The following is a 56,778-nucleotide window of genomic DNA, read 5'->3' on the forward strand; positions in this document are numbered from 1 at the left end:
CGCACGCTCGCCGCGTTGCCGAACCGCCCTGGTAGCTCCGCTACAAGGACGCTCCGGCGCCTTGCGACCGCACGCACCGGACACCGCTCCTTCACCCGCGGAGACCCGTCAGACACCCCCTAGAAGAGCGCGCCCTCGCCCCGCTCGCCGGTCCGGATGCGGACGAGGTGCTCCACCGGCTGGACCCACACGGTTCCGCCGGCCCGGCCCCCGCCGCACGCGACGATCACCTGCACCACGTCCACCGCGTCGATGTCGGTGGTGATGATGTCCATCCGGACCGCGGCCTGCAGCTCGACCATGCGGCGCACGCCCCGGTACACCTCGTACCGGGGCATGCCCTCGTCGCGGGCGAACACGGTGCTGACGGTGACTCCGGGGATCCCGAGGGTACGCAGCGCCCGGTGCACCTGCTCGAAGCCTGCCGTGGGCAGGACGGCGGTGATCAGCTTCACGGTTCCGCTGCTGGCTCGGCGCGCTCGGCGGCGGTCTCCGCGGCCGGGGGCGAACTTCGCTCCGCGCCGACGGACACGGACACGCCGACCGCGGCGAGCCCCTCCTCGCTGGGGTACGCCTCCTCGTCGTGCGAGGCGAGGTCGCCGAGCTCCAGGACGTCGTCGGGGGAGCGGAGTTTGACGAACAGTCCGATCACCTTGAGGATCACAAAGGTCATCAGGCCGTCCCAGACGATAATGGTCCCGGCGGCCCCGGCCTGGAGGGCGAGCTGTTTGGGATGGCCGTGGAACAGCCCGGAGACGGAGACGGCGCTGCCGTCCTTGTTGTAGTAGATCGCCATGGCCGGGTCCGCGAACAGGCCCACCAGCAGGCCGCCGACCAGCCCGGCCACGCCGTGGGTGTGGACCACGCCGAGGGCGTCGTCCACCTTGCTCATGAACCTCAGCTTGGCCAGCTTGTTCCAGGAGAGCCAGACCAGGACCGAGGCGATCAGGCCGATCAGGATCGCGCCCACACCGGTGACGAACCCGGCCGCCGGGGTGATCGCGACCAGGCCGACGATCATGCCGTTGACGGCCCCCAGGAAGGTCGGCTTGCGCTGCGCCCCGGCGAACATGTCCAGCAGCACCCAGGTCAGCAGCGCCACCGCGGTGGCCAGATTGGTGTTGAGCACGCCCGCCGCGGCGTTCTGGCCGGCGAAGTACATGTCGCCGCCGTTGAACCCGTTCCACCCCAGCCACAGCAGGCCCGCCCCGCAGGCCACCAGCGGCAGGTTGTTGGGCACGGCCCTGGCCCGGTCCCGGGCCAGCCGCGGTCCCACGACCGCGGCTGCCACGAATCCCGAGGTCCCGGCGGCGAGGTGGATCACATAGCCGCCGGAGTAGTCCAGTGCGCCCATCTGGGCCCACCAGCCGCCGCCCCAGAGCAGGAAGGCGTTGACGGAGTAGACGATGCCGGACCAGAGGAGGACGAAGAGCAGCCAGGCTCTGAAGTTCATCCGGCCGATGACGCTGCCGAGGAACAGCAGCGGGGTGATCGCCGCGAAGGCGAACTGGAAGTAGGCGAGGGTGGACTGGGGGAAGCGGAAGGCCGGCATCAGCCCCTGGCCGCTGACCAGGGGGATGTTGGCCTGGGCGGTCTCGGCGTGGGCGCCGGTGATGGTGCCGGGGCGGCCCACCGCGGCGCGGAGGATGCCCGGGCCCAGGTGCAGCGGGTTGCCGAAGCTCATCTTGAACTCGTAGAGCACCCAGGCGACCAGCACGATGGAGAACGCGCTGAAGGCCATGAGCATGGTGTTGACGGCCCACTTGCGCTGGACCAGGCCGCCGTAGAGGATCGCGATACCGGGGATGCTCATCAGTCCGACCAGCGTCGCGGCCACCAACTGCCACGTGTTGTCGCCTGAGTTGAGCCAACTGGGATAGGGAATCACTGCGCAGTGCCTCCCGTCGGGGAATGTGCGACACGGCCGGGCCGCGCGCGTCCACCCCGGAAGGTCCAGCGATCCGGTTTCTCTGACGTTGCGTCAGTATGTCGGCGACGAAAAGAAAATTCTCTTACCAGCCCCTCACGGGCGTGGCTGCGCAGCGGGATGACGTCGGCGTCCTTGCCGGGGACGAGGCTGCCGGTGCGGGCGCCCAGGCCGAGGGCGTGGGCGCCGTCGGAGGCGGTGTGGAGGCTGGTGCGCAGGTGCAGTTCGTCGGCCAGCTTCAGTTCCCCGGCGACGGTGTCCAGGTTGGTGTCGTCGGCGCCGCGCAGCCCGATCGCCATGGTGACCAGGCCGTCGTCGGCCAGGGTGGAGCGGACGCGGCGGACCTCCGGGTCGACGGCGGTGTCGGCGTGCTCCGGTCCCCGGGCGCAGTGGAACCAGTCGGGCATGGTGGTGATCCCGGAGTGCGGCGCCCACCGGCTCGCGGACCTTCCCAACGTCGCCACCGTGACCAGTTACGTGACGATGAAAACGCTGCACCACGGCGGGTAGCGGCCGAGGTGGCCGGACCGGCCCTAGAGACGGGTCGCCGTGCGGACGAGGTCGGCGACGGCTCGGGAGCGGCTGTGCGGCGGCCAGGCGATGACGGTGGTGACTTGCGGCGCGTCCAGCACGGGCACGGCGGCGAGGTCACCGTGCAGTTGGGTCCGGGACGACTCCGGCGAGACCGCGCAAGCCCGGCCGAGCGCGATGAGCTGCAGCAACTGGGTGTGGTCGCGGACCTTCGGGCCGGGCCCCGGCGGGTAGTTGCCGTCGCGGTCGGGCCAGCGCGGCAGCGGCAGGCCGGGCAGCGCGGTGATGTCGGCCATCAGCACATGGGGCCGGAGCGTGAGCGGATGCCCGGCCGGCAGGAGCACTACCTGGCTCTGGGTGTCGAGCTCCTCGGTGTCGAACCCGGCGGTCGAGTCGAACGGCCGGTGCAGCAGGGCGACGTCGGCCCGTCCTTCGCGCAGCAGCCGTTCCTGCTCGGCCGGGCCGCACAGGATGACGTCGACCGGGACCGCGCCGGGTTCGGCGGCGTAGGCGTCGAGCAGTTTCGCCAGCAGTTCGCTGGACGCGGTGGCCTTGGTGACCAGGACCAGGCCGGGACGGCCGGTCGCGGCGAGGGCGGCGCGGCGGGTGCGGCGCTCGGCGGCTTCGACCGCGTCCAGGGCCGCCCGGCCCTCGACCAGCAGCACCGCGCCGGCCTCGGTCAGGGTGACGGTGCGGCTGGTCCGGTCCAGCAGCGCTGCCCCCAGTCGGCGTTCGAGCCGCTGGATCGCCCGCGACAGCGGCGGCTGGGCGATCCCGAGCCGCTGTGCGGCGCGCCCGAAGTGCAGTTCCTCGGCGACGGCGACGAAGTAGCGCAGTTCCCGGGTCTCCATGCCACCACCGTACTCCGGATCAATACCTGGAGGGTATCGCCGACCACCCGATCGGTGTTGGACCCCCGCCGGGTCCCGGCGGCAGCATGGTTCCCATGAGCGAACAGACAATTGCGCTGGTCACCGGCGCGAACAAGGGAATCGGCTATGAAATCGCCGTGGGCCTCGGCGCCCTCGGCTGGAAGGTCGGCGTCGGCGCCCGCGACGACAAGCGGCGCGAGTCCGCGGTGGAGCGGCTGCGCGCGGCCGGCGTCGACGCCTTCGGCGTGCCGCTGGACGTGACCGACGACGCGAGCGTGAGCGCCGCCGCACAGCTGATCGAGGAGCAGGCCGGCGGCCTCGACGTGCTCGTCAACAACGCCGCTGTCACCGGCGGCTGGCCGCAGCAGCCCACCCTGGTGGATCCCGACATCATCCGCGCGGTCGTGGAGACCAATGTGATCGGCGTCGTCCGCGTCACCAACGCGATGCTGCCGCTGCTGCGCCGTTCCGCCTCGCCGCGCATCGTGAACATGTCCAGCAGCGTCGGCTCCCTCACCCGGCAGGCAGGAACCGGCGCCGAGCAGACGACGGGCCCGGTGGCGGTGGCGTACCCGCCGTCGAAGTCCTTCCTGAACGCCGTCACGCTGCAGTACGCCCGGGAGTTGAGCGGCACGAACATCCTGATCAACCTGGGCTGCCCCGGCTATGTCGCCACCGACCTCAACGGCTTCCGCGGGGTGCGCACCCCCGAGCAGGGCGCGGCGATCGCGATCACCCTCGCCACCCTGCCCGACGACGGCCCGACCGGCCAGTTCTTCGAGGACGCCGGCCCCGTGCCCTGGTGAGAGCATGGGAGCCCCGGTCCGTCCCACGGGTCACGGACGGGTGGGCGGCAGTCGGCGGGTCTCGATCCTGCCGTGCTTCATCCGGCCGGTGAGGCGGATCCGCAGTGTCTGCGGGGTGTCGTCGGCCGGGTCCCTGTTGATCTCCAGCTGGCCGTGCCGCACCGCCAGCTCATTGGCGTCCACCACCATGCCCGGCGCGAGGAGCAGTTCCACGCTGCCGCCGCTCATCCGCAGTTCGACGACCAGCTCGGGCCGGCTGTACACCGCGCTGCTCAGGTCCAGGGTGACCTGGCTCCAGGCAACACGGAGCGCCAGCCGGTGCGGGAGGGTCCAGTCGCCTTCGCGGCGGACGATGCCGTGCTTCTCCTTGATGGTCAGCAGTTCCGCGGCCGGTTCGCCCTGGCGGGCCGGTACGGCGGTGTGCGGCAGGGCGACGGCTCGTCCCGGCTCCGCGACCAGGTCGGCGGTCAGCGGAGTCAGCGCGGCCAGGGTGCGGGCGGTCAGCGCCGCGTCCAGTCGCTCGTGGAACTCGGCCGGGTCGAGCCGGCCGTCGGCGACGGCGGTGCGCAGCGTGTCGATGACGCGGTCACGGTCCGCGTCGGACGCGCGCAGCGCCGGTGGGTCGGTCGGGTCTGCCGGCACCCTGGCTCCTCGGTCGTAGGGGGTGCCTCCGCGGTCACCGGCCACCACGGTATATCGCGAGTTGGCGGTTATCAACGACGGTCCGTCATGATCGGTGCATCTCCTTCAGAGGCTGCGGGCGGTGATGTCGCCCTGGCCGGTGGTGGCGTGGATGTCGAGTTCGGTGGTGCCGTCGTTCTTCAGGGCGTTGCTGACGCGGCCGTGGCCGGTGCCGGCGTCCAGGGAGGCCGAGACGCCGGGGGCGGCGCCGACCGAGATGTCACCCAGCTGGGTGCGGAGTACCACCGCGCCGCGTACGGCCTCGGTGATCGTGATGGCGCCGCGGGCGGTGCTGATCTGGGCGGGGCCGCCCAGCCGGCCGACCTGGACGTCGCCGTCGACCGCGGTGAGCTGGAGGCTCGCGGCCTCGTCGAGCTTGATCTGCCGGTACGCGCCTTCGAAGACGACGTCGCCCAGGCGTCCGACGCCGCGCAGCTCGCAGCTCGCGGTGTGGGCCTCGACCCGGGAGCCGGCCGGGAGTTGGACGGTGACCTCCAGCGATCCGGACGGCCCGACGTACTGGTTCCTGGGACCGGCGGTGCGGATCCGCAGGACGCCCTCGGCGAATTCGACCGTGGTCTTCTTCGCCGCCTTCACGTCACGGCTCTTGGCGGGGTCGGCGGGCCGGACCTCGACGGTGGTGTCCGCCCGGTCGGCGGCGATGACCTGGATCCGCCCGGCGGCGATGTCCAGGACGGCGGAGATGGCGGCGGGGGTGTTGAACGTCTGCATCATGCTCTCCTTGTGCGCTGCTTGTTTCTGACATCGCAAACGCTACGTTGCGTTCGAGAATCACACAACGTATCTGTTGCAGTAAGTCGGCATCTCTGCAGGTGAATAGCCGAATATTGTTGCAATGGATGTGCATCTAACGCAATGACAGCTGTTGTGGTCGTTGCATTGGAGTGAAAGTGAACGCTATGGTGGCGACGTCGGGGGCGCATGGAGGGAGATCACGGTGCCGGGAGGCAGGCTCACCCAGCAGGAACGCCAGCAGATCGCGCTGGGGCTGGCCGACGACCTCGCGTATGCGGAGATCGCCCGTCGGCTGGACCGCCCCACCTCGACCGTCACCCGCGAGGTGGACCGCAACGGCGGCCCCACCGCCTACCGCGCCGACCTGGCCCACCGCGCCACCGAGCACCGCGCCCGTCGGCGCAAGCAGACCCCGCCCCGCAGGCCGGGCGCGGCGACGGCGCTGGGGCAGGGGCGGGACGAGGACGCCGTGCGTGCGTACGAGGAGTCGTTCACCACGCTGCTGATGCAGCAGGGACTGCCCAAGATGACCGCCCGGGTGCTGACCTGCCTGTTCATCGCGGACACGGGCAGTGTCACGGCCGCCGACCTGGTCCAGCACCTCCAGGTCAGCCCCGCGTCCGTCTCCAAGGCCGTCGGATTCCTCGAGGAGCAGGGACTCATCCGCCGCGAGCGCGACGAACGCCGCCGCGAGCGCTACTTCGTCGACGGCGACGTCTGGTACCAGTCGACGATCGCCAGCGCCCACGGCGTCGCCCGGATCGCCGAGACCGCGCGGCAGGGCATCGGCGTCCTGGGCCGCGACAGCCCCGCCGCCGCCCGCCTGGAGAACATCGCCCGGTTCAGCGAGTTCGTCAGCGAGAGCATCCTGCGCGCCGCGGAGCAGGTCCGCGACGTCCTCCACGACGGAGGGCCGTAGCCGCCGGGTTCTGACTCGGTATCAGGCGTTCATGAACTGGTCCAGCCGCAGCGGGCGGTTCACGATGCGGACGTCGCCGACGGAACCGTGGAAGACCTGGCTGACCGCCCCGGCCCACTGGTAGCCGCCGAGCAGGAACGGCAGGTCCAGCGCGGTCAGGCCGATCGCCGGGGTGGAGGGGTTGCGGCCCTCCTCGCAGCCGTTGACGTAGAGCTTGCTCACCCGGCCGTCGTTGACCACCGCCACATGCCACCACACCTCCTGCTGGAGCAGGTGGCTCCAGGCCGTCGTCGCACCGGTCTGGTTCAGCGGGTAGGCGTTCCACTGGAGCTCGATCGAACTGCTCAGGCTCAGCGCGAGGATCGGCTCCTCCGCCGTGGCCGTGGGGCCGTTCTTGCCGGCCAGGGAGGCTGAGCCGGCCCGGCTGAGCATCGAGGACCAGCCGTTCCGGCCGGAGTCCCAGTCCTGGGGCACCTTGAAGAAGGCCTCGACGGTGTAACCGTGCTGGAAGGTCTCGCGGTTGATCGGCGCCCGGTCGACGGTCTGGAAGTACGCGCCGCTCACCGGGCCGCCCTGCCCGGCGAAGACCAGGCTGCCGTGGCCCGGCTGGTCCGGGTGGTGGTCCGTGGTCCAGGTCAGCGCGTGCGCGGGGGTGCCCGGCACCTGCTGGAGGACCAGGTCGTTGCCGTTGCCGGCCTGGTCCTGGACGCTTGTGCCCGGTGCCACGTCGCTGCCGTCGGCGGCGCCGCTGTCGAACCTCCAGTAGGCGAGGGTACCGGGGACCAGCATCCGGCGCGCCGGGCGGGCTGTGCGCGGCGGCACCGGCGCGAAGCCGGAGAAGCGCTGGTCGAAGTCGATCGCCATGGAGAAGTAGTCGACCGGCGAGGTGAGTTCGATCTCCTGGGCGGCCAGCGGGTTCAGCTCGTCCTTGCCGGCCAGTTCGCGGATCCAGGGCGAGAAGGTGGAGACGTCGATCGTGCCGCGCTCCAGGTCGAAGCGGTAGGAGCGGATCATGCCCGCGCCGCCGTAGTACCGGTCCTGGTAGTTGGTAATGTGCAGGTGCACGTCGTGGCCGGCGCTGTTCTTCATGGTGGTGCTGCCGGGCGGCCAGTAGTGGCCGTTGAGGGCCAGGAAGATCTGGTCGTTGTCCTTGATCAGCCGGTCCCACATCTGCTGCCCGTAGTCGGACAGCCCCGCCGTGCCGTCGTCGTAGGAGCCGACGATCTCATGGGTGGTGACGATCACCGGGAGGGTCGGGTTCGCGGCGATGACGGCGTTGGCCCAGGCGAAGCCGTTGTCGGACAGCCGCCAGTCGAGGGCCAGCACCATCCACTTCCGGCCGCCCGCACGGAGGATGTGGCAGGTGTTGTAGCCGTCGGGGCTGGAGGAGTGGTAGCTCGGCGTCTTCGCGGCCCGCTTCGGGCTGAAGGTGTCCAGGTAGGGTGTGTCGCCACGCTGGTCGTCGTTGCGCACGTCGTGGTTGCCCGCGAGCACGCTGTACGAGGCCCCGGCGTGGTCCAGCATGTCGAAGACCTTGGTGGCCGCGGCGAACTCCTCGGCCAGGCCGTTGTTGGTCACGTCTCCGAGGTGGGCCAGGAAGACGATGTTCTCGTCGGTCCCGCCCTTGCGGGCCGCCGGGTCCAGCACATAGCGGAAGGACGCCTCCATCGGCACCGGGTGGATCCGGTCCTGGTCGAACATGTACTGGGTGTCGGGCATCACCACGAAGGTGAACCGGGGGTTCTCCGGGTCCGGGCGCCAAGTGCCGTGCAGCGCAGGCGTCATGGAGGTCTGCCCGTAGGGGTCGGAGCTGCCGCCGTGGCCGCCGGTGCTGCCGCCGTCGGTCGCAGCGAAGGCCGGTCCGGCGCCGAGCAGGCCCGCCGCGGTGACGCCCGCGCCGAGCGCACCGGCGCCGCGGAGGAAGACCCGACGGCTGGACGCGGCGAAGCCGTCGCCGTCGAGATCCGCCGTGCGCGGGCATGAGCAATCAGCCGGGTGCGCGGTGTGACCTGCTTGCATGGGAACTCCCTGGTGTGAGTGTCGGGCGCACCCCGACGCTAGCCAGCGGACCGGTCTCGGGGCATGGCCTGGCGGACAACGAACGCCGAACTCTCCTCCAACGCCCCACGCGGTTTCGACCGCCAGTCGCATCGGACGGAGCATCACACTGCTTGGGGGGTCTGGGATTTGACGGCACAGTGCGGTTAGGCTGGCGCGGTGATCGTCAAGGGAAGCTTCAACCTCAGCCGCACTGTCCCGTTCGTCCGGTTCGACCTCGCGCTCGCCGCGGTCAGCAGCACGGCCGCGTACCTGCTGGTCGACCGGGCCGACATCCGATGGCTTGCGCTGCCCTCGCTGGTCGCCACCGTGCTGGGAACCGCGCTGGCCATCCTGCTCGCCTTCCGCGCCAACACCGCCTACCAGCGCTGGTGGGAGGCGAGTGCGATCTGGGCCCAACTGACCGGACTGTCAAGGACACTGATCCGAGTCGCCCGCACGGTCACCGACGCCAAACTCGCCGACCCCGCGATCGACCCCGAGGTGGTCCGGGCCTGGCAGCGCGACCTCGCCCACCGCCAGGCGGCCTGGGCGCACAGCCTGGCCCGGCTGCTGCGCCGGCAGGACTCCGTCGTGGAGCTCACCCGGCTGTTGTCGCCCGAGGAGGCCGAACTGGTGCTGGCGGCGGACAACCGCCCCGCGGTGCTGGCCCGGCTGCAGAGCCAGGCCATCTTCCACGGTTACGCCCTCGGCATCCTGACCGGCCTGGACAACTTCCAGATGGAGACCGCTCTGGCCGGGCTGTCCACGCAGCAGGCGCTGGCCGAGCGGATGAGCAACACACCGATCCCGAGGCCGCACGACTACCTCAGCCGGTTGTTCGTGCACTGCTACGTGGTGGTGTTCCCGTTCACCGCGATCAGCGCGTTGACCTCCTACCGCTGGCTGGTGATTCCCTCCGCGCTGCTGATCACCCTGTTCTTCCGGATGGTCGAGCGGGTCGGCGCGTCCACCGAGGAGCCCTTCGCCAACCGCACCCAGGACGTCCCCATCACCGCCCTGGCGGTCAACCTCGAACGCGACCTGCTCGAACTGGTCGACGTCCAGGAGCGCCCGGCCAGGCCCGCGCCGGTGGACGGATACCTCTGGTAGGGGGCCGGAGCCCTGCCGTGGTCACTTCCGTCCCGCCTCGGTATCGAGCAACGCGAGCAGCAGTTCGGCGATATGCGCCTCGCGCCCGGCGCCCACGCCCAGACGGTTCGAGGTCATGTGCACGTGTGAGCCGAGGACAGCGGCGGCCCGCCTCGGGCCCAGCTGTTCGCTCCACAACCGCAGCGCCACCCGCAGGGGATCGGTCCACTCGGCCCAGCGCGGGTCGCCGTGGTGCAGGATCTCGCGCAGCAGCGGGCCGAGGGTGGTGAGCGAGGCGAGCTGTTCCCTGGCGGTGTCGGCCAGTTGCTGCCGGATCCCTTCGGTGCTCCTCGCGGTGGCGCTCTTCGGCCGGGTCCAGTCCAGCCACATGTCCCGCTGCACTGCCAGGAAGTCGACCCGGCCGGTCGGGGAGGCGCCTGCATCGAGGAGCGAACAGGCGGCGGCCGTCGCCTCGAGCCCGGAGACGAGTCCGTGCCGGATGCCGGCCCTGGCCAGGCAGACCCGCAGCGCCACCCGGCTGGAGCTGTGGAACAGGTCCTCGGACGCGGCGATGAGCCGGCGCCCGCCGTAGCGTTCGTACTCCGGTTCGTAGTCGGCTCGGTGGACCCCTGGTGGCAGGAGCTCGCCCACTTCGAGCGGACCGTCCTGTTCGCCCGCGGTCGCGAGAGGCCGCACGGTGCGGGCGTAGGTGTCCTGGTCGAGCCGTCGCGCCGGCGGCACACGGGTGTCAAGGCTGTGCAGCCGTTCTGCCAGTTCGCTCTCCACTCCGTCCGCCTCGGTCCGGGTCAGGCCGCGGATGCGCAGCCGCAGATGCGGTCCGCGCTGCCAGTAGCGGAGGAAGAACCACGGCGGGCCGTCAGGACCGAGCAGTCCGAGGCGGTCGGCCAGTGGACCGAGCGCCTCGGTGACGACGTCGTCCAGGTCGGTCGGGGCCGAACTGGCGATGTGCAGATGCCAGCTGTGCCAGCCGGATTCCTCGTCGCGGGACACGGTTTGTGCTGTCATGTGCGCAGGTCGAGCATCGGCTCGATGAACCGGGACCGCCCGCAGGTCACGCTGAACACCGGTACCAGCTCCCGGGGCAGGCCCATCAGGTGCTGCATCCAGAACTCCTCGAAGGACCGGGCCGGCCGGGCGAACAGACCGTGTGCGGCGGCCGCGGTCGTGATCCCGTGGGTCACCCAGCCGCACCACAGCTGCAGCAGCGACCAGCCGACCGGACCGAACTCGTCCAGGATGGCGTCGAGATCGGCGGAGAACACCCACATGGCGTTCGCATGGCGCAGACCGCAGTCCATCCCCGGCGTCAGCGGGTAGCTGAAACCGTCCTGGAGCGCCTGCATCAGTCCGGGGTCCGTGCCGTCGGGTTCGATCCGCCCCTGGACCACGGTGTAGCGGCCGGTGGGCAGTCCCGCCATGCGCTGGAGCGCGACGGTGGTCCGGACCCCGCGGGCGATCTCCGCGAGCGGCCCCGGGGCGGGCCGACTGCTCCAGGCGAGCAGGTCCGCCAGGCAGTCCTCGCCGAACACGGCGGGTCTGGCGGAGAAGCCGGTGATCCCCTCGGGAGTCCTTCCCGCTGTCCGGTTCCACAGCACCTCGGCCCAGTCGGGTCGCGCGGTGCCGGTGTCGTGGTGCGGAAGGTCCGGTACTCCGCGGACCGGTTCGGTGCTGCCGGGTGGCAGACCGGTGAGCGGCTCGGTCACCCCGGCGGACTCCAGCAGCGAGGAATGGCCGGACTCCAGCCGCAGTCGGGCGTCCTCCTCCGGATAGTGCGGGGAGCCGGACTCCACCGCGTGCGGCAGGGGTTGACCGGCCGGTAGTGGGCCGAGGCCCTGGAGGGTCACCACCAGTGGCGGTGACCAGGCCCCCGGGCCGCTGCCGGCGACCAGCCGGCCGGCCGCGGTGACCTCCGCGCCGCCCCAGCGCTGCTGGACCCGGACATCCAGCAGGTCCGCGGCGATGTGCAGGCCACGGAGGTTGATGCCCAGCTCCAGCAGGCCCAGCGCGCAGCGCAGCCGTCCGTACGGCGTGGGCAGGTCGGTGTAGCGGGCCGCGAGGATCACGGTGACCTCGCCGGCGTCCGGGAGCAGTACTCCGAGCTCACCACCGGGGGCCACCGTCCCCGGAAGGTCGACCAGTGCATGGCGGTACAGGTCCAGGTAGGCGGACGAACCGTCCGGGGCCAGGACGAAGGCGTGGACCGGGAACTTGCTGCGCACCGAGGCGATCGTGCGGTGGTCGTTGAAGCGGTTCGAGGGTTCCCGCCGCTGCAGGCCGAAGGCGGTGAGGAGCAGGTGTCCCAGCCGGTCGCCCGGCGGCAGGGCGGCGGTGGCCGGGAGCACCGGGGTCTGCGGGTAGCGTGCTCCGGACAGCAGTCCGGTGGTGCCGGTCGGCAGCAGCCGTCCGCCGGTGCCCCGGGCAGCGGCCGGCGGCAGGGTGGCCGAGGTGGCCACGCTGTCGTCCACGTGCGGCTGTTCGTTCAGCCTGCCTCGCCATGGACCCTGCCGGTAGGCGAACAGTCGGACATCGGTGATCGTCATCGACGGTGCTCTTCCTTCGGGTGCTCACGGGAAGGGGTGGGGCTCGAACGGGAAGTCCTCGTCCTGCGGGGGCCTGCCCCGGGCGTCGGTGAGCGCGGCCGCCAGCCGGGGAAGGCCGGCGAGCCGCTGCTGTGCCTGGCCGAAGCACATCGGCAGGATGCCGGGCACAACGGCCTTGACCGCGGACAGGCCCAGGGCGGTGTGCTCGGGCGTCGACTGGTCCACCACCACGATGCGGTCCAGGCCCGCCCTGCGGAACAGTCCCTCCACGAAGCGGAGCGCCCGGGTCACGTCCCCCGCGGCGGCGTCGGTGAGGACTCCGGGCCAGCCGGGGAAGGCGTCGGCCAGGGTCACCACCGGTCCGTCCAGCACGGCCCGGATCCGGGGGAGCAACTCGGGGTAGGTGTAGCGCTTGTGGTGGTCGAGCAGTTCGTCGACCAACCAGGGGTCCGTCACCATCGGGCGTACTTCCTCGACGTCCCAGTCCACCCCCACGCCGACCAGTTGGCTGAGTTCCCACAGGGCGGCCCGGGCGGCCTGCACCGGGTCGGCGCTCGAACCCGCGGAGTTGAAGTTGGTCGGCATCAGGCCGTTCCGGTGCAGTGCCATCGCCCAGACCACGGGGATCGCGAGATCCGTCGTGGCGACGAGCAGGTGGACGTCGAACCCCTTCGCCTCGATCTGCCGGACCAGGAGCAGGCACTCCTGGTCGGTGATCTCCGAGGGTGCGATCCGGGGCAGCGGTCGGCCCCGGTGCCAGGAGAGCAGGAAGGCGTCGCGTTCGGCGAGTTCGAGCAGGGCGTGGAGGGCGGCCTCCTCGTAGCTGCCGCCCAGGGCGCTGCCACTGGAGGACTCGTGGAAGTACCGGTTCCTCCTGGCGTCCTCGGGTGTGTCGGACAGCGGCTGATAGGCGTACTGGTAGAAGCCGATGTCGGCCGGGACGAGCAGGGGGCGGCCGTCCTCCAGCTGGTGGCCCCAGACCCAGTCCATCGGCGTGTCGTCGTCGAAGGGGCGCAGCCGGCAGAGCGGGGACGCCAGTTGCCGCGCGGTGTAGTGCCCGAGCCCGGGAAGGTCCAGTGCGCGATCGCCCAGTTGACGTGCGCTGGTGTCGAAGACGACCGGTGCGACGTGCGGGAACCCGCCGATCCGCTCGTAGGCCTCGAGGCAGCCGACGACCTCGGCGTGCCGGAAGGTCGCGCCCCGGCCGTGACCCGCGAACAGTGCGCCGAGCAGGTTGATCTCGGTCATCGCCATGCCGGCCGTTCCGTCCCGTTGGATCCGGAGCACCGGTCCGAACAGGGGGTCCGCGAGCGCCGCGCGCATCCGTGCCGGGTCCAGGCCGAAGGGCGGTTCGCCGCGGTCGGCGAGCGCGGCGCGGGTGGGGCGGGGGAGCAGTTCGCGGGGCGGGGGCGGGTCGGTCGGGCGTCCGGGCCGCAGATCGGGTCCGGAACCGCACAGCTCGCAGCGGAAGCTCGGTAGCACTCGGTGCCGGCGCAGCGAGCCGTCCGGACCGATGGCGAGCAACTCACCCGGGGCCAGCTGGAGTTGGTCTCCGTGCAGCAGATCGGCCAGCAGCCCGTGGACGACCGGGGACAGGAACGGCGCCGCGGCCCGCGGGGCGTGCGGCAGGGCCGCGGCCGGCTCGGGCACCGGCGCGGATGACGGCCGGGTCGGAAGGCGGCCGTGCCCTGTCGCGTCACGGTCGGCGCTGCGGGCCTGTGCGCAACCGGCGCAGCCCGAGCTCCGGTCGGGCGACCACAGCGGCCCCAGCAGGACCTGCGTGCCGTTGGTGCGCACGGAGAGCAGGCTGCTGCCGCGGGCGCGGGCGAGGTCCAGTGCCTGTCGTTCCCAGTGGGCGTGGTAGCCCCCGGCGACGGCGACCAGGTCGGCGTCCTGCTGCTCGGTCCAGGGCAGGGCGAGCAGGTCGGCCGGGGCCAGGGCGCCGGACAGCACCTGGTCGGCGGCCCGGGGTTCCGGCGCGGTTCCGAGCAGGGGCCCGCTCATGCGAGCCCCACCCAGCCGCAGGCCAGCGGCAGTTCGCCGACGGCTTCGTCGCGGACCAGTTGCCGGGCCCGGGGGCTCAGCCCCGCGGTCCGGGCCCGGTCCCGCAGTTGGCGTAGGCAGTGGTGGATCTGGTGCTCCGGTGCGATCTCCAGTGACCAGGTCCCGATCGGGTCCGACGGCAGGACGGCCGCCTGCGGAGCGGTCTTCTCCGCCGCGGCGTACTGGACCCGGGCGGTGGCGGCGAGGAGGGCCGCGTACCCGGCGGAGAGCCGACTGGGCCCCCACTGGGCGGCCAGCACCTCACCGGTGGCTTCGTGGACCGCGGTGCACAGGCGCCAGTCCAGGCCGGGCAGTGTGTGGGCGCGCAGGGCCACCGGGACGTCGAAGTACTCCTGCAGCAGGCTCCACAGCGCGCGTACCGAGCTGTTGCCGAGTTCGTCCCAGACCAGGGGGGTGCCCGCCGACCGGGTGAGCGCCTCGGGGCCGGCCTGCCGCAGCAGCCCGTCCGCAAGCCAGTGGGCCCGGGTGAGTCCGGCGGCGGAGACGCCCCCCTCCGCGTCGTCCGCCGGGCGCTCCTGGGTGACCCGGTGCCGCAGCACCGAGAGCACTGCGGTCAGACCGGCGGCGGCGCGGTTGCTGCCCCAGCCGAGCAGGAACGGGCCGGCGGCCGGGGCGACGGCGGCAGCGCCGCCGGCAGCGGCCGGAGCGCTCGAGGGGCCGGGGCGAGCCACGGTCTCGGCGGTGACCAGGCTCACCGGCAGTTGCGGGAGGTCCAGGTCGCGGCCCCAGCGGGCGGCACCGGTCCAACGGGTGGTGAGTCCGACGGCGAGGCGGTGGACCTGTGGCAGGTCGGTGCGGCTGCCGCCGGGGTCGGTGCCCTCGGCGGTCCCGGTGCCCACGGCGTCGCCGGTGCGGTGCTCGGCGGCCGGAGGGGTGGTCAGGGCCTCGTTGATGTCCGCGGGTCGCCAAGCCGGTCCGGTGCCGGCCTCGGGCACCCGGATGGTCCTGGTCTCCACGGCATGGCCGTGCACCACCAGCGCGGTGCGGTCGCCGTCCTCGGTGCCCGCCAGACGGGCCAGGACGGCGTGACCGGCGAGGGATCCCGCCAGCACCGCGCTGACCGGGCGCGACGCGGGCGCCTCGCTGCCCGTTCGCTGCCAGTCGGCGGCCCGGGCCAGGACGGCCTGGAAGGACCGCAGTTCCCGCGGGTCCGCGCAGACCGGGCCGACCAGGGCCAGGGCGGCCCCGGCGGCCACCGGGAGCACGGGTGTCCCGGGGGGCAGCTCCGCCGCGGCGGCGAGCAGGTCCAACGGGTCGTCGCAGTCGTCGACGAGTACCGCGAGCGTCGGCTGCCCGGGGTCCTCCGGGATGCCGTTGGCGGCCAGTCCGCGCCGTACCGCTTCGGCGGCGGGACCCGCGCCGACGACGGCCAACCGGGCCGACCGGACGGCGGCGAAGGCCCGGTACGGCTCGGCGCAGTGCGTCTCCAGGTAGGCCAGCAGGTGGACGTGGCCACGCGCGGTCTCCGGGTCCGGCAGCGGACCCTCGACCGCGTCCAGGTCGATCAGCACGTCCTGGGCGACCAGTGCCCGGACGACGTGCTCGACGACCGGGCGGGCGGCCTCGTCCCCGGCGGCGGCGACCATCGCGTCCACACTGGTGCCGTTGAGCAGCGCGTCCAACTGGTCGTCGACGAGGGCGTAGAGGGCGGGCGGGCCGGACAGGACGAACGAACGGCCGCCCCGGGTCCAGTAGACCCCTCGGGACACCGGCGCGCAGTGCGCGTCCGGACGGAGCTTCACCCTCATGGCTTCCTCGGCTGGAATCGGGCCCCGGCGGGGCGGTCGAGTTCGATGACCCACTCGGTGGCGTGGCGCCCCTGACGGACTCCCGGCAGGGCCTCTTCCAGGTAGCTGCCGGAGGCACGGCGGTCCAGCAGCCGGGGAAGCACCCGGACGGTCAGCGCACTGGCCAGGTCGGCGTACTGGGGCTTCTCCCGGCGGTGGTTCACCAGGTAGTTGCGGGTGGTCTCCTCGTGGCTGAGGAAACCGCTGCCGAGGTCGCTCTTGATCACGACCTCCTCCGGAACCCCGTGCGCGGCCCGCCAGACCGTGAGGTCGACCAGGTGGCCGGCCGGCCCCTCGGGCCCGGGGACGGAAGGGAAATCCGCGCCGGGGTACCAGCGGCGGCGCTGCAGCACCATCCGGCCCACCGCCAGCCTCGGTGTGGACACGGTGCGTTGCGGCACTGTCCCGTCCAGGGCCGGTACCTGCTCCCAGCCGAAGGAGTCGACCATCACCCGGCTGGTCTCCGCGAGCCACATGGCCAGGCGCAGCGGTGCCGGGAACAGCTCCAGCCAGCGCATCCCCAGGGAGACCGGGCGGACCCGCACGCCGTCCGGGTCCAGGAGCACCAGCTCGTCGCGGGCGGTGTCGTGCGCCAGCCGGATCCCGGCCCACTCCTCGGGGGTGATCTCCCGCTCCAGCAGCGGGATCCGGTGGTTGATGTTGACTCCGTGCAGCCCGCGGTCCTCGCGCGGTCGGGCACCGTCGGCCGAGAAGACCGCCTCGGCGCGCCGGGCGACCGACTCGGCCGCCCGGCCGCCGAGATCGCGGTCCGCGCCGAGGAAGCGGGTGCCGAGCAGACCGTGGCCCGCGTAGCAGCCGTTGAGCACCAGCCGCCCGCCGTCCGGCTGCACCAGGAGCCCGTACGAGGCGGCCGACCGACCGAACCGCTCCGGCAGGGCCGCGGTCAGCTCGGACAGCAGGCCGGGCTCCAGGACCAGTTCCTCGGCAGCCGACGCCTTCGCGGAGTGCCGGGCGATCCGCTCGGCGACCGCGCGCACGGCGCCCTCGCGAACCTTCAGCAACTGGGCCAGCGAACCGTCCGGCGGCCCGAAGTCGTCAGCGGCGCCGTGCTCGATCTCTCCCTCGCGGCTCAGCACACCGGTGACGAGGTCGGTGGCGTGGTCGATCAGTGAGACCGAGGCCCCGGGGCCGAACCGGTCGACGAACAGGGTGCACAGCAGAGCCCTGAGCTCGTGGTGGCGGTCGAAGACCGAGGCGAACCCGGCGACCTCGGCGGCGTCGTCGAGCGCCTGCTCGTAGCCGGCCGGCGAGACCTCGAAGGGCTCGAGCACGTAGTCCTCGTTGACATGCAGCTGGACCGGTCGCGAACCGAGTGTGTTGAGCTGCTGCTGCGCCGACTCGAGCCGGTGCAGCAGGGCGACCCGCTCGGACACGGTGGCCGTGGCCATCCGGCCGAGCTCGGTGGAGACCCCCGCGAGTGCGTCGGCCGCGGCCGGTGCGTGGTCGCGCAGCAGTTCCCGGGCCGCCTGCAGCGGATCCACCGCCTGCTCGTCCAGGACCGGTCCGGCGACCAGGATCTGGGCCTCGCAGGCGGCCCCGACGATCCGTTCGGCGTCCTCCAGCGGAACCGCGGTACGGTCCGCCAGCGCACGGCCCAGGTCCGCGGTGGTGACCGGCCCCATCGCGGTCAGGTCCAGCAGTATCCGCAACTGGGCGGTGAGCGGGGCGGAGAGGACCCGGACCTGTGAGCCGTCACGGTGGTGGAAGCGCACGGAGCCCTGCATGACGCGCAGCGAGGGGCTCCGCGCCACCGTGTCCCCGGGCGGCAGGAGACCTGTGGCCAGGGTGGAGACCAGGACCCGGTCCATCGACAGGGCCGAGTGGGCCCTGCGGCGCTGGAAGACGGTCCGGTCCAGGGTGCTGCCGTGCTCGGACCAGGAGCCGAAGCCCACGGCCGTGAACCGGGCGAGGGGGGAGGTGCGCACCATGGCCCGGGCCAGGTGCTGCAGGATCCCCCGCTCGGACTTCCGGTCCCGCTTGGAGGGACTGCCGCCCGAGCGCGCGTACCGGCGTACTGCCTCCAGGACCTGGGGCGAGGTGAGCGCCAGGGACAGTTGGAAGGGCTCGGCGGTGATGGTCTCGGCCAGCCCGGCCCGTTCGCGGGCCAGGCAGGTCTCGTAACCGGTGGTGAGCACGCTGCGGGCCAGGTCGCTGCGCTGCTTGGCGGCCAGCCAGGCGCTGGTCGCGGTCGGCCAGCCGGGGTCGTCGGTCGCCGGGTCCGGCGAACGGTGGTTGAAGACCGCTCGCTTCAGGTCCAGGATCCGCTGGCGCTCCCGGCCGGTGACCCCGGCCGCCAGGTCGAACAGCTCGGCGCAGGCGGCGTCGGCGAGCGCGGAGCACAGCTGCTCGGTCTCGACCAGGACGCGTACCGCCGCGGTGAGTTCGGAGGTGCCGAGACGGCGGCCAGGCAGCGGGTTGATCCGCAGCATCACGGTGTCCGCGAGCCCGGGCTCCAGCACTCCGGGCGTGGGGGGACGAAGGGAACCGCTCATGGCGTCGGGCTCCCCTGGGCCAGCGCGGGTTCGCGTCCGTCCGCCGGGTCGGGGCCGTCGGGCTGCCCGTTGAGGGCGGGCATCACCGACGATACGAAGGCGTCCAGGCTGCGTTGGGCGTCGGTGCCGCCCAGGCCGCCGAAGTCGGTCTGGAGCAGCAGCACGTCCGCGTGCGCCTGCTCCTGGAAGCGGCCGATCCGGTCGATGACCTGAGCGGGCGAGCCGACCACGGCACTACCGAAGATGCGCATGTCCTTGGCCGTCATGGCGCTGATGCTGTGGCCGATCCCGGTGTAGTTCGCGTAGTCGGTGGACACGGTGGACTCCCACTTGGCGAGAGCCGACGACCAGACCTCGAGGTACCGGCCCAGGTACGGGTCGGCGATGCGGCGGGCCTCCTGGTCGGTGTCCGCGACCAGCACGGGCAGGCTGGCGGCGACCCGGGGCTGCTCGTGCGGATGGTGCCGGCGGAAGGACTCCCGGTACAGCTCCACCAGCGCGGGGTTGAAGGAGGTCCCGGACGGTGTGATCAGCAGGCCGTGCCCCATCTCCCCGATGCGCACGAAGCTCGCCGGGGTCTGCACGGCGGCGATCCAGAACGGGGGCCGCGGCTGTTGCACGGGCCGGGGGAGGACCGTGGCGTCCTGGAAGGCGAAGAACTCGGTGGCCTCGTCCACGTGCTCCTCGGTGAGCAGGCGGTCCACCGCGTTGACGGTCGCCTCGAACCGGGCCCGGCTGCCGTCCATCGGCACCTGGAAGGTGCTGAACTCGTACGGCAGGTAGGCGCGGGCGAAGCCGACCTCGACCCGCCCGTTGCTGATGGCGTCCACCATGGAGATGTGCGAGGCGAGTTGGACGGGGTGGTGGAAGACGGGGAGCACACAGCCGGTCATCAGCCGGATCCGGGCGGTCTGTGCCGCGACCGCGGCCAGGAAGGTCAGCGGGCTGGGGCAGTACCCGCCGTAGGGGTGCAGGTAGTGCTCGGTCATCTTCACGTAGTCCAGGCCGGCCTGGTCGGCCAGCCGGGACAGGGCGAGGACGTCCTCGTAGTAGTCGGCCGGTGCTCGGGTTTTCGGGGAACAGTCAGGAAGGAAGGAAAGGCCGAAGCGCATGGCTACCTCGCAGAGAGATGTGGTCACCGGCAGGGAAGGACGGCGTGGCGGTGGGCGGTGGGCAGTGGTCAGGCGGAGGCGGCCACCTGGCCGTCCTGCAACCTGCCGATCCGCTCCAGCCGCTGGGACCAGTCCTCGCCCAGGAGGGCGTCGGCGGCGCTGCTGACGCCGAAGCAGAGGTAGTAGCGCTGGAGGGGAGTGACCCCGAGGCAGCCCAGCGAGGTGTAGAGGACGTTGAGCAGCAGCCGGTGCGCGATGTGCCAGTACGGCTGCCGGTCGCTCACACCGGATGTCCGGGCCGTGCGGTGGAACGGGCTGGGCACTCCGTTCGCCAGCGGTGCGCTCCGGAGCCGGGCCACCTCGAGCCGCCCCTCGTCCACGCTGCCGGCCGCGGCCAGTGCCGTGGCCGTACCCCAGCACGCGTGCAGCGCGTCGTTCCACGACCGCAGCACGGGGGTCTCCGGATCGGCCGCGTCGGCGGCGTCCAGGCCGGAGAGTGCCGCGGTGAACAGGGCGCGGTCCTGCTCGAACCGTTCGGTGAAGGCGGTGCGCAGGTCGGCGGTACCGCCGGTGGCGGACCAGATGCCCTCGGTGTGCGAACGCAGCGGGAGCGTGCCGATGCCGATGCCGTACGGGTGGGCGCGGGCGCAGAGCGCGAGGACGCGGGCGGCGTGCGGCAGCAGGACGGCGGTCGGCAGCGCGGCTGCGGCAAGGACCGGCTCCGTCAGTCGCCCGGCCAACTGGTCGCGGGCGTCGAGCAGTTCAGCGCTCCACCGATCGGGCAGCAGGGCCGGGCCGGCCTCGCTGAACCCTTGCGGGCGCAGCGGCAGGTACGGTGCGGGAACGCCTTCCCAGCGGGCGAGTTGCTCGGCCCGGTCGAGGTATTCGGCCTCGCTCGGGGGCGCGGCGGCCAGCTCCGAGGCGATGCTTCCAGCGGCGGCGGCGAAGCCGTCCAGGCTCACTGGCACCGGTGCGAGCGGCCGCACGGTGACGACCAGGTGCGTCCCGTGCAGCCACCCGCGGCGGACATGGACCAGGGGAATCCCCTCGGTCCTGAGCGCGCGGATCGGGTCCGCGAGCAGCCCCAGCAGGAGCCGGGGATCGGCCGAGTAGTCGTACACGTGAGCAGCCTGACCCGGTCCAAGTCGATACATGGTGGCTCCAGGTGTGACGCGCGACCCCGCTGCCGGTGAGCGGGAGAAGGGGCGCGCAGAAGGCCGGCCCGGCAGCGCCGGGCGAGAAGAGGACGCCGGCCTCAGGGCCGGGGGCGTCGGGGACCGGCGTCGCTGCCGGTCGGGGGGATCAGCAGCAGCAGCAGGACGAGGACGAGGAGCAGCAGAGGGTGACCTCGTCCTGGGAGCCCTCGCCGATCAGGTCGTCCATGTCCTCCACGAACTTCGCGCTGTAGGAGGCGCCCATCTCGGGCATGGCGACCGCGTCGGTGGCGTCCAGCACGGCCAGTTCGGTCAGGTTGAACACGGCGAAGTCCACGCTCATGGCGGGAGTCCTTTCGTTGGATGGCGCACGGTACCGGTCGTGGTGCCGGCCGGTGGGGTCAGCAGCAGCAGCAGGACGAGGACGAGGAGCAGCAGAGGGTGACGTTGTCCTCGGCGCCCTCGCCGATCAGGTCGTCCATGTCCTCGACGAACGCCGCCTTGTAGGAGGCGCCCATCTCGGGCATGGCGACCGCGTCGGTGGCGTCCAGCACGGCCAGTTCGGTCAGGTTGAACACGGCGAAGTCCACGCTCACAGCGGGAGTCCTTTCGTTGGGTTGCCTGCTCGGGGAGCGCGGGATGCTCCCGAAGCGTTCGTCATCCTGTGGCTGCGACCGGGCCTGCGGCAAGAGCGGCCGGTGGCAGCAAACTGCGGGCCGGACCGGCGCTCCGTGAGGCGGTTGGCATCTTCCTGCGCCGGGACCGGCGAGGGCCCGGAAGGGCTGGACGGTGGGTGTCCGGGTCGTTCAGGGTGGCCGCAACCCGCTCGCCGCAGGAGGAGCCAGACATGATCAGCGCACGAGGACTCACCCGCAGCTTCCGGACGCGCACCGGCCCCGTGCAGGCGGTCCGGGGAATGGAGTTCGAGGTCGGAGCCGGTGAGATCGTCGGGTTCCTGGGGCCGAACGGTGCCGGGAAGACCACCACGGTGCGGATGCTGTCCACCCTGCTCGCCCCGTCCGGCGGCACCGCCGAGGTGGCGGGGTTCGACATCGTGGCGGACCGCGACCGCGTCCGTGCCCACATCGGCATGGTCAGCCAGGCGGGCGGCACCGGCAGCGACCACCGGGTCGGGGACGAACTGCGCACCCAGGCCAGGCTGTACGGAATGACCAGGGCCCGGGCCGAGGAGCGGGCAGGATCCCTGATCGAGGAGTTCCAGCTGACCGACCTTCAGAAACGCCATGTGCGCACCCTGTCGGGCGGCCAGCGCCGCCGACTGGACATCGCCATGGGCCTGGTGCACCGACCGCGGGTGCTGTTCCTGGACGAGCCGACGGCCGGGCTCGACCCGCAGGCGCGGGCGGACCTGTGGGACCACGTGCGCGGTCTGCGTGAACGTCAGGGCATGACCCTCCTGCTCACCACGCACTATCTCGAGGAGGCCGACCTGCTGTGCGACCGGGTCCTGGTCATCGACGGAGGCCGGGTGGTCGCCGCCGACACGCCGGAAGCACTGAAGAGCGCGGTCGGCGGGGACCTCGTCGTCCTCACCACCGACCAGCCGGGTGACACGGCTCGGACCGTCTCCCGGATGTTCCCCGACGCCGACCTCGACACCCGGCCCGGCTCGGTGCAGTTCCACCTCCGGAACGCGCAGTCCCACCTGCCGGAACTTCTGCGCGGGCTGGACCTGGCCGGCGTGCGGCTGGCATCGGTCGCGGTCACCCGGCCCAGCCTGGACGACGTCTTCCTCGGCCTCACCGGCCGTTCCCTGGGCGAGGCACCGGCCGACGGCGGAGCACAGGCAGCCGACCCCGCGCCGGACTCGGCCGCTGCGCCGGACGACGGTCCCGCCGGCGGACAGCACGGGGCCGACCGGCCCGAACCCGCCCTGGAGGTCGGCTGATGCCCACCGTCCTGATCCCCCGACCGTCATCCGACCAGGAGCAACTGCGGTGAAGACCCTCCACGACACTCGGATCATCTTCGAGCGAAGCATGCGCTACACCCTGAGCAACCCGGCCTGGGTGGTCCTGGGCCTGGCCCAGCCGCTCCTCTACCTGGTGCTGTTCGGGCCGCTCCTGCACAGCCTCTCCGGGGTCCGCGGATTCGGCAGCGGGAACTCCTGGCAGGTCTTCGTCCCCGGACTGCTGATCCAGCAGGGCGTCTTCGGTTCCCTGTACGCCGGATTCAGCATCCTCGCGGAATCCCGGTCCGGGGTGCTCGAGCGGCTGAAGGTGACCCCCGCGAGCCGCCTCGGGCTGCTCCTGGGCCGGCTTCTGCGGGATGTGCTGGTCCTGCTGGTCCAGGCAGTCATCCTGATCCTCGGCGCCTGTGTCGCCGGGTTGGACGCCTCGGTCCCCGGCGTGCTGGCGGCCCTGGTCGTGGTCGTCCTGCTGGGCATCGGGATATCCGCGTTCTCCTACGGGATGGCCCTGCGGATCCGCAACGAAGAGGCGTTCGGCTCCGTCCTCAGCAGCGTCACCCTGCCCCTGATGCTGCTCTCCGGTGTGCTGCTGCCGATGTCGCTGGCCCCGACGTGGCTGGCGGACCTGGCCAAGGCCAACCCGGTCTCGCATGTCGTGACGACCGAGCGCGCGCTGTTCGCCGGGGATCTGACCGGTGGCACCACCGTCCTCGGCGCGGTCCTGGCTGCCGCGATCGTCCTGCTCGGATCCGTGTACGGGCTCCGCGCTCTGCGCGCCGAGGGCTGAGGCCCACGGATGAGCGGACCGCCGACCGTCCAGCGGATGCGTCCCCACGACCCGGTACGGACCCGCGCGTTGCACCGCAGTCGGCTCGACAACGGACTGCGGGTGCTGGTCGCCCCCGACCACAGTGCCCCGGCCGTGTCCGTCGCCGTCGTCTACGACGTCGGTCACCGGTCCGAGCCCGAGGGCCGCGAGGGCTTCGCGCACCTCTTCGAGCACATGATGTTCCAGGGCAGCGCGAACCTGGAGAAGCTCGCGCACGGAAAGCACGTGAACGCCTGCGGCGGCAGCTTCAACGGCACCACCCACCGCGACCACACCAGCTACTACCAGGTGCTGCCCTCGGGCGCACTGGAGCTGGCCCTGTTCCTGGAGGCGGACCGGATGCGGGCGCCGCGGCTGACCGAGGAGGCGCTGGCCAACCAGGTCGCCGTGGTCGAGCAGGAGATCCGCCGCAAGGTCCTCGACAACCCCTACGGCGGGCTGCCCAGCCCCTTCCTCCAGGCGGTGATGTTCGACGACTTCGCCAATGCGCACGACGGCTGGGGGGCGGTCGAGCGGCTGAGGACGGTGACGGTCGCGGAGTGCAGGACGTTCTTCGAGGAGTACTACACCCCGGCGAACGCCCTGCTGGTGGTGTGCGGAGACGCAGACCCGGACCTGGTGCGGGAACTGGCCGAGCGTCACTTCGGCACGATCCCCGGCGGCGCCGCTGCTCCGGGGCGGCGCGGCGCCGGCCCGCGCCTCGGGGACGACCGCCACCGCGAGCGGTACCACCCGGGTGCCGTCGTGCAGGCGCTGGCGGCCGGATGGAGGCTCCCGGACCCGGCCCGGCAGGACAGCGAGGTCCAGGCCGTCCTGCTGCTGGCCGAGGTGCTGGCGGACGGTCCGGACTCGGTCCTGCAGGAGCGGCTGCTCCGGCGTGACGGTTCGGTCTCGCAACTGGGCATGGTCACGGGACTGGGCGGTTCGCCGTTCGAGAGCCGTGACCCCGACGTCCTCGCGCTCGTCCTGTTCCTGCAGCCCGAGGCCGATCTGCGGTCCGTGCTGGACGCCGTGTACGAGGAGCTGGAAGGGTTGGCGGCCACCGGACCGACCCCGGGACAGCTGGCCGGACGTGCTGCCAAGTGGGCGACGTCCTGGGTGCGCGCACTCGATCCGCTGGGCGTGCGGGCCCAGCGCCTGGGCGCGTTGGAACTGCTGCACGGCCGGGCCGAACTGGCCTGGCAGCTCCCCGACCGGATCCGTGCGATCACCCCTGCGCAGGTCGCCTCGGCTGCGGCGGCACTGGCCGAGCAGCCCCGGCGCTGGGTCACCGTCCTCCCGGAAGCGCCGGGGGAGCCCGCCGGAGCCAGTCCGAAAGCCGGAGCATGAACATTCCCAGCACCGCGGTGGTGTCGACCGCGCACCTCACCGACCCGGGCTCCGTCGTCGAGCACACGGCGGCCAGCGGACTGCGCATCGTCGCCGTACGCCGTCCCTCGGTGCCGGTGGTCGAGCTGAGGCTGGCCGTACCGTTCGGCGGTGGGGGCAGCGCTCATGCCGCAACCGCCGAGGTGTTGGCAGCCGTACTGCTCGGCAGCACCCGGCGGCGTGACCGGACCGCACTCGACACCGTGCTCGGCCTGGCCGGCGGATCGCTGCGGGCCAGTGTGACCCCCGAACGGCTCACTGTGCAGGGTGCCGTCGCCGCCGACGGGCTCCGCTCGGCGCTGGGGGCCCTCGGGGACGCGCTTGCCGATCCGCGGCGTCCCCCGGAGGAGGTGGAGACCTACCGGACCCGGTTGGGCCACCGGCTCCATGCCTATCGCGCGCGGCCCGCCACCGCCGCCAGGGAGGCCGTGCTCGAGCACTGCTTCCCCGGCCATCCGCTGGCCCACGAGGTGCCCCGGCCCCAGGACGTGGCAGCGGTCGAGGACGCGGATGTGGCCGCACTGCACGCACGCGCACTGGTACCCGGGGGTTCCCGCCTCCTGCTGGTCGGGGACCTCGACCCGGCGGCGGCCGTCGCTGCCGCGGAGCACGCACTGGAAGCCTGGACGGGACCGCACACCGCCGCCGTCATGCCGGAACTCCCGGTCCCTGCCGGCGGTGTGGCGGCCAGGAGCCGCCCGGGCAGCCGACAGGTCCAGATCCGACTGCTGGCCCCGGCACCCGTCGGCGAGGATCCGCGGCACCCCGCCGTGCGCCTGGCCAACCTGGTCCTGGGCGCCTCCTTCGGTTCACGTCTCACCGAACGCCTCCGGGAAAGGGAGGGCCTGACCTACGGCGTCCACACCTCCCTCGCCGACCACCCGGGGCGTGGCCTGCTCACGCTCGACCTCGACACCAGCCCGGCGCGGCTCGGCGCCGCTCTGGCCGCGCTGCGGGAGGAACTCGACGGGTTCGCCACCGACAGTCCTCCCGACGAGGACGAGATCGCCGCCGCTCGGAGCTACGCGGTCGGCTCGCTGGTCGTACTGTCCGCGGCCCAGAACGGAACAGCCAATCTCCTGCACGCCCTGCCCGTGGCGACCAGGCAGCGGAACTGGCTGGCGGAGCAGGTGGAGCGGATCAGTCGGACCAAGGACAGTGAGGTCCGCGCGGCGGCGGGCGACATGGCTGCGGCGCGCTTCCACGGCATCGTGCTCACCGCACCCACCGCGGTCGACCAGGCAGCCCGGGAGGTGGAAGCCGCCGGATTCCTTCCGGCACCCCCGGTCCCGGCGGGTCCGACGTCAGGTCGGTGAGACCGGCGGCTGGGCCGGAAGGGTGCCCAGCATCGCCGCCCTGACCCCTGCCTGGAACCGGCTCGAAGAGCCCAACTGGTCCAGGATCTCGGCAACATGACGACGACAGGTGCGCAAGGAGATGCCCAGGCGGCGGGCCACGGTCTCGTCCTTCGCGCCTTCGGCCAGCAGCAGCATGATCCGATGCTTGATGTCGGCCTCCGCTCCCGCCTGCAACGCGTCCGACCGTTCGGCCGCCTGCACCCAGGCGGCGTTGAAGAATTGCGACAACTGGCGGACGACAAAAGGCTGCTGGACCATCGCGACCTCCGCGAAGCTGTCGCCTCCCAGCGAAGGGACAAGGGCCACGGCATCGTCGATGATGGCGATCTCGTGCAACTCGGTCCAGGTGGCCCTTATCGAGATCCGGTTCTGTCCCGGCACGACGCGCAGGGTCCCGGTCGGACGGCTCACCAACTCCTGTGCGAAGACCCGGGGGTTGGCCCAGATCGCCGCACGGGTCTCCCGCTTGTCCAGGAGCGAGGAGTCAGGAGGGCGGACATACGCGATCCGCTGGGCACCACGGTCCAACAGGTCGGCGACCAGCAGGGCGGCCTGATCCCGATCCATCACGGAGCAGTCAAGGTCCCGACATCGTCGCCCGTCCTCACGCTCGGACAGGGCCCGGATCTGCGACTGGGCCTGTGTCAGGCTCGCCTGCCAGCGATCTGCCTGGTCGGACAGCTCTACCAGCAGGTCGGCCACCTCCGGGCCGAGGACCCCGGGTTGAGCGGCGCTGTTCTCAAAGGGCTGATGCATAGTGGTCGTGTCCGTCCGATCTGGAAATCCGGCAGATGGATGACATTGACGGCCGTGCAAGTCCGACTCCGCGAACCAGAAAGGCGATCCAGGTAGCGAATGTACGACACGGAGTCCGTGCGGGAGTATCGGTAGAACTACGTAAATACCGACGCCCGGCCACCGCACCGTTGTCACGGGGTCGGAGCAAACCCTCCCCAGACCGCGTTGGGGCCACTCGGACCGCGGGCGTCGACGCGGAAGCCGTCGCCCGTGACATCGCGCGGCCCGGTGGCGTGGTTGTACTGGGCGGCGAACTCGTACTGCCCGGCCGGCACGGTGCGACCCGGCTTGAGGACCCAGCGGTAGACCAGCGCACCGCCGATCTGCTGATGGCTGACGGTGAAGTCGTCGCTGGGCAGCGTCCGCCAGGTGCCTGTGTACTGCACCCCTCCGGTCTCCGCGATGCGCAGTTCCAGCGTGAGCGAGGTGAGCTGCTGTGCGGTCTTGAGGACGAGGTTGCTCTGGCCCCAGTACACGGTGCTGTGCGGGTCCACCGAGCCCTGCGCCCACAGCGGGCCGCTCTGGCTCCGGCTGCCCGCCGACGCGGTCGGGTGCGGGGCGCCCGGAGCGGTGGTCGCGGTGGGCGGGCCGGGACGGGCGGTGGTGCTGTCGGGCGACGGCGACGACGGCGCGCTGCGGGTGGCCGTCGGGGGTGGGACGGCGGCCTTGGTGGGGGCGGCCGACGGTGCCGGGGAGCCGACGATGCCGGCGACGGCGAGACCACCGGTCGTCAGGATGCCGGCGGTGACGAGAGCGGCCAGTACCGCCCTGGGCCAGGACCGTGCCTTCGGCCGCGCGCGGCGAGCAGCGGCCGGGCCGGCCGCACCGCGTTCCATGCGGGCCAGGATCCGCGCACGATCCGGCTGGTGGGCCTCGGCGGCCTGGCGAAGGCGCCGGGTGGTCTCCTCGTTCACCGGATCCTCCTCCCTGTCACCAGTTGCCCGACCGCTCCGTCGTCCAGTATCCGTTCCAGTTCCGCCATTCCCTTCGCGGTCTGGCTCTTCACCGTGCCGACCGATATGCCCAGCGCCGCGGCGGTGTCCTTCTCCGACAGGTCGAAGGAGTGGCGCAGGACCACGCACGCCCGTTTGCGGAACGGCAGCCGGGCGAGCGCCGCGCGCACCTCGAGCACTGCCTCCACATCCGGCCCCTGCACCGGCTCCAGGCCGCGGGACCAGAACAGGGCGACCCGGCGCCGCTCGCGCACCGCACTGCGAATCCGTCCTCGTGCCATGTTGGCCACCACGCCGCGGGCGTAGGCAAGCGGATGATCGGTGTTGCGAAACCGCGCCCAATGCTGCCACAGGGCCAGCAGGGCATCTGCGGCGAGGTCGTCGGCAGCGTCCGTCTCGCCGGTCAGCAGGTGGGCGAGACGGGCCAGTTCGGCATAGTGGCGTTCGAAGAATTCATGGAACTCCGCGGACGCGTCATCGAGGAGCATTTCCTCGACCGTCCTCTCGTGCGATGTGCGCGTTAACATCCGGCCCCAGCCTAGCAGCGGACCCCGGCGGAACTACCTCCGGTGCGGGGCAGTACTGCCCACCCCGGTGAAGGCCAGTACGCCACCCGCGTCGCCCCCGGTTGCGGCGGCGGGTGCGGTCCCTCGGGCTTGAAGGATCGGCAGTTGTCGGGTCGTCAGGTGACACGTGGGGTGTGACTTTCTGTCCCGCCGTGAAAGTTACCCGGGGCCGACCGCGTCGGCAGAGGGGATCGGGCCGGGACCGACCCGTGTTGCTGAAGCCCGGTGTGACGCACCTCTTGAGGTTCGGCGCGCAAATGTGTCAGTCTCATTTCGGCAGCCGCTGATCCCGTCCCACCCAGAACGCCTCAGTGCTGTCTTCAGAAATGTGAGCGCTCACATTTCTGGGAAAGTGCCGAGTTGTGGTGAATGACCTGCTTCTTTGCCCGGACTTCGGGCACCCCTGTCCAGGGCGGCCGGGTTGCGCTCAGCTTCGACGCGTGTCTCCTCATGCAATGAGACTGATCAATCCTCATCATGGCGCGGCTACATAGGTGTTACAGCTCGCACAGTCCCGTCACTTCCCGGAAAGGAAAGCCCTTGTTCGCCACCACCACCCCACCCAGGGCCTTACGCCGTGCCAGGCCCATCGTTGTGCTGCTGCTGACGCTCGCCCTGGCCGCAGCGGTGTTCGCAGGTCGGGCCGTCGCGGCCGGCCCGGACGCGACCGCGGTCCGCCAGGCCCTCCCGGCGGCGGCAGCCGCTGTCGCTCCGCTGCCGTGCGACATCTACGCCACCGGCGGCACGCCGTGCGTGACGGCGCACTCCACCACGCGGGCCCTCTTCGCCGCGTACAACGGCCCGCTCTACCAGATCCAGCGCGCCTCCGACCACAGCTACCGGGACATCGGGCTGCTGTCGGCCGGCGGCTTCGCGGACGGTGCCTCGCAGACCTCGTTCTGTGCGGGGACCAGCTGCACCATCACCAAGATCTACGACCAGACCACCCGCCACAACGACATGCCGATCTCCTCGGGCGGCTACTGGAAGGGCCCCGGAGCCAACGGCGCCGACGTCGGCGCGGATGCCATGGCCCTGCCGGTGACGGCCTCCGGCCACCAGGTCTTCGGCGTCAAGGTCACCCAGGGCGTCGGCTACCGGGTCGACCACGCCTCCGGAGCGCCCACCGGATCCCAGCCCGAGGGCATCTACATGGTGACCTCGTCCAACTACACCGACCAGTGGTGCTGCTTCGACTACGGCAGCGGGGAGAACTCGCACACCGACACCGGCAACGCCACCATGAACGCCATCTACTGGGGCACCGCCTGCTGGTTCGGCGGCTGCACCGGCACCGGCCCCTGGGTCGAGGCCGACCTGGAGAACGGCATGTACCACACCAACACGGGCTCGAACAAGGACCCCAACAACCAGGGCGTGCACTTCCCCTTCGTCAGCGCCTGGGAGAAGAACAACGGCACCAGCAACTTCACGCTCAAATACGGCAACGCCGCCGCCGGCGGACTCACCACCACGTACTCCGGGGCCCTTCCCAACGGGTATTCGCCGATGAAGACGGACAGTTCCATCCTGCTCGGGACCGGCGGCGACAACAGCGTCTCCGGTCAGGGCGAGTTCTTCGAAGGTGCGATCACCGCCGGCTATCCGTCGGACGCCACCGAGAACGCCGTGCAGGCCACCGTCACCGCGGCCGGCTACGGCAGCTCCTCGGGCGGCGGGGGTGGTGGCACCGGTACGACGACGCCGCTGCGCAGCGCCAACGGCGGCCGGTGCGTGGACGTCCCCAACGCCTCGCAGACCAACGGCACGCAACTGCAGCTGTGGGACTGCAACGGCAACGCCAACCAGCAGTGGACCCAGACCTCCGCGAAGGAGCTGCGGATCTACGGCGGCAAGTGCCTGGACGACGAGGCCAAGGGCACGGCCAACGGGACCCGGGCGATCATCTGGGACTGCAACGGCCAGACCAACCAGCAGTGGAACGTCAACTCCGACGGGACCGTCACCAGCGTCCAGTCGGGCCTGTGCCTCGACGCCAGCGCCTACGGCACGACCAACGGCACGCTGGTGCAGCTGTGGACCTGCACCGGCGCGACCAACCAGAAATGGAACCGCAGCTGAACCCGGCAGTCGCACCCTCCCTCCCCGGCCGCCGTGCGCGGCCGGGGAGGCGGTCGGGTCCCGTTGCACCTGCCACTACCAGGAAAGAAGAATCACCGTGCTCCCAGCATTCGTACACCGACGCCGCAAAGCACTCGGGTCGGCCTTCGTCACGGCGCTCGCCCTCGGCGCCGTCGTGGCCCTGCCTGCCGTGTCGTCGGACGCAGCGACCATGACCACCCTGTATGTCTCCCCGTCCGGCAGCGGTTCCGCGTGTTCCGCGTCGGCTCCGTGCTCGGTGGCCCAGGCGAAGGCCTCGGTCGAGGCCGCCGACGGGAACATGAGCGGCGACATCGTCGTGCAGTTGGCCGACGGAACCTACCGCCTGTCGGCGCCGCTGGTGCTCGGCAGCGCGGACTCCGGGAGCAACGGCCACCAGGTCGTCTGGCAGGCGGCGGCCGGAGCGCACCCGGTGCTGTCCGGCGGGCGGCAGGTGACCGGATGGACGGTGAAGGACGCGTCGAACAACATCTATGCGGCGTCCGTCCCGACCGGCACCGACTCGCGGCAGCTGTACGTCGACGGAGCGCTCGCCCCCCGGGCGGCGATATCCCTCTCCCGCAATGACATCAAGATCACCGCCAGCGGGATGACCATCGTCAACCCGGCACTGAACTACCTGGCCGCGCTGCCGCAGCAGAACCGTATCGAGGTGGAGAGCCAGAACTCCTTCACCGACCGCTACGCGCCGGTGCAGAGCATCAGCACCAGCGCCATCACCATGCAGCAGCCCGCCTGGAACAACAACAACTGGGGCTACGACACCCTGGCCAGCCCCTTCGCCGGCGGCAGCATGCAGCTGGAGAACTCCTACAGCTTCCTCAAGAACGCCGGCCAGTGGTACCTCGACCCCTCGGCCGGACAGCTCTACTACAAGGCGCCCTCCGGCTGGTCGCCCACCGCCCACGACGTCGAACTGCCGCAGCTCACCTCGCTGCTCCAGGTGGGCGGCAGCTACACCAGCCCCGCCCACGACATCACCGTCCAGGGCGTCGCCTTCGAGCACACCACCTGGCTCACCCCCAGCACCTCCGTCGGTTACGCCGACCAGCAGAGCGGCACCTTCCTGGGGCGCACCTTCTCGCAGCCCTCGGACTTCATGACGTCCTGCCAGTCCGGCTGCCAGCTGTTCGAGGCGGCGCGCAACAGCTGGAGCCAGGTGCCGGCCGCCGTACAGGTGTCCGCGGCTCGGGGCATCACCTTCACCGGCGACACCTTCACCCACCTCGGGCAGGTGGGTCTGGGCATCGGCAACGACGCCGACGCCCACGCCTCGGGGTTGGGACTGGGGGCGTCCTCCATCACTGTCTCCGGCAGCACCTTCACCGACGACTCCGGCGCGGGCATCGTGGTCGGCGGCGTGCAGCCGGACGCCCACCACCCCTCCAACACGGCGATGACCAACCAGGACATCACCCTCCAGAACAACCTGGTCACCAATGTCGCCGAGGACTACAAGGACATGGCCGGCATCCTGTCGACCTATGTCACCCATGCGGTCATCACCCACAACGAGGTCTCCAACCTGGCCTACGACGGCATCGACATCGGCTGGGGCTGGGGCGCCAACGACGCCGGGGGCAGCCAGGACTACCAGAACCGCGGCCTGTACAACTACCAGCCCGTCTACACCACACCCACGACCCTGAAGAACACGGTCGTCACCGACAACCTGATCCACGGCACCAAGAAGGTGTTCCACGACGGCGGCAGCCTCTACAACCTGTCGGCCAACCCCGGCGCGGTGTTCCAGGGCAACTACATCTACGACAACCAGCACACCGTCGGCCTCTACCTGGACGAGGGTTCCCGCTACGTCAGCCTCAAGAACAACGTCATCCAGGACTCCGGCGTATGGGCCTTCACCAACGCCAGCGGCGGCAACAACACCAACGACAGCACCTTCGACACCAACTGGTACAACGGCGGCGCGACCCAGGTCGCCACGGGCTCCCCGCACAACAATGTGCTGACCGGCAACGTCCAGGTCAGCGGTACCAACTGGCCGTCCGCGGCCCAGCAGGTGATCGCCCAGGCCGGGATCACCAGCGGTAGCACCCCGCCCAGCGGCACCGCGCTGCACGCGGTGGGTTCGGGCAGGTGCCTGGACGACCCCAACTCGTCCACCACGCTGGGCACCCAGCAGCAGATCTGGGACTGCAGCGGCGCGGCCAACCAGACCTGGACGCACAACTCGTCCAACGAGCTGACGACCACGATCGGCGGCAGCACCTTCTGCCTGGACGCCAACGCCAAGGGCACCGTCAACGGCACCAAGGCGATCATCTACAGCTGCAACGGCCAGACCAACCAGCAGTGGAACCTCAACGCCAACGGCACTGTCACCGGCGTCCAGTCCGGCCTGTGCCTGGACGTGAGCGGAGCGGCCACCGCCAACGGCTCCCTGGTCCAGCTGTGGACCTGCAACGGCCAGAGCAACCAGCAGTGGAAACTGAGCTGACGCAGCGGTAGAAGACGGTGAGGGCCGGGACTCCGTGTCCCGGCCCTCACCGCCCCGTCCCTCAACGGCCCAGCCAGCCCCCGTCGACGGGGATGAGCGCGCCGTGGACGTAGTCGGAGGCCGCCGAGGCCAGGAACACCGCGGCACCGGCGAAGTCCTCGGGCGCGGCCCAGCGGCCGGCCGGGATGCGGTCCAGGATGGCCGCGTTCCGGGCCGGATCCCCGCGCAGCGCCGCGGTGTTGTCGGTGGCGACGTAGCCGGGCACGATGGCGTTGACGTTGACCCCGCGTCCGGCCCACTCGTTGGCCAGCGCGCGGGTCAGCCCGGCGATGCCGGATTTCGCGGCGGCGTAGCCGGGTACGGTGATGCCGCCCTGGAAGCTGAGCAGCGACGCAATGAAGACGATCTTCCCGCTGCCGTGCTCCAGCATCCGCCGGCCCACCTCCCGGGTGAGCACGAACTGGCTGCTCAGATCGACGGCCAGGACATGGTCCCAGTCGGCGTCGCTGTGCTGGGCGGCCGGGGCGCGGGCGATCGTGCCGGCGTTGTTGACCAGGATGTCCACCGGGCGTTCCAATCGGCCGAGTTCGGCGGCCAGCTCGGTGACGGCGGCGCGGTCGGCGAAGTCGGTCCTGACGGTGCGGCATTCGCGGCCGAGCTTGGTGACCCGTGCCTCGACCTCGCTGCCGGTCGGCTCCAGGTTCGCGCTGACCGCGATGATGTCGGCGCCCGCGGCGGCCAGGGCCTCGGCGATGCCCAGGCCGATGCCGCGCCGGCCGCCGGTGACCACGGCCAGCTTGCCGCTCAGGTCGAAGGACTGCGGAAAGGTGTGGCTCATCGGGCGTCCGTCCCCTCGGTGCTGCGGCAGTCGACCAGGACCTTCATCACGCCGCCGCCCGACTCCAGCGCGGCGAACGCCTCGCCCGCCTGTTCCAGCGGGCTGATCCGCGAGATCAGCGCGCCGACCGTGATGTCCCCGTCGGCGATCAGGCGTACGGCGGTCTCGAAGTCGTCGCGTTCGTAGAGCCGGGCGCCGATCAGGGTGAGCTCGCGCCAGAAGAACCGGTGCAGGTTGACCTCGCGCGGTGCGGAGTGGATGGCGACCAGGACCAGGCGTCCGCGCACAGCCAGCACGTCCACGGCGGTGGCCACACCGGCGGCGGCCCCGGACACCTCGAAGGCCACCGCCGCACCGGCACCACCGGTCCACGCCTCGACCTCCGCGGTGACGTCCTGGCCGCGCGGGTCGAGGGTGGTCAGGCCGAGCTTCTCGGCGACCTCCCGCCGGAAGGGGTCGAGTTCGACCAGCCGCACCTCGGCTCCCGAGTGCCGGGCGACCAGCGCGATGAGCACCCCGACCGGGCCGCCGCCGACCACGACGACCTTCTCGCCCGGCTGCACATCGCCACGCCGTACATCGTGGACGGCGACGGCGGTCGGTTCGACCAGGGCCGCGTGGTCCAGCGGCACCCGGCTCGGGAGCCGGACCAGGGTCTCGGCCGGCACGGTCCAGCTGTTCTGCATCGAGCCGGTGGAGTCGATGCCGATGAAGTTGAGACGGTGGCAGATGTGCGAGTGCCCGGCCCGGCAGGCGGGGCACTCCCCGCACCGGGCCAGCGGCATGACGGTCACCGCGTCACCCACCTCCCAGCCCTCGACGCCCTGGCCGAGCTCCGCGATCCGGCCCGACATCTCGTGCCCGATGACACCGGGCGGGTTGACCCTGCCGTCCATCGTGCCGTGGAAGATGTGCAGGTCGGTGCCGCAGATCCCGGTGTAGGCCACGTCGATGCGGACCTGTCCGGCCGCCGGCGGGACCGGGGCGGACGCCTCGATCCGCAGGGACCCGGCGCCGGTGTAGGCGACCTGCCTGGTGGTTGCTGCTGCGGTCATGACTGCCTCGTCTCGTCCTGGTGCCAGATCTCGTCCATGACCGACCACTGCCGGTCGGCGTCGGACCAGGGCTGCTGACAGGGGTCGGTGAGCTTCCACCACTCCTGGGTCTGCGGATCGGCCTCCAGCAGGGCCATGTCCGCCTCGAAGTCCTCGCCGTGGTACTCGAGGTAGCCGAACAGCGTGTCCTCACGCAGGAAGATGCTGAAGTTGCGGATGTTGGCGGCCCACATGGCCGCCTCGACGGCGGGCCAGACGGCGGAGTGGAGCTTGAGGTACTCCTCCCGCTTCTCCGGCCGCAGGCGGATGGTCTGGGCAAGGCGTTTCATGCGAGGTCCTTTCCGTAGGGATCGTCGGGCAGCTGGTAGACCCGGGCGGCATTGCCGCGCAGCACCGCGTCGACGGCCTGCGCCGACTGCCCGGCCAGGGCGTCGAGCACCAGGTCGAGCCAGCCTCGGTAGTCGATGGCCTGGGTCAGCACCGGCCAGTCGCTGCCGAACAGGCAGCGGTCCGGGCCGAAGACCTCCAGCGCCACCCGCAGGTAGCGGCGCAGCAGCTCGGGGGAGGCGTCCCCCGGCCCGGCCTCGGTGGCGAGACCGGACAGTTTGCAGACCAGGTTGGGGTGGCGGCCGAGCTGCTCCAGGGCGCGCCGCCAGGCCGCGTCCCCGGTGCCGCCGACCGCCGGTTTGCCCAGGTGGTCCAGCACGATGGCGGTCTGCGGGCAGGCCGCCGCCAGTTCGTCGAGTTCGACGAGCTGACCGGCCCGGACGCAGGCGTCGAAGGGCAGTCCGGCGTCGCCCAGCAGGCGTACGCCGGTACGGAACTCCTCGTCGGCGGTGAAGCCGGCCGCCTCGTCCTGGATGTTGCGGCGCACCCCGACCACGAAGGGGTCCTCGCCATGACGCCTGATCAGATCCCGGGTTGTGGACCCGGCTTCGAGCGACACATGGGCGACGGCGCCGCGGATCCACGGGCGGGTGCGGGCCGCGTCGCGGATCCACTCGACCTCCGCTCCCGCCTGCCGCGGGACGCGCCCGGCCTCGACGAAGACCACTCCGGCAGCGGACGGCAGCAGGGGCTCCAGGTCCTCGGGGAGGAAGGGGCGGTCCAGCACCGTGCCGGGCAGCCACGGGTAGTCGAGCTGTCGCGGATCCCACAGGTGGACGTGGGAGTCGAGCACCGGCGGGCATGGGGCAGGGACCTCGGCGGTCATCCGCGGCCCGCCGGGTCGAAGGGAGTGCGGTAGGAGGGGGTGCGGGTGCGCAGGACCAGGTCGAGTTCCAGGCGGACGCGGGAGGAGGCCGGCAGTTCGACGGTGAGCCACGGTCCGTCGACGCTCGCGACCGCCTCGGTCACAGTGGGCTCCCCGTGCCCGTAGTCGTACATGCCCCCGATCCAGGAGGAGTCCGCGCAGGCGGTGTGGCGCACGCTGCGGATGGTGTGCTCGGCGCAGGCCCCGGCCTGCACGACCACGGTCCGGGCGGCCTGCGGGTCGAGGTTGACCAGTTCGACCGTGGTCGCTTCCGGATCGATGCGGGTGACCAGCGCGGCCACCTGCGGGGGCAGTCCAGGGCGGCGGGCACGGGCGTCGTAGTAGCGCACCCGGGCCTGCTGCAGCCCGCCGTTGTAGAGGACCTGGGGTGCGCCCCAGGTGAGTTGGACCAGGGCCTCGGTGACCACGGGATTGGACTGCTGCCAGACGTGGATGTCGGCCTCGGGCACGTCCAGGTCGCGGTACTTGTCCATCCGCGCCAGCCGGTGCCGGATCTGGGCCTGGGCGGCGGCCAGGATCCGCTCCGGGTAGTCGGGGTTGTCCCCGTCCAGGAACGCCAGCCAGGGCTCCTCGTGGCCGGCCTCCTCCTTGGTCCGGAAGGAGCGCACGGTGCGCCAGTCGTAGCCGCTGGCCTCGCGCAGCCGTTCCAGGCGGATGCGGTCCGCGTCCTGCGCGCTGTGGTGCCACAGCGCGGTGGGTACGGCGGCGAGCACCGGGTTGTAGTCGTGCCAGCCGCGGTCGCTGTGGCGCATCGGCACGTGCAGGGTGGGGGTGTCGACGTCCTCGCCCAGCACGGCGGTCCACCGGGAGCGCTGGCTGGTGTCCGACTCGGCGCTGGTCATGTTCTTGCCGTTGGCGATGACGGCGTCCAGGGCGGGCCGGACCATGTCGAGGAAGCCCTCGTCGCCGGTCGCGGTCGCGGCGGCCATCGCCGCGATGAGCGCGGCGGGGCCGATGGTGAACCAGCCGTGCGGCCAGGACCAGCCGTAGTGCGCCCCGTACCAGCGGCCGTCCAGCTGGCTGCCGACCTGCCCGTCGACGCCGACGTTGTCCGGGATGATCCCGCCGTTGGCCGCCGCGCGCTCGCGCCAGGCCCCGACGTACGCGGTGATCCACTCCCGGTAGCGCTCCTCGCCGGACAGGATCCAGGCGTTGAGGACCAGGCCGGCCGCGGCCAGGTTGACAGCGGTGTCGCCGGAGCCGATCCGGCGGCGCATCTCCTCGCCGAGCCGCGGGTCGTGCGCCAGGTCCGGGGTGGGCGAGCCGGGGGACAGCAGCCAGTCCAGCGGGTAGCCGTAGGTCTCGGCCTCCTGGGGCAGCCAGGGGTAGGCGTCGCCGTCGAACAGCCCTTCGCGCTCCGGGTCGCTGCCGTTGTGCGGGCCGCGGATGATGCGGTGCCCGGGGTCGTAGTTGCCGTGCGCGGGGTCGGTGTACAGCTCGGCGAAGCGCAGGGCCCGCTCCGACCAGCGCTCCGGGGCCGCCATCGACAGGAAGTAGAGCAGCAGCAGGCTCTCGCCCTGGTGGAACCAGTCGTAGCCGCGCTCGTACTCGTCCTTCAGCATGCCCAGTTCGGTCAGTTGCCGGGTGACGCCCTCCCAGTGGTGCTCGGCGGCCTCCAGCAGGTCGTCGGCCCCGCCGAGCAGGTAGAGCTGGGGCCAGTTGAAGAAGACCTCGTAGAAGTCGTCGGCGCCGTCGCGGGAGGTCAGCTCGTTGCGGTAGTTGAGACCGCCGTCCTCCCCGGTGTAGTCGCGGGCGAACCGGCGCCAGGAGTGGTCGAGCAGGTCGAACAACTCCCGCTGCGCGACGGCCCAGCCCGGTGGTTCGAGCAGCGGGACCGAGGCGGTGATCCCCGGTGGCGACGGTACGGTCCTGGCTGCGTCGGCGGGGTCGGCCGGGGCGGGGCCGGACGGGTTCTGGGGCATGCGGGGATCTCCTTGGGCAGGTTGCGTCGGCACGGCGACGCGCCTCGGGCGTCGGGCGCGGATCGGACGTGCGGTGGATCGGTACGCCGCGGTCAGTCCTTGGTGGCTCCGGCGAGCATTCCGGCGATCAGGAAGCGCTGGGAGAACAGGAAGACGGCCAGCACCGGAACGATCGCCAGCAGGGTGGCGAGGGCCAGTTCGGGGCGCAGGACGGCGGACTCGCCCACGGTCGGGTTGAACGAGGGCACACTGTCGAGCAGGGTGCCGAGACCCACCTGCACCGGCATCTGGTCCGACGCGGGGAGCATCACGTAGGGCAGGAAGTAGTTGGTCCAGTTGGCCACGAAGCTGAAGAAGCCGACCAGGGCCACCACCGGGGTCGCCAGCGGCAGGGCGATGTGGCGGAAGGCCCCGAACTCGCTGCAGCCGTCGATCCGGGCTGCCGCCAGCAGGTCCTTGGGCAGGGCGGTGCTGAAGTAGATGTAGGTGAGGTAGACGCCGAACGGGTAGAACGAGTACGGCAGGATGATCGACCACATCGAGCCGATCAGGTGGACCGCGTTGACCTCCAGGAACAACGGCACCACCAGGGTGGCGTTGGGCATCAGCATCACCACCAGCGTGGCGACCAGCAGGGTGTGCCGTCCGCGGAACTCGGTCGTCGCCAGGGCGTATCCGGCCGGCACCGCGACCACCAGCGTGATGACCAGCGCGACGCCCGAGTAGAGGGCGGAGTTGCGCAGCCACAGCATGATCGCGTCGTTCTGGAATCCGGTCAGCGCGTCCCAGTTGGCCCGCAGGGCGTGCAGGGAGCCGAAGGAGAGCGGGTTGTTGTGCACCAGCTGGTCGTCCGTCTTGGTCGAGGCCAGCACCAGCCAGACCACCGGCAGCACGAAGAAGACCAGGAACAGGATGAGCAGTGCGGCGGTGAGCAGCTTGGTCAGCGGGCGCCGCGACCTGATGTCATTCGGCATCGAAGAACCCCGACCGTGCGACGAAGAAGGTGGCGACCACGAGTCCGACGATGAGCAGCTCGACGGACACCGCGGCGGCGCCGTTGACGTTGTTCATCTGGAAGGCGAGGTCGTAGGACAGCTGGTTGAGCGAGTAGTCCCGGCCGGCCACGCCGACACTGGCCTGGGAGAGCAGCTGCGGTTCGACGAACAGCTGGGCGCCGCCGGCGAAGGCGAGGATCACCATGTAGACGATCCACTTGCGCAGCAGCGGGATCTGGATGTGCAGGGCGGTCCGCCACGGTCCCGCCCCGTCGATCCGGGCGGCCTCCAGGATGTCGGTGGAGATGTTGTTCAGTGCCCCGTACATCACCACGATCCAGCCCCCGACACCGGTCCAGAAGGCGATGAGGGTGAACAGGACCGGCAGGTGGCCGGGGGCGATGACACTGCCGAAGGTGGGGAACCCCAGTGCCCGCAGCAGGAAGCTGACCGGGCTGACCGTGGGGTCGAGCATGAACAGCCACACCATCACGCTCGCCGCCCCCGCCAGCGCGCCGGGGATGTAGAAGAGGAAGCGTAGGCCCCGGCTCAGGCCCTGCGAGGTGAGCCGGTGCAGGACCAGGGCCAGCACCACCACGAGCACGACCAGGGAGACCAGCCAGAAGAGCAGGTAGAGCGCCACATGTCCGACGGCGGGCAGGAACCGGAAGTCCGCGGCGGCGGCGGTGAAGTTCCCGAGCCCGGTGAAGGCGCCGTCGGCGTTGGTGAAGGCGAAGTAGATCGCGTAGACCGTGGGTACGATCCCGAAGGCGGCCAGCAGGACCACGTACCCGGCGATGAAGGCGTAGCCGCCCCGGGCCCGCCGGGGCGCACGCGGGGCGCGCGACCCGGCGGTATCGGACGACGTATTGATCGATGTCACTGGGAGACCTTGTACCCGTCGGCCTGGGCGTAGTGGGTGATGGCGGTCTGCCAGGCCGGCAGCATCGAGACGATGGACTTGCCGGAGGTCAGGCCGGGCTTGACGGTCGCCGCCCAGATCGCCTCCTGGCTGAACTGGCCGTAGCCCCAGTCGGACCACACCTGGTTCGCCGCGGCCTGCAGCGGAGCGGTGATGTCGTTGGCGTAGTAGCCGCCGGCCTTCTGAGCGGCCAGCCAGGTGCTGGCGGCGGAGGTCGAGGCCGGGTAGCCGGGCGCGAGCTTGCCCTGGTAGTCGTCCGAGGTGGTGACCCAGGTCATGAACGCGGTGGCCGCCTTGAGGTGCGCGGAGTGCGCGGACAGCAGCCAGGTCCCGCCGCCGACGTTGCCGACCGTGGGCTGGGTGTCGCCGCTCCACTGCGGCATCGGGGCCGTGGCGATCTGCTTGGCCGGGGTCTTGAGGGTGCTCTGGAACACCGCTCCGCCGTACCAGGCCGGACCGGGCATCAGCAGGACCTTGCCGCCCTTGTTCTTGTCGAAGTCGGTGCTGAACACACCGCTGACCGACATCGAACCCTTCTTGATCAGGTCGTCCAGCAGGCCGGCCATCCTGGTGCAGTTGGCGCTGCCGGTGTTCACGGTGACCGCCTTGGGGCCGGTGATCTGGTTCGCGCCGCACTTGCCGGCCCACAGGTAGATCTCCGGGGCGAAGGTGTCGCCCGCGTCGCCGACCAGGTAGCCGGGGTGCTCGGTGGCGACCTTGTCACCGAGCGCCTGGAACTGCTCCCAGGTGGTGGGGACGGTGTACCCCCACTTGTCCATCAGCGGCTTGTTGTACCAGAGCACCGTCTGGGAGAGGTCGTTGCGCAGACAGTAGACCGTGCCGTTCACGGTGCACGGGTTGTTGGCACCGGTGGCGAAGCCGGAGAGGGTCGAGGCGGAGATCAGGCCCTGGTTCAGCGGCGCGGTGAATCCGGCCTGGACGGCCCAGGAGGCCTCGTTGTTCTGCGAGCTGAAGACCACGTCGGGCCAGCCCTTGCCGGTGCGGTTGAACAGCTGGACCTTGGTCTGCAGGTAGTTCGACCCGTTGGCGTCCCCGTCGTAGGTGACGATGTCCATCTTCACCGAGGGGTTTTCCTTCTGGTACAGCTTCGCTGCGGACAGCCGGTCGGAGTCCACCCAGACCGTCAGGGCGCCGTCGCTCTGCGCGGCCTGCTTGAAGCCGCTCGGGGTGCTCGACGCGCCCCCGCCACCGGTGGGGGTGGCCGCCGCGCAGGCCGAGGCCAGTGCCAGGGTCAGCGCCGCGCACGAGGCCAGCAGGGCGCCGCGGCGCCGGCTGGAGTGGGATCTGCCGGTGGGGGCGGCGCCGGTCGTTCTGATCATGGACTGCTCCAACTTCTCGTGGCACCCACCCGATGAGTGGGCAGCAGGGGTGGTCAGGCTGCTGATGTGTCGTATCCATATGGCGCCGCTTCCGCGCGCACCAGTCCTCTGCCTACCTGGTGCGATGGTCGTCCCGCCCAGGTCAAGGGGGAGGAGGTGATCTCGTGGCGGTGAGCTCCTCGGCGGCAATTAACCTCCCCTTAATCGCGCCAGTCAAGATAATGAGCACGCCTATTTCAGGGATCTACGATCAGCATGGCCGAGTTGTGGAGCCATTTGTCATGGTTTGCACCTCTGACTGCCACGAATGTGCTGTCCATGCCAAGAATGTGTCCTACTTATTCTCTTGCAGAAGGAGTAGTCTGGGGCGAGTGCCCAGACGGCATCCGACGTTCTGTCAGACGCATGGAGGAAAACCGATGGATAGTGCTTCCGCGCTGACCGGCGACTCAGTCTCGGAGCCGGGCACGACCGCGGGCGCTGCTGCCGGGCCGAAGGACGCCGAGAGCACGTCGGCGGCCGGCGCCTACCGGCCCGGGTACGAGCTCGTCGCCGGGCAGGTGCTGGAACTCATCGCGGAGGCGCAACTCCAGCCGGGCGACCGGATGCCCACCGAGAACGCCCTGGCCGAACGGCTCGGCACGAGTCGAACCGTGGTCCGGGAAGCCGTCAAGATCCTGTCCGCACTGGGACGGGTCCGTGCCCAGAAGGGCCGCGGCCTGTATGTGGCCGACGACGAGGGAATGCTCGGCCTCCGCCGCTGGGGCGGGTTCTTCCTGCCCACCGACCTCGGCCATGTCTACATGCTCTTCGAGTTCCGTCGGCTCCAGGAGATGGAGGCCAGTCGGCTGGCCGCCGGACGCGCCACTCCCGCGGAACTGCGCGCGATAGAGGAGGCCGCGGAGACCTGCAAGCAGGGGCATCTCACCGACCGGGCGCCCCTGTTCGACCAGGGCGACGACGACTTCCACATCAGCGTGGCCACCGCGTCGCACAACGAGTTCCTGGTCGCCGCGGTGCGCGAGGCGCGCCGTCTGCAGCGGCAGTCCAGCACCATCGGACTTCGCGGTGTGATCGGTGACCACGCCGCCGGGGCCGTCGCCGAACACGCAGCGATCTTCCAGGCCATCCGGGACGGAAACGCCGAGGCCGCGGCCCAGGCCGCCGCGACGCACCTCGACAAGACCCTTGAGCACTACCAGCGCGACATCAAGCGACGCCTCTTCGGCTGAACCGGGCCGGCCGACGTCTCCTGGAAAGTTTCCCCAGGTAAGTTTCGCGGCAGCACCTGCGCCGAAGGCGCCATGGGTTGACATGGCGTGCACAGCGATGGAGGCTGCGGCGGTCGGGTGCGGGACATTCGCATATTTTGTTAGCGCTAACAAGCTTCGCTCGACGTCTGCATCTGTACATGCCGAAATGTCCTCATTTACTGACCCGTTCGGCCGGTCGAAACATTCGAATCGATTCGTATTCAACGAGGAGATCATGAAGAGGCACACGCTTCCCTTACTGGCGGCCATGACGGCCGTGCTCGGAATGGGCACCGCACTGCCGGCGATGGCGGCCAACGGCGCGGTGACGTCCTCCGCCGCCGCGGCCACCCCGCTGCGGCTGATGCCGCTCGGCGACTCGATCACCTGGGGCGTCGGAAGCCCGTCCGGGAACGGCTACCGGAGTTTCCTGTGGGACCGGCTGGCCGCCGAGGGCCACAGTTCGGACTTCGTCGGCTCGGGCCGCAACGGCACCATGGCCGACCCGGACAACGAAGGCCACTCCGGGTGGCGGATCGACCAGATCGCCGGGATCGCGGACTCGGTGATGGCCCGTTACCAGCCCAATGTGGTCACTCTGGAGATCGGCACCAACGACCTGAACGGGAACTACCAGGTCCCGACCGCGACCGACCGGCTCAGCGCGCTCATCGACCAGATCACCAATGACACGCCCGGCGTCACCGTCCTGGTCGGCACCCTGATCGTCTCCACCAGCGGCACCGAGGAGCAGTACCGGCAGGCGTTCAATACCAAGCTGCCCGCGATCGTCCAGGCGAAGCAGGCGGCCGGCCGGCACGTCCGGCTCGTCGACATGAGCGCACTGACGGCCGCGGACCTGTCCGACACCCTCCATCCCAACGACAACGGCTACAGCAAGATGGCCGATGCCTTCAACACCGGTGTCCAGGCCGCCGATGCCGCCGGCTGGATCAAACCGCCCGGTGGCGCCGCCGGTCAGGTGCGGTCCGGGGTCGCCGGGAAGTGCCTGGACGTCAACTCCGGCAGCGGCGCCAACGGGACCGCCGCGGACATCTGGTCCTGCAACGGCGCCAACGGTCAGATCTGGTCGGCGCGTTCCGACGGAACCCTGCGGTCGCTCGGCAAGTGCCTCGACGCCACCGCACGCGGCACCGCCAACAACACCAGGATCGAGCTCTGGGACTGCAACGGCGGATCCAACCAGCAGTGGCAGCCCTACAACGGCGGCTACCGCAACCCGGCTTCCGGCCGGTGCCTCGACGACCCGGGCGCATCGACCACCGATGGCACGCAGCTGATCCTGTGGGACTGCAACGGCGGTGCCAACCAGCAGTGGACCGCGCTGCCGGTGTCCTGACCACCCCGAGAAGAAGGAGGAAGAGCGAATGAGGTACAGATCCCGCCTGACGGCGTTCCTGGTCGCGGTGACCCTTGTCCTGATCGGTGCCGGGACCGCGATGAGCAGCACCCTCGGCGCCAACGCGTCGGGGACGGGCGTCAGTCCGGCCGCGGCGACCGCCGGCTGCGGCAAGGCCCCCGCGCTGGCCAGCGGTACGCACACCATCCAGAGCAGCGGCCAGAGCCGCAGCTACATCCTGAGGGTCCCGGCCAACTACGACAGCTCCCGCCCGTACCGGCTGATCTTCGGATTCCACTGGGTGGGCGGCACCGCGAACGACGTGGACTCGGGTGGGACCGACGGGTACAACTGGTCCTACTACGGTCTGCGGCGACTGGCGGACAGCGCGAACAACGGCACGATCTTCGTCGCGCCCCAGGGCATCAACAACGGCTGGGCCAACTCCGGCGGTCAGGACGTCACCTTCGTCGACGACATGACCAGCCAGCTCGAGGCAGGGCTGTGCGTCGACACCACGCAGGTGTTCTCGGCCGGCTTCAGCTACGGCGGATCGATGACGTACGCGCTCGCCTGCGCCCGGCCGGCGGAGTTCCGCGCGGTCGCGGTCTACTCGGGTGCGAACCTCAGCGGGTGCAGCGGCGGGACCCAGCCCGTCGCCTACATGGGCCTGCACGGGATCAGGGACAACACCCTGCCCATCGCCAACGGCCGGGCCCTGCGTGACACGTTCGTCAGGAACAACGGCTGCACCCCGCAGAATCCGCCGGAGCCGGCGTACGGCAGCCTGACGCACATCATCACCACCTACTCCGGATGCAAGGCCGGGTACCCGGTCGTCTGGGCCGCGTTCGACGGAGCGGGCCACGACCCCGGCCCCATCGACGGATCGACCGGGGACGGCTGGCACACCTGGACCTTGGGAGCGGTGTGGAGCTTCTTCACGCAGTTCCAGTCCGCCCCGCCGACCAGCCCGCCGCCCACCAGCACCCCGCCCTCCAGCCCGCCGCCGAGCGGTCAGCCGACCAGCAATCAGGAGATCGTGGGCCAGCAGTCCGGCCGCTGCGTCGACATGAACGACTCCACCACGACCAACGGCGCCCAGGCGCAGCTGTGGGACTGCAACGGCCGGTCGAACCAGCGGTGGACCTACACCGCCGGCAAGCAGCTCATGGTCTACGGCAACAAGTGCCTGGACGCCTCGGGCCAGGGGACCGCCAACGGCACCGCCGTGGTCATCTGGGACTGCAACGGCCAGGCGAACCAGCAGTGGAACATCAACGCCAACGGGTCGATCACCGGAGTGCAGTCGGGGCTGTGCCTCGACGCCACCGGAACCGGCACCGCCAACGGAACGAAGATCCAACTCTGGGGCTGCTCCGGTGGAGCGAACCAGCAGTGGAGCCTCAGGAGCTGACCCCGGTTGCGGTGTCCGCGCGGCCGGTCCGCGTCGGACACCGCAACACCTGCGGCCGAGGGCCGGCCGCAGGCCCAGTGCGGTCAGTGCCGGGCGAACTGGACCCGGGTCGGTTGCACGGCGTCCGGTCGCAGGGCGATCCCGTTGACCGTCAGTTTCTCCCCGTAGATGTCGGTGACCCTGATCGCCCCGCCGCACCCGCTGCCGTCGGCGGAGAGGAAGTAGTTGTAGTCGGTGCGGGGGAGCCGCCGCCACGCGCCGGCCGTCCGCACCTCGAGCTCCGCGACCGGGTTGCGGTGGCCGATCACCTGGATCCCGCACCACCAACGGGTCGAACCGGTCTTGTACCGGATGGACATCGTGCCGATGTCGGCTGGGCTCAGCAGGGTCCAGGTGATCGGGAGGCGGCCGACCGAGAGCTTGGCGAGCTTGGCGAACGCCTGTTGGCTGAGGTCCAGTTGGCCGACCGCGCAGGGCAGCGGGCACTCGTTGACGATCCGCACCGTGAGCGTGGCTCCGTTGCCCGCGCGCACCAGCACGTAGTCCCCGCAGGCCTTGCCCGCCTCGTAGTCGGTGTAGTTCATCGCCGCGACCATGAGGTCGGCGGACGGCCCGAACAGGCACGACCCCCCGCCGTCACCAGCGGCGTAGGCGGTCGCGACCCCGTGGTAGGTGACCGCGGGTCTGATCCGCCCGGCGAGCGGCGCCGCGGCGGATGCGGCACGCGCGGTTCCGTTGGCCGACGCAGCAGCCGACGCGGAAGCCGAGGCAGCGGCCGAGGCGGACGGGGTTCTCACCGCGGACGGCCGGGAGCTGGTTCTCGTGGCGTCGGGCTCGGCGACCGGAGCCGCGGAGCCGGGCGGGGTGCTCGCCCGGACGGCCCCGACCGGCGCCGCGGCGGGACTCCCCGGGCCGGTCCCGCCTCCCGACAGGAGCGAGACCGCCAGGGCCACCAGTAGTCCGACTGCCGTCAACGCCAACGGGATGCCCGTGATCAGCCCGCGCCGCCCGCGCCACGGCCGCTGGGTGGCGTGTCTCCTTGCCGTCATGCCTGTCCATTCGGTAGGTCGAGTCAATGCTGCACCACTCAGTGGCCACCGAGGCCGGAAAGGTTGCCGCCGCCGCCATGGTTCACCGAAGGTCGGGAGCCCCCCCGCTCCCGCGAAACCTGATGCGCGAGGCGTGCGAGGACGTGGAACTGCTGAACCGTCATCGCGCGCTGCGGTGGAGTCGGCGTGGTCCGGCACGACGGGGCGGACCCGGTGCGGATGCACAACTGCTGGCCCGTGCCGATTCGGTGGTCCCGCTGCATTCGGCCGGGCGGCCCCGACGGAATTCTGCACAGCGCTGCCGCGGGGACGGCGGAGGCGGATTTCCGCTGGCCGAATTCCTGAATTCCGGCGTAATGCATCCTGGGGCGAGTGCGCGCAAGGAGGCACCCCCGGCGCGCACTCGCTCCACAATGCGCGGAAATCTGCGCGGACAGATCGGGCGGGTCGGATTCCTTCGGGGTTTGGCTTGATCGAAGAGATACCTCTCCCCAGATTGCCCCGGCAGTCACGAGTTTCGAAGCAACTTGTGATCGTGTCAAGACACTTGGAGCGGCCGATGGGCCGAGTTAAGTACAAAGTCGTCCATACGGAGAGTAGTCACGCACACGCGGAGTGACCGAAACATCTTTCGAAATTGCATGTACGCACGTCAGCGAATCCCAGTCGTCCCCCGGCTGAATGGAAATGTGCCACGCCTTGTCAGGCCCCGTCGCCACGGATAGGTTGCGGTCGGAAACTTGCCCTATTCCTTGAAAGAGTGATCCGTCATGCGTAGCAGAGCCCTCCTACCGGTCACCGTTTGCGCGGCCTTCGTCATGGCCGTCTCGGCCTGCGCCAGCTCGAAGACCGTCAGCGGTGGCAGTCCGGCGTCGAGTGGGGCCAAGGCCGTCTCCAAGGGAAAGATCGGAGTGATCCTCCCGGACACCAAGTCCTCGGCCCGCTGGGCCAACGACGACGCGCCGCTGCTGACCGCGGCGTTCAAGCAGGCAGGAGTCTCCTACGACATCCAGAACGCCCAGGGCGACGCGACACAGATGCAGACCATCGCCGACCAGATGATCACCTCGGGCGTCACCGTGCTGGTGATCACCAACCTGGATTCCGGCTCCGGCAAGGCCATTGAGACCAAGGCCGCCGCCAACGGCGTGGCCACCATCGACTACGACCGGCTGACCCTGGGGGGCAGCGCGCAGTACTACGTCAGCTTTGACAACGTGGCCGTGGGCAAGCTCCAGGGACAGGGCCTGGTGAACTGCCTGCAGGCCCAGGGGGCCAAGAAGCCGGTCGTGGCCGAGCTGAACGGATCACCCACCGACAACAACGCCACCCTGTTCGCGCAGGGGTACAACTCGGTCCTGGACCCGCTGTACGCCAATGGCACCCTGGTCAAGGGACCGAACCAGTCCGTCCCCAACTGGGACAACCAGCAGGCCGGCACGATCTTCGAGCAGATGCTGACCGCGCAGCCCAACATCGGCGGCGTCCTGTCGGCGAACGACGGTCTGGGCGGGGCGGTGATCGCCATCCTCAGCAAGAACCACCGCAACGGCAAGGTGCCCGTCACCGGCCAGGACGCGACGGTCAGCGGCTTGCAGGACATCCTTGCGGGGGACCAGTGCATGACGGTCTACAAGGCGGTCAAGAAGGAGGCGAGCGCGGCGGCCGAGCTCGCGGTGGCCCTGGACAAGGGCCAGAAGCCGGCCGCCCCGAACCAGACGTACGACCCTGTGGGCAAGCGCCAGGTCCCCTCGGTCCTGCTCACACCCGAGGCCATCACCAAGTCCAACATCAAGGAGGTCATCGGGGACGGCTATGTGACTCGCGCGCAGCTGTGCACCGGCGCCTACGCGGCACTGTGCACGGCGGCCGGGCTCTGACGGTGCCCGTGACACCAGGAGAACCCGCGCAGAACACCCCCCTGCTCGCGCTCCGCGGGGTGAACAAGAGCTTCGGAGCCGTCCAGGTGCTGCGGGACGTGGACTTCACGGTCTACCCCGGCTCGGTGACCGCACTGGTGGGCGACAACGGGGCCGGGAAGTCCACGCTGGTCAAGTGCATCGGCGGGATCCACGCCATGGACAGCGGCCAGTGCGAGTTCGAGGGCAGGCCGGTGCGGCTGCACGCTCCTCGCGACGCCGCTTCGCTGGGAATCGAGATCGTCTACCAGGACCTCGCCCTGTGCGACAACCTGGACATCGTCCAGAACATGTTCCTCGGCCGTGAGCGGCGCGGACGCTGGCGGCTGGACGAACCGGGCATGGAGCAACTGGCCCTGCGGACACTGGACTCGCTGTCCGTGCGCACGGTCACCTCGGTGCGGCAGAAGGTGGCCCGTCTCTCCGGCGGCCAGCGTCAGACCGTGGCCATCGCCAAGGCCGTGCTGTGGAACAGCAGGGTGGTCGTGCTCGACGAGCCCACGGCCGCGCTCGGAGTGGCCCAGACCGCCCAAGTCCTGGCCCTGGTACGCAGGCTGGCCGATGCCGGACTGGGCGTCGTGCTGATCTCCCACAACATGAACGACGTCTTGCAGGTGTCCGACCGGATCTGCGCGCTGTACCTCGGCCGAAGCGTCCAGGAGGTGCTGACCTCCGAGGTCACCCACAGTCAGATCGTCGAGCTGATCACCACCGGCCGGATCGGGGCGGCGGCCGACTCCCCGGTCCCCGGCACAGAGCACAAGGGGGCACCATGAGCGGCACCAGGCTGGACCCGCCTGCGGTCGACGAGTCGGACGGCGGGGTCCCGGGGGCCGTCGTGCCGGACGGGGTGGCGGAGCATCTGCGCGCCTACCTCAGGCAGTTGCGCAACGGGGAGATGGGCGCGCTGCCCGCCCTCGGCGGCCTGGTCGCCCTGTGCGTCGCCTTCTCGATCATGCGTCCGGACTTCCTGTCCGCCGGCAACTTCGCCAACCTGTTCACCCAGGGCGCGGCGGTGACCGCGATCGCGATGGGCCTGGTCTTCGTGCTGCTGCTCGGGGAGATCGACCTGTCCGCGGGATTCACCTCCGGGGTCTGCGCGGCGCTGATGGGGACGCTGCTGTCGGAACACGGCACCCCGTGGTGGCTGGCCGTGCCGGCGGCGCTCGCGGCCGGGGCACTGATCGGAGCGTTCCTGGGTGTGGCGGTGGCCAAGATCGGCATCCCCTCCTTCGTGATCACCCTGGCGGCGTTCCTGGCACTGCAGGGCGTCGTCCTGATCATCATCGGCAGCGGAGGGAACGTCGCGATCCGGGATTCCACCGTCACCGCGATCGACAACGACAACCTCTCGCCCGCGGTGGGCTGGGCGCTGCTGGCGGTGGCCCTGGCCGGGTACGCGGCGGTGCAACTGGCGACCCGCAGGGGGCGCCAGGCCAAGGGGCTTCCGCTGGAGCCGTTGGCCCTGGCGGGCCTGCGGGTGGCCGTCTTCGCCGCCCTGGGGGCCGGGGCGGTGTACGCGCTGAACCTGGAGCGCTCCAGGAACCCGGCGCTGGTCTCGCTGCGCGGGGTGCCGATCGTCGTACCGATCCTGGCGGGACTGCTGGTGGTGTGGACCTATGTGCTGTCCAGCACCGCCTACGGCCGGCACATCTACGCCGTGGGAGGCAACGCGGAGGCCGCCCGCCGCGGCGGGGTCAAGGTGTCCCGGGTGCGGATCTCCGCCTTCGTCGTGTGCTCCACCATGGCCGCCGTCGGCGGCGTCATCGCCGCTTCCCGGGCCACCTCGGTGGATCCCAACGCGGGCGGCAGCAACACCCTGCTGTACGCGGTGGGCGCCGCGGTGATCGGCGGCACCAGCCTGTTCGGGGGCAAGGGACGGGTGGCCGACGCGGTACTGGGCGGCGCGGTGGTGGCGGTCATCGACAACGGCATGGGCCTGATGGGCTACAGCGCCGGCGTCAAGTTCGTCGTGACCGGGTCGGTACTGGCCCTGGCGGCCGGGGTCGACGCCCTCAGCCGCAAGCGGTCGGCCGGCGCCGGCGGCGGCTGACCGCACGCGGTGCCGGTGCCCCGGGTCCGGCCCGGGCAGCACCGGCACCGCGCCGCGCGTCCGGTTCAGGCCAGGAGCGGCGGCCCCGAGCGTGCGTTCGTGCCGGTGGCCAGGGCGTCCGGTGCGGTGTTCAACAGGATGCCGGCCGCACCGCGCACCTCGGCGGCGGCACCGAGTCCGCCGGCGACCACCCGCACCCGACGGCGCGCGGCAGGCAGGGCGTACCTCTCGATGCCCCTGCGGATGGGATCGAGCAGGATCTCGCCGGCCCAGGAGAAGTCGCCGCCGATGATCACCAACTGCGGGTCGAGCAGGGTCACCGTGGTCGCCAGGGCTCGGCCCACAGCCTCCCCGGCCTCCCGGACGGCGGTCTGCACGGCCGGCTGTCCGCTGTCCAGCAGCGCCGAGAGGTCGTCGGGGTCCACCTGCCGGCCCCAACTACGGGACAGCAGACGGGCGATCGAGGTGGGGCTGGCCACGGTCTCCAGGCAGCCCCGGTTGCCGCACCGGCAGAACAGGCCGTCCGGCACCACCTGCAGATGCCCGATCTCTCCGGCCAGCCCGCCGCCACCGGTCAGCAGCCGCCCGTCGGCGATGACGCCGGCTCCGATGCCGGCCGACAGCCGGATGTAGACCAGGTCGTCGACGCCCTGACCCGCTCCGTACAGCCACTCGCCGATGGCGCCCGCGTTGGCGTCGTTGAGCAGCTGGGTCGGCAGCCCGGTGCGGGCCGCCAGTTCCGCCGCCGGATCGACGTCGACCCATCCAGGCATGATCCCGGACGCGTCCAGCGTGTCGCCACCGCGGTGCACCGGGCAGGCTATGCCCACTCCCAGGCCGAGGACCTGCCGCGATGAGATCCCGCTGTGCGCCAGCCCCTCCGCCACGGTCCGGGTGACCAGCGCCAGGGTGCTCTCGGGGTGCGCGTCCACGTCGTTGTCCACCCGCCGCTCCCACACGACGTCGCCGCTCAGATCACAGACCACGACATGCAGATGGGTACGGCCGATGTCCGCGGCCGCGGCGTACGCGGCATGGGGAAGGACGGACAGGGTCTGGGCCGGGCGGCCGTTGGCGCGGCCGTCACGCGCGGCCTCCTCCTCTCCCACCAGCCCCTCGGCGATGAGATCGAGCACCACGGAGGACACGGTGGCCCGGGACAGGCCGGTCAGGGCCTGCAGTTGAGGACGTGTGGTGCCGCCCGTCCGGTACAGCGCCCGCAGCACCCTGGCGCGGCCCTCGTCCCGCAGGTTCAGCACAGCCGTCATCACACACCCTCCTCGTGGCCGCGACTCTACCGGCAGGCCGTGCGGGCCGCGGTCATCCGCGGTGCGGCCTGGACGGGGCGGGGGCCGTGCTGGAGCGCAGGGAGACGGGCGGGGCCAGGAGGATGTTGCGGAAGGGCGCCGTCGGGTCGGCGATGCATTCCAGCAGGAGGTCCATGGCCTGGGCGCCCATGTCCTGGGCCGGCACGTCGGCGGCGGTGAGCGGGGGCCGGAACTCCTCGGCCCAGGTGCGTCCGACGACCCCGGTCAGCGAGAAGTCCTTGGGCACGGCCAGTCCGGCCTCCTCCAGGCCGCGCTGGATCCCGGGCAGCGCGGCCTCGTTGATGGTGGCGGCCGCGGTGGTGCCGGGGTGGTCGCGCAGCAGTTGGGCGATGCAGTCCCGGCCGGCCAGGACGTCGTCCCCGCATTCCACGTCGATTCCCTGGATGCCGCGCTGGGCCAGCGCGGCAGTGAAGCCCTCGCGGGCGCGGTGCCCCGGCCCGTAGCCGGCTGCCACCAGCGCCGCCGAGCGGTTGATCAGGGCGATGCGGGTGTGTCCCAGGTCGGCGAGGTGGTGCACGCACTGGTTGATCAAGGTGGCGTAGTCGACGTCGATCCAGCGCATCTCCAGGGCCCGGGCGGTGTGGCCGATGCCGACGAAGGGGATCCCGGTGTCCTGCAGGCGCCGCACCCGGGAGTCCTCCAGCCGGATCTCCATCAGGATGACCCCGTCCACCCGCCCACCGGACAGCAGGCGTTCGAAGGAGCGGTCGTGGTCCCCTCCGGAGGGGGACAGCAGGACATCGAGGTCGGCGTGCCCCGCGGCTTCGACGACGCTGGCCACGAACCCCAACTGCATGTGCGTCAGCCGGGTGCTGGCCGGGGGGATGACCAGGCCGATGGTGCGGGTCCGGCCCTCCTTGAGGGCGCGGGCGGCGGCGTTGGGCCGGTAGCCGAGTTCGTCGATGACGTCCTGGATGCGCTTGCGGGTGGCTGCGGAGACCGAGCGCTTGCCACTGAGGGCGTAGGAGACGGTGCTGCGCGACACGCCTGCGCGGCTGGCGATCTCTCCGATGTTCATCGCTGTCCTCAATGCAGAGTGTCGAACCGATTCCGGCGACATTAGTGCGCATCACCCCAAGTAACAAGCCGCAGCGCGGGTGTCCCAGGAAGCTCCGTGCCGGCGCCCGTCGACGAAGTGCGCTCAAGTCCTTGACGGCCGCGGAGGGCAGACCTAGGGTCCTGTCGAACCGATTCGCGCAATCGATTCGACTTGGATTTGCCCCCGTCAGACCGTCAGACCGAAGGGTTCGGTGCCATGAACAGATCCATCGCGTTGCGGCTCGCCTCCGCCTCGTGCGCGGCCCTCGTCGCCGCCTCCGGCGTCACCGCGTGCTCCTCCTCGGCGACGACCGCCTCCGCCGGTGGCGGCGGCGGGTCCTCCGCGGCGGGCGGGACCTACACCGTCTGGGACCCGTACCCCCAGTTCGCCGCGGGTTCGGCATGGACCAGGCTGCTGGACGGCTGCGGCACCGCGGCCGGGGTGACGATCAAGCGCACCTCGTTCGACACGGGCGACCTGACCAACAAGGAGCTGCTCGCGGCGCAGCAGGGCAACTCCCCGGACGTGCTGATCGTCGACAACCCGGTGGTGTCCACCCTGGCCGAGGCCGGTGTGCTGACCACGACCAAGGAGAACAAGGTCGACACCTCGGCGGTGGCGCCCAACCTGCTGGCGGCCGGCCAGAGCGGCGGGGACACCTACGGCATCCCGATCGGCGCGAACACCCTGGCGCTGTACTACAACAAGGCGGTCCTGAAGGCCGCCGGCGTGGACATCAACACGGTCAAGGACTGGCCCTCGCTGACCGCGGCGCTGACGAAGGTCAAGGCCGCGGGCAAGAAGGGCATCACCTTCTCCGCGATCGGCACCGAGGAGGGCAGCTTCCAGTTCCTGCCCTGGTTCTGGGGCGCCGGTGCGCAGCTCACCCACCTGGACTCGGCCCAGGCCGCCTCGGCGCTGTCGCTGTGGACCGGCTGGGTCAAGCAGGGCCTTGCGCCCAACTCGGTCATCAACAACACCCAGACCACCAGCTGGCAGGAGTTCGCCACCGGCGGGTTCGCCTTCGCCGAGAACGGGACCTGGCAGCTGGCCAACGCCAAGAAGGCCGGTTTCGACTACGGCGTGATACCGGTTCCCGGTAGCTCCGGGGGCGACGCCCCGGCCCCCACCGGCGGTGAGTTCGTCACCGTCCCGGTGCAGAAGAAGTCCGACCGCTACAGCGTCTCGGACAAGCTGGTGACCTGCCTGACCAGTGCGGACAACTCCTTGGCCACCGACACCACGCTCTCCTACATCGCTGCCACCCAGGCGGTGCAGGACAAGCAGGCCGCCGCGGACCCCGGCCTGACGGCATGGGTCGCCGCGGTCAGGGCCGCCAAGGGCCGCACCAGCGACAACCTGGGCACCAAGTACCCCCAAGATCTCCGAGCAGCTGTGGACCGCGGTCCAGTCGGCCCTGAGCGGATCGAAGACGCCGCAGGCGGCCCTGGCGGCCGCGCAGTCGGCCGCCGCCCAGTAGCACCACCAGCCGCGAGGACCAGGACCAGCCGATGAACGACACAGCACAGCCACCGGAGCAGAGGACTGTGCGCGGCAGGGACGGGGCGGTCACCGCCGCCCCGTCCCCCGGACGCGACAGAACCGCACGCGACAGAACCGCACGCGGCGGACGAGGCCCGCGTTCCCCGCAGTGGGCGGCCTGGGGATTCCTGACCCCGGTGGTGGTCTACCTCGGCGTGTTCTACGCCTATCCGCTCTACCGCAATCTCGACCTGAGCCTGCGCGACTACACGGTCCGCTCCTTCGTGGACGGCGACGCCCCCTTCACCGGCTTCGCCAACTACCGTGCCGTGCTGGACGATCCCACCTTCCGGCCGGCCCTCGAACACACGGTGCTGTTCACCGCGGCCAGCCTGCTCCTCCAGTACGGCATCGGCCTGGCGCTCGCGGTGTTCTTCACCCGCCACTTCCGGCTGTCGGCGACCCTGCGCGCGCTGTTCCTGGTGCCCTGGCTGCTGCCGCTGATCGTGTCCGCCTCCACCTGGTCCTGGATGCTCAACAGCGACTCGGGCGTGGTCAACTCCGTCCTGCACTGGGTCGGCATCAGCCCGGTCAACTGGCTCACCTCCCCGAGCTGGTCCCTGGTGTCGGTGACCGTCGCCAACATCTGGATCGGGATCCCGTTCAACCTGGTCGTCCTCCACAGCGGGCTGCAGGGCATCCCGGACTCCCTCTACGAGGCCGCCGCTCTGGACGGGGCGAACCCCTGGCAGCGCTTCCGCCACATCACCTTCCCACTGCTGCGCCCGGTCTCCGCGATCACCCTGCTGCTCGGCCTGGTCTACACGCTCAAGGTCTTCGACATCATCTGGATCATGACCAGGGGCGGCCCGGTCGACTCCTCCACCACGCTGGCCACCTGGTCCTACCGACTCGGCTTCGGCAGCCTGCTGCCGGCCTTCGGCCACGGCGCCGCCGTCGGCAACCTGCTGGTGCTGATCGCCCTGGTCTTCGGCCTGGTGTACATCCGCGTCCAGCGAAAGCAGGCCAACGCATGACCGCACGTCACACCACCTGGCCGAGGACCGTGCTGGGCCTGCTGCTGACCGGGGCCATGCTGTTCCCGGTCTACTGGATGGTCAATGTGTCCTTCACCCGCGACCAGGACATGCGGAAGACCCCACCGGACTGGTTCCCGCTGCACGGCACCCTGGACGGCTACCGGGCGGTCCTCCACGAGCAACTCCCCTACCTGGGAACCAGCCTGGCCATCGCGCTGGGCACGGTCGTGCTGACCGTGGCACTGGCGGCCCCGGCCGGCTACGCCCTGGCGAAGCTGCGCCCGCGCGGCGGCGGGGTGATGGGCTTCGTGCTGCTGGTCGCCCAGATGATCCCCGGCATCATCATGGCCATGGGCTTCTACACCATCTATCTGAAGCTCGGGATGCTGCAGTCGGTGCCCGGCCTGATCGTCGCCGACTCCACCATCGCGGTCCCGTTCGCCGTCCTGATCTTCACCGCCTTCATGGACGGCATCCCCGGCGAACTCCTGCAGGCGGCGAAGACCGACGGGGCGGGCAGTCTGCGCACCTTCTGGTCGATCGTCCTGCCGATGAGCCGCAATGCGATCGTCACCGTCTCGCTGTTCGCGTTCCTGTGGTCCTGGTCCGACTTCGTCTTCGCCAGCACCCTGGACGGCGGCGGCGCCCACGAGCCGATCACCCTCGGCATCTACCACTACATCGGCAACAACAACCAGCAGTGGAACGCCATCATGGCCACCGCCGTGATCGCCTCCCTGCCCGCCACGCTGATCCTGGTCCTCGCCCAGCGCTACGTCGCCGCCGGCGTCGCCGCCGGAGCCGTCAAGGACTAGGGGGTGTCTGACGGATCTCCGCGGCGTCGCGGCGCCCGGCACGCACGCTCGCCGCGTTGCCGAAACGCCCTGGTAGCTCCGCTACAAGGACGCTCCGGCGCCTTGCGACCGCACGCACCGGACACCGCTCCTTCACCCGCGGAGATCCGTCAGACACCCCCTAACCCCCGACCCGCCCCCACACTCCCCGCACCAGAAACGAGTGCCCTGCGATGACCGACGCCCCCGCCGGCCCGGCCTTCAACATCCGCGACATACCCTTCAGCAGGTACGGCTCCTGGTTCGACATCTCACCCGTCACCGGCGAGCACACCCGCGCCGAGGACCTGCACCTGGTGTCCCACCAGAACGGCATGCACCCCGTGCTGCGCCTGATCCCGCTGGCGGCCCCGCTCGGCCGGCGGGCCGAGACGCGCTGGGACGCCGCACCGGGGAGGCTGAGCTGGACCGGCCAGGACGGGCACATCGAACTGGCCTACCAG

At 70.9% G+C, this 56,778-nt stretch carries 48 protein-coding genes and 1 pseudogene (1 of these 49 only partly in view); 19 read left to right on the plus strand and 30 right to left on the minus strand.

All coding sequences use genetic code 11. The annotated features are described in order from the left end of the window. Window positions 1–119: 119 nt before the first annotated feature. The 4 genes from ACEZDG_RS36415 to ACEZDG_RS36430 all read right to left on the minus strand — a co-directional run bounded on the left by ACEZDG_RS36415 (window position 120) and on the right by ACEZDG_RS36430 (window position 3,309). A complete protein-coding gene (locus ACEZDG_RS36415; protein WP_380518879.1) occupies window positions 120–455 on the minus strand; it encodes a P-II family nitrogen regulator in 336 nt (111 codons plus the stop codon). Beyond that, window positions 452–1,888: an ammonium transporter gene (locus tag ACEZDG_RS36420; RefSeq protein ID WP_380518882.1), complete on the minus strand. Its 1,437-nt coding sequence runs from the start codon at window positions 1,886–1,888 to the stop codon at window positions 452–454. Before ACEZDG_RS36420 ends, ACEZDG_RS36415 begins: the two co-directional genes overlap by 4 nt. Continuing rightward, entirely contained in the window at window positions 1,885–2,334 is a 450-nt protein-coding gene (locus ACEZDG_RS36425; RefSeq protein ID WP_380518885.1) for a hypothetical protein, read from the minus strand. The genes ACEZDG_RS36420 and ACEZDG_RS36425 overlap by 4 nt, the downstream gene beginning before the upstream one ends. 126 nt (window positions 2,335–2,460) lie before the next feature. Next, window positions 2,461–3,309 (minus strand): LysR family transcriptional regulator, encoded by an 849-nt coding sequence (locus ACEZDG_RS36430; protein WP_380518888.1) that lies wholly within the window; start codon window positions 3,307–3,309, stop codon window positions 2,461–2,463. 95 nt (window positions 3,310–3,404) lie between these two features. Here ACEZDG_RS36430 and ACEZDG_RS36435 point away from each other — a divergent pair, with 95 nt between their 5' ends. Then, window positions 3,405–4,136, plus strand: a complete 732-nt coding sequence (locus ACEZDG_RS36435; protein ID WP_380518891.1) for an SDR family oxidoreductase — start codon at window positions 3,405–3,407, stop codon at window positions 4,134–4,136. A 30-nt stretch (window positions 4,137–4,166) separates the two neighbouring features. Here ACEZDG_RS36435 and ACEZDG_RS36440 read toward each other — a convergent pair whose 3' ends face one another. Next, entirely contained in the window at window positions 4,167–4,778 is a 612-nt protein-coding gene (locus ACEZDG_RS36440; RefSeq protein ID WP_380518894.1) for a DUF1707 SHOCT-like domain-containing protein, read from the minus strand. A gap of 105 nt (window positions 4,779–4,883) precedes the next feature. Next, window positions 4,884–5,549, minus strand: a complete 666-nt coding sequence (locus ACEZDG_RS36445; RefSeq protein ID WP_380519056.1) for a DUF4097 family beta strand repeat-containing protein — start codon at window positions 5,547–5,549, stop codon at window positions 4,884–4,886. A 226-nt stretch (window positions 5,550–5,775) separates the two neighbouring features. On the opposite strand from ACEZDG_RS36445, the gene ACEZDG_RS36450 reads away from it, so the two are divergent. Continuing rightward, on the plus strand, window positions 5,776–6,492 hold the full coding sequence (locus ACEZDG_RS36450) for a GbsR/MarR family transcriptional regulator (protein WP_380518897.1): 717 nt from the start codon (window positions 5,776–5,778) through the stop codon (window positions 6,490–6,492). Between the two features lie 21 nt (window positions 6,493–6,513). Here the strand turns inward: ACEZDG_RS36450 and ACEZDG_RS36455 are convergent, their stop codons facing one another. Continuing rightward, window positions 6,514–8,511, minus strand: a complete 1,998-nt coding sequence (locus tag ACEZDG_RS36455) for a LamG-like jellyroll fold domain-containing protein (protein WP_380518901.1) — start codon at window positions 8,509–8,511, stop codon at window positions 6,514–6,516. A gap of 198 nt (window positions 8,512–8,709) precedes the next feature. On the opposite strand from ACEZDG_RS36455, the gene ACEZDG_RS36460 reads away from it, so the two are divergent. Next, window positions 8,710–9,642 (plus strand): bestrophin family protein, encoded by a 933-nt coding sequence (locus tag ACEZDG_RS36460; RefSeq protein ID WP_380518905.1) that lies wholly within the window; start codon window positions 8,710–8,712, stop codon window positions 9,640–9,642. Window positions 9,643–9,663: 21 nt separating this feature from the next. On the opposite strand, the gene ACEZDG_RS36465 is transcribed toward ACEZDG_RS36460, so the two are convergent. The 9 genes from ACEZDG_RS36465 to ACEZDG_RS36505 form a co-directional block, all read right to left on the minus strand. Continuing rightward, window positions 9,664–10,647, minus strand: a complete 984-nt coding sequence (locus tag ACEZDG_RS36465; protein ID WP_380518910.1) for a thiopeptide-type bacteriocin biosynthesis protein — start codon at window positions 10,645–10,647, stop codon at window positions 9,664–9,666. Next, complete coding sequence (locus ACEZDG_RS36470) at window positions 10,644–12,182, minus strand: hypothetical protein (RefSeq protein ID WP_380518914.1); 1,539 nt, start codon at window positions 12,180–12,182, stop codon at window positions 10,644–10,646. The genes ACEZDG_RS36465 and ACEZDG_RS36470 overlap by 4 nt, the downstream gene beginning before the upstream one ends. 24 nt (window positions 12,183–12,206) lie before the next feature. Then, on the minus strand, window positions 12,207–14,186 hold the full coding sequence (locus ACEZDG_RS36475) for a TOMM precursor leader peptide-binding protein (RefSeq protein ID WP_380518919.1): 1,980 nt from the start codon (window positions 14,184–14,186) through the stop codon (window positions 12,207–12,209). Further along, window positions 14,183–15,994, minus strand: coding sequence for a hypothetical protein (locus tag ACEZDG_RS36480; RefSeq protein WP_380518923.1), 1,812 nt, complete (start codon window positions 15,992–15,994; stop codon window positions 14,183–14,185). The genes ACEZDG_RS36475 and ACEZDG_RS36480 overlap by 4 nt, the downstream gene beginning before the upstream one ends. After that, window positions 15,991–18,546 carry a lantibiotic dehydratase gene (locus tag ACEZDG_RS36485; RefSeq protein WP_380518926.1) on the minus strand — a complete coding sequence of 852 codons (2,556 nt, stop codon included), beginning with the start codon at window positions 18,544–18,546 and terminating at the stop codon, window positions 15,991–15,993. Before ACEZDG_RS36485 ends, ACEZDG_RS36480 begins: the two co-directional genes overlap by 4 nt. Further along, complete coding sequence (locus ACEZDG_RS36490) at window positions 18,543–19,658, minus strand: LLM class flavin-dependent oxidoreductase (RefSeq protein ID WP_380518929.1); 1,116 nt, start codon at window positions 19,656–19,658, stop codon at window positions 18,543–18,545. Before ACEZDG_RS36490 ends, ACEZDG_RS36485 begins: the two co-directional genes overlap by 4 nt. Window positions 19,659–19,726: 68 nt before the next feature. Next, window positions 19,727–20,779 carry a hypothetical protein gene (locus ACEZDG_RS36495; protein ID WP_380518931.1) on the minus strand — a complete coding sequence of 351 codons (1,053 nt, stop codon included), beginning with the start codon at window positions 20,777–20,779 and terminating at the stop codon, window positions 19,727–19,729. A 181-nt stretch (window positions 20,780–20,960) separates the two neighbouring features. Next, complete coding sequence (locus ACEZDG_RS36500; protein WP_380518933.1) at window positions 20,961–21,155, minus strand: thiopeptide-type bacteriocin; 195 nt, start codon at window positions 21,153–21,155, stop codon at window positions 20,961–20,963. 58 nt (window positions 21,156–21,213) lie between these two features. After that, a complete protein-coding gene (locus ACEZDG_RS36505; protein WP_380518935.1) occupies window positions 21,214–21,408 on the minus strand; it encodes a thiopeptide-type bacteriocin in 195 nt (64 codons plus the stop codon). A gap of 251 nt (window positions 21,409–21,659) precedes the next feature. Between ACEZDG_RS36505 and ACEZDG_RS36510 the strand changes: the two genes are divergently transcribed. The 4 genes from ACEZDG_RS36510 to ACEZDG_RS36525 are packed head-to-tail and all read left to right on the plus strand — an operon-like array spanning window position 21,660 to window position 26,255. Next, window positions 21,660–22,721 carry an ATP-binding cassette domain-containing protein gene (locus tag ACEZDG_RS36510; protein WP_380518938.1) on the plus strand — a complete coding sequence of 354 codons (1,062 nt, stop codon included), beginning with the start codon at window positions 21,660–21,662 and terminating at the stop codon, window positions 22,719–22,721. Window positions 22,722–22,770: 49 nt separating this feature from the next. Next, window positions 22,771–23,529 (plus strand): ABC transporter permease, encoded by a 759-nt coding sequence (locus ACEZDG_RS36515; RefSeq protein ID WP_380518941.1) that lies wholly within the window; start codon window positions 22,771–22,773, stop codon window positions 23,527–23,529. A gap of 9 nt (window positions 23,530–23,538) precedes the next feature. Next, window positions 23,539–24,900, plus strand: a complete 1,362-nt coding sequence (locus ACEZDG_RS36520; protein WP_380518943.1) for a M16 family metallopeptidase — start codon at window positions 23,539–23,541, stop codon at window positions 24,898–24,900. Further along, window positions 24,897–26,255, plus strand: coding sequence for a M16 family metallopeptidase (locus tag ACEZDG_RS36525; protein ID WP_380518946.1), 1,359 nt, complete (start codon window positions 24,897–24,899; stop codon window positions 26,253–26,255). Before ACEZDG_RS36520 ends, ACEZDG_RS36525 begins: the two co-directional genes overlap by 4 nt. Here the strand turns inward: ACEZDG_RS36525 and ACEZDG_RS36530 are convergent. The 3 genes from ACEZDG_RS36530 to ACEZDG_RS36540 form a co-directional block, all read right to left on the minus strand. After that, a complete protein-coding gene (locus ACEZDG_RS36530) occupies window positions 26,244–27,053 on the minus strand; it encodes a helix-turn-helix transcriptional regulator (protein ID WP_380518948.1) in 810 nt (269 codons plus the stop codon). The two genes, ACEZDG_RS36525 and ACEZDG_RS36530, sit on opposite strands and share 12 nt — an antisense overlap. A 173-nt stretch (window positions 27,054–27,226) precedes the next feature. Then, window positions 27,227–28,009, minus strand: a complete 783-nt coding sequence (locus tag ACEZDG_RS36535) for a hypothetical protein (protein ID WP_380518951.1) — start codon at window positions 28,007–28,009, stop codon at window positions 27,227–27,229. After that, window positions 28,006–28,536: a SigE family RNA polymerase sigma factor gene (locus ACEZDG_RS36540; protein WP_380518953.1), complete on the minus strand. Its 531-nt coding sequence runs from the start codon at window positions 28,534–28,536 to the stop codon at window positions 28,006–28,008. The genes ACEZDG_RS36535 and ACEZDG_RS36540 overlap by 4 nt, the downstream gene beginning before the upstream one ends. Before the next feature lie 555 nt (window positions 28,537–29,091). Here ACEZDG_RS36540 and ACEZDG_RS36545 point away from each other — a divergent pair. Beyond that, on the plus strand, window positions 29,092–30,696 hold the full coding sequence (locus tag ACEZDG_RS36545) for an arabinofuranosidase catalytic domain-containing protein (RefSeq protein WP_380518956.1): 1,605 nt from the start codon (window positions 29,092–29,094) through the stop codon (window positions 30,694–30,696). A gap of 211 nt (window positions 30,697–30,907) precedes the next feature. After that, complete coding sequence (locus tag ACEZDG_RS36550; RefSeq protein WP_380518959.1) at window positions 30,908–33,196, plus strand: ricin-type beta-trefoil lectin domain protein; 2,289 nt, start codon at window positions 30,908–30,910, stop codon at window positions 33,194–33,196. A gap of 61 nt (window positions 33,197–33,257) precedes the next feature. On the opposite strand, the gene ACEZDG_RS36555 is transcribed toward ACEZDG_RS36550, so the two are convergent. The 8 genes from ACEZDG_RS36555 to ACEZDG_RS36590 form a co-directional block, all read right to left on the minus strand. After that, window positions 33,258–34,034 (minus strand): SDR family oxidoreductase, encoded by a 777-nt coding sequence (locus tag ACEZDG_RS36555; protein WP_380518962.1) that lies wholly within the window; start codon window positions 34,032–34,034, stop codon window positions 33,258–33,260. Then, window positions 34,031–35,089, minus strand: coding sequence for a zinc-dependent alcohol dehydrogenase (locus ACEZDG_RS36560; RefSeq protein ID WP_380518965.1), 1,059 nt, complete (start codon window positions 35,087–35,089; stop codon window positions 34,031–34,033). Before ACEZDG_RS36560 ends, ACEZDG_RS36555 begins: the two co-directional genes overlap by 4 nt. Next, entirely contained in the window at window positions 35,086–35,418 is a 333-nt protein-coding gene (locus ACEZDG_RS36565; RefSeq protein WP_380518967.1) for an L-rhamnose mutarotase, read from the minus strand. Before ACEZDG_RS36565 ends, ACEZDG_RS36560 begins: the two co-directional genes overlap by 4 nt. After that, window positions 35,415–36,269 (minus strand): amidohydrolase family protein, encoded by an 855-nt coding sequence (locus ACEZDG_RS36570; RefSeq protein ID WP_380518970.1) that lies wholly within the window; start codon window positions 36,267–36,269, stop codon window positions 35,415–35,417. Before ACEZDG_RS36570 ends, ACEZDG_RS36565 begins: the two co-directional genes overlap by 4 nt. 29 nt (window positions 36,270–36,298) lie before the next feature. Beyond that, entirely contained in the window at window positions 36,299–38,284 is a 1,986-nt protein-coding gene (locus ACEZDG_RS36575) for a hypothetical protein (protein WP_380518972.1), read from the minus strand. Between the two features lie 92 nt (window positions 38,285–38,376). Then, on the minus strand, window positions 38,377–39,258 hold the full coding sequence (locus ACEZDG_RS36580) for a carbohydrate ABC transporter permease (RefSeq protein WP_380518975.1): 882 nt from the start codon (window positions 39,256–39,258) through the stop codon (window positions 38,377–38,379). After that, window positions 39,248–40,153, minus strand: a complete 906-nt coding sequence (locus ACEZDG_RS36585) for a carbohydrate ABC transporter permease (protein ID WP_380519059.1) — start codon at window positions 40,151–40,153, stop codon at window positions 39,248–39,250. Before ACEZDG_RS36585 ends, ACEZDG_RS36580 begins: the two co-directional genes overlap by 11 nt. Window positions 40,154–40,158: 5 nt before the next feature. Next, entirely contained in the window at window positions 40,159–41,541 is a 1,383-nt protein-coding gene (locus ACEZDG_RS36590) for an ABC transporter substrate-binding protein (protein WP_380518978.1), read from the minus strand. Window positions 41,542–41,960: 419 nt separating this feature from the next. Here ACEZDG_RS36590 and ACEZDG_RS36595 point away from each other — a divergent pair, with 419 nt between their 5' ends. From ACEZDG_RS36595 to ACEZDG_RS36605, 3 genes are all read left to right on the plus strand, one after another. Next, window positions 41,961–42,773, plus strand: a complete 813-nt coding sequence (locus ACEZDG_RS36595) for a FadR/GntR family transcriptional regulator (protein WP_380518981.1) — start codon at window positions 41,961–41,963, stop codon at window positions 42,771–42,773. A gap of 289 nt (window positions 42,774–43,062) precedes the next feature. Further along, on the plus strand, window positions 43,063–44,154 hold the full coding sequence (locus tag ACEZDG_RS36600) for a ricin-type beta-trefoil lectin domain protein (protein WP_380518985.1): 1,092 nt from the start codon (window positions 43,063–43,065) through the stop codon (window positions 44,152–44,154). 28 nt (window positions 44,155–44,182) lie between these two features. Continuing rightward, on the plus strand, window positions 44,183–45,571 hold the full coding sequence (locus ACEZDG_RS36605) for a ricin-type beta-trefoil lectin domain protein (protein WP_380518988.1): 1,389 nt from the start codon (window positions 44,183–44,185) through the stop codon (window positions 45,569–45,571). An 83-nt stretch (window positions 45,572–45,654) separates the two neighbouring features. Here the strand turns inward: ACEZDG_RS36605 and ACEZDG_RS36610 are convergent, their stop codons facing one another. Beyond that, window positions 45,655–46,620, minus strand: a complete 966-nt coding sequence (locus ACEZDG_RS36610; RefSeq protein ID WP_380518991.1) for an expansin EXLX1 family cellulose-binding protein — start codon at window positions 46,618–46,620, stop codon at window positions 45,655–45,657. 770 nt (window positions 46,621–47,390) lie between these two features. Here ACEZDG_RS36610 and ACEZDG_RS36615 point away from each other — a divergent pair. From ACEZDG_RS36615 to ACEZDG_RS36625, 3 genes are read left to right on the plus strand one after another with little or no spacing between them, the layout of a single operon-like run. Continuing rightward, window positions 47,391–48,500 carry a sugar ABC transporter substrate-binding protein gene (locus ACEZDG_RS36615; RefSeq protein WP_380518995.1) on the plus strand — a complete coding sequence of 370 codons (1,110 nt, stop codon included), beginning with the start codon at window positions 47,391–47,393 and terminating at the stop codon, window positions 48,498–48,500. A 41-nt stretch (window positions 48,501–48,541) separates the two neighbouring features. Beyond that, the gene (locus tag ACEZDG_RS36620; RefSeq protein WP_380519062.1) at window positions 48,542–49,315 is read left to right on the plus strand and encodes an ATP-binding cassette domain-containing protein; all 774 of its coding nucleotides are present in this window, start codon (window positions 48,542–48,544) and stop codon (window positions 49,313–49,315) included. Beyond that, entirely contained in the window at window positions 49,312–50,592 is a 1,281-nt protein-coding gene (locus tag ACEZDG_RS36625; protein ID WP_380518999.1) for a sugar ABC transporter permease, read from the plus strand. Before ACEZDG_RS36620 ends, ACEZDG_RS36625 begins: the two co-directional genes overlap by 4 nt. A 65-nt stretch (window positions 50,593–50,657) precedes the next feature. Here ACEZDG_RS36625 and ACEZDG_RS36630 read toward each other — a convergent pair whose 3' ends face one another. Both ACEZDG_RS36630 and ACEZDG_RS36635 read right to left on the minus strand, forming a co-directional pair. Further along, window positions 50,658–51,860, minus strand: coding sequence for an ROK family transcriptional regulator (locus ACEZDG_RS36630; RefSeq protein WP_380519003.1), 1,203 nt, complete (start codon window positions 51,858–51,860; stop codon window positions 50,658–50,660). Between the two features lie 52 nt (window positions 51,861–51,912). Then, window positions 51,913–52,938 (minus strand): LacI family DNA-binding transcriptional regulator, encoded by a 1,026-nt coding sequence (locus tag ACEZDG_RS36635; protein ID WP_380519007.1) that lies wholly within the window; start codon window positions 52,936–52,938, stop codon window positions 51,913–51,915. Window positions 52,939–53,175: 237 nt separating this feature from the next. Here ACEZDG_RS36635 and ACEZDG_RS36640 point away from each other — a divergent pair. The 4 genes and pseudogenes from ACEZDG_RS36640 to ACEZDG_RS36655 all read left to right on the plus strand — a co-directional run. Then, window positions 53,176–54,439: pseudogene (locus ACEZDG_RS36640) on the plus strand (sugar ABC transporter substrate-binding protein). 31 nt (window positions 54,440–54,470) lie between these two features. Then, on the plus strand, window positions 54,471–55,478 hold the full coding sequence (locus ACEZDG_RS36645) for a carbohydrate ABC transporter permease (protein ID WP_380519012.1): 1,008 nt from the start codon (window positions 54,471–54,473) through the stop codon (window positions 55,476–55,478). Then, on the plus strand, window positions 55,475–56,296 hold the full coding sequence (locus ACEZDG_RS36650; RefSeq protein WP_380519017.1) for a carbohydrate ABC transporter permease: 822 nt from the start codon (window positions 55,475–55,477) through the stop codon (window positions 56,294–56,296). Before ACEZDG_RS36645 ends, ACEZDG_RS36650 begins: the two co-directional genes overlap by 4 nt. Before the next feature lie 212 nt (window positions 56,297–56,508). After that, window positions 56,509–56,778 carry the start of an amylo-alpha-1,6-glucosidase gene (locus ACEZDG_RS36655; protein ID WP_380519022.1) on the plus strand. It continues 1,503 nt past the right edge of the window, so only the first 270 of its 1,773 coding nucleotides appear in the window; it begins with the start codon at window positions 56,509–56,511; its stop codon lies off the right edge, out of view.

It is taken from the genome of Streptacidiphilus alkalitolerans, from assembly GCF_042511045.1.
Lineage (GTDB): Bacteria > Actinomycetota > Actinomycetes > Streptomycetales > Streptomycetaceae > Streptacidiphilus > Streptacidiphilus alkalitolerans.

Excerpts from the sequence above, each read along its gene's own strand:
- ACEZDG_RS36590 (WP_380518978.1), bottom strand. The coding sequence starts at position 41,541 with ATGATCAGAACGACCGGCGCCGCCCCCACCGGCAGATCCCACTCCAGC.
- ACEZDG_RS36425 (WP_380518885.1), bottom strand. The coding sequence starts at position 2,334 with ATGCCCGACTGGTTCCACTGCGCCCGGGGACCGGAGCACGCCGACACC.
- ACEZDG_RS36595 (WP_380518981.1), top strand. The coding sequence starts at position 41,961 with ATGGATAGTGCTTCCGCGCTGACCGGCGACTCAGTCTCGGAGCCGGGC.
- ACEZDG_RS36540 (WP_380518953.1), bottom strand. The coding sequence starts at position 28,536 with ATGCTCCTCGATGACGCGTCCGCGGAGTTCCATGAATTCTTCGAACGC.
- ACEZDG_RS36635 (WP_380519007.1), bottom strand. The coding sequence starts at position 52,938 with ATGAACATCGGAGAGATCGCCAGCCGCGCAGGCGTGTCGCGCAGCACC.
- ACEZDG_RS36520 (WP_380518943.1), top strand. The coding sequence starts at position 23,539 with ATGAGCGGACCGCCGACCGTCCAGCGGATGCGTCCCCACGACCCGGTA.
- ACEZDG_RS36485 (WP_380518926.1), bottom strand. The coding sequence starts at position 18,546 with ATGAGCGGTTCCCTTCGTCCCCCCACGCCCGGAGTGCTGGAGCCCGGG.
- ACEZDG_RS36630 (WP_380519003.1), bottom strand. The coding sequence starts at position 51,860 with ATGACGGCTGTGCTGAACCTGCGGGACGAGGGCCGCGCCAGGGTGCTG.
- ACEZDG_RS36455 (WP_380518901.1), bottom strand. The coding sequence starts at position 8,511 with ATGCAAGCAGGTCACACCGCGCACCCGGCTGATTGCTCATGCCCGCGC.
- ACEZDG_RS36650 (WP_380519017.1), top strand. The coding sequence starts at position 55,475 with ATGACCGCACGTCACACCACCTGGCCGAGGACCGTGCTGGGCCTGCTG.
- ACEZDG_RS36605 (WP_380518988.1), top strand. The coding sequence starts at position 44,183 with ATGAGGTACAGATCCCGCCTGACGGCGTTCCTGGTCGCGGTGACCCTT.
- ACEZDG_RS36600 (WP_380518985.1), top strand. The coding sequence starts at position 43,063 with ATGACGGCCGTGCTCGGAATGGGCACCGCACTGCCGGCGATGGCGGCC.
- ACEZDG_RS36530 (WP_380518948.1), bottom strand. The coding sequence starts at position 27,053 with ATGCATCAGCCCTTTGAGAACAGCGCCGCTCAACCCGGGGTCCTCGGC.
- ACEZDG_RS36565 (WP_380518967.1), bottom strand. The coding sequence starts at position 35,418 with ATGAAACGCCTTGCCCAGACCATCCGCCTGCGGCCGGAGAAGCGGGAG.
- ACEZDG_RS36470 (WP_380518914.1), bottom strand. The coding sequence starts at position 12,182 with ATGACGATCACCGATGTCCGACTGTTCGCCTACCGGCAGGGTCCATGG.
- ACEZDG_RS36475 (WP_380518919.1), bottom strand. The coding sequence starts at position 14,186 with ATGAGCGGGCCCCTGCTCGGAACCGCGCCGGAACCCCGGGCCGCCGAC.
- ACEZDG_RS36550 (WP_380518959.1), top strand. The coding sequence starts at position 30,908 with ATGACCACCCTGTATGTCTCCCCGTCCGGCAGCGGTTCCGCGTGTTCC.
- ACEZDG_RS36430 (WP_380518888.1), bottom strand. The coding sequence starts at position 3,309 with ATGGAGACCCGGGAACTGCGCTACTTCGTCGCCGTCGCCGAGGAACTG.
- ACEZDG_RS36615 (WP_380518995.1), top strand. The coding sequence starts at position 47,391 with ATGCGTAGCAGAGCCCTCCTACCGGTCACCGTTTGCGCGGCCTTCGTC.
- ACEZDG_RS36575 (WP_380518972.1), bottom strand. The coding sequence starts at position 38,284 with ATGCCCCAGAACCCGTCCGGCCCCGCCCCGGCCGACCCCGCCGACGCA.
- ACEZDG_RS36545 (WP_380518956.1), top strand. The coding sequence starts at position 29,092 with ATGGCGCGGCTACATAGGTGTTACAGCTCGCACAGTCCCGTCACTTCC.
- ACEZDG_RS36580 (WP_380518975.1), bottom strand. The coding sequence starts at position 39,258 with ATGCCGAATGACATCAGGTCGCGGCGCCCGCTGACCAAGCTGCTCACC.
- ACEZDG_RS36625 (WP_380518999.1), top strand. The coding sequence starts at position 49,312 with ATGAGCGGCACCAGGCTGGACCCGCCTGCGGTCGACGAGTCGGACGGC.
- ACEZDG_RS36480 (WP_380518923.1), bottom strand. The coding sequence starts at position 15,994 with ATGAGGGTGAAGCTCCGTCCGGACGCGCACTGCGCGCCGGTGTCCCGA.
- ACEZDG_RS36510 (WP_380518938.1), top strand. The coding sequence starts at position 21,660 with ATGATCAGCGCACGAGGACTCACCCGCAGCTTCCGGACGCGCACCGGC.
- ACEZDG_RS36610 (WP_380518991.1), bottom strand. The coding sequence starts at position 46,620 with ATGACGGCAAGGAGACACGCCACCCAGCGGCCGTGGCGCGGGCGGCGC.
- ACEZDG_RS36465 (WP_380518910.1), bottom strand. The coding sequence starts at position 10,647 with ATGACAGCACAAACCGTGTCCCGCGACGAGGAATCCGGCTGGCACAGC.
- ACEZDG_RS36645 (WP_380519012.1), top strand. The coding sequence starts at position 54,471 with ATGAACGACACAGCACAGCCACCGGAGCAGAGGACTGTGCGCGGCAGG.
- ACEZDG_RS36525 (WP_380518946.1), top strand. The coding sequence starts at position 24,897 with ATGAACATTCCCAGCACCGCGGTGGTGTCGACCGCGCACCTCACCGAC.
- ACEZDG_RS36500 (WP_380518933.1), bottom strand. The coding sequence starts at position 21,155 with ATGAGCGTGGACTTCGCCGTGTTCAACCTGACCGAACTGGCCGTGCTG.
- ACEZDG_RS36555 (WP_380518962.1), bottom strand. The coding sequence starts at position 34,034 with ATGAGCCACACCTTTCCGCAGTCCTTCGACCTGAGCGGCAAGCTGGCC.
- ACEZDG_RS36560 (WP_380518965.1), bottom strand. The coding sequence starts at position 35,089 with ATGACCGCAGCAGCAACCACCAGGCAGGTCGCCTACACCGGCGCCGGG.
- ACEZDG_RS36435 (WP_380518891.1), top strand. The coding sequence starts at position 3,405 with ATGAGCGAACAGACAATTGCGCTGGTCACCGGCGCGAACAAGGGAATC.
- ACEZDG_RS36490 (WP_380518929.1), bottom strand. The coding sequence starts at position 19,658 with ATGCGCTTCGGCCTTTCCTTCCTTCCTGACTGTTCCCCGAAAACCCGA.
- ACEZDG_RS36445 (WP_380519056.1), bottom strand. The coding sequence starts at position 5,549 with ATGCAGACGTTCAACACCCCCGCCGCCATCTCCGCCGTCCTGGACATC.